The 54199-nt window shown below is 66.2% G+C and carries 59 protein-coding genes, 2 tRNA genes and 3 pseudogenes (2 of these 64 cut by a window edge); 34 read left to right on the forward strand and 30 right to left on the reverse strand.

What is annotated here, in order from left to right:
* From ACFY3D_RS14895 to ACFY3D_RS14915, 5 genes are all read right to left on the reverse strand, one after another.
* Positions 1-457 carry the beginning of a glutathione-independent formaldehyde dehydrogenase gene (locus tag ACFY3D_RS14895; protein WP_389979514.1) on the reverse strand. The gene continues 704 nt to the left of window position 1, outside the view, so 457 of the gene's 1161 nt are visible here — the first part of the coding sequence; its start codon is at positions 455-457; its stop codon lies beyond the left edge, outside the window.
* 205 nt (positions 458-662) lie between these two features.
* Positions 663-1112: a DUF1931 family protein gene (locus tag ACFY3D_RS14900; protein WP_389979517.1), complete on the reverse strand. Its 450-nt coding sequence runs from the start codon at positions 1110-1112 to the stop codon at positions 663-665.
* A 27-nt stretch (positions 1113-1139) separates the two neighbouring features.
* Positions 1140-2810 (reverse strand): FAD-dependent oxidoreductase, encoded by a 1671-nt coding sequence (locus tag ACFY3D_RS14905; protein WP_389979519.1) that lies wholly within the window; start codon positions 2808-2810, stop codon positions 1140-1142.
* Positions 2794-3237, reverse strand: coding sequence for a thioredoxin (gene trxA, locus ACFY3D_RS14910; protein ID WP_389979522.1), 444 nt, complete (start codon positions 3235-3237; stop codon positions 2794-2796). The genes ACFY3D_RS14905 and trxA overlap by 17 nt, the downstream gene beginning before the upstream one ends.
* Before the next feature lie 20 nt (positions 3238-3257).
* Entirely contained in the window at positions 3258-3401 is a 144-nt protein-coding gene (locus ACFY3D_RS14915; protein WP_389979524.1) for a hypothetical protein, read from the reverse strand.
* A gap of 474 nt (positions 3402-3875) precedes the next feature.
* On the opposite strand from ACFY3D_RS14915, the gene ACFY3D_RS14920 reads away from it, so the two are divergent.
* Positions 3876-4469: a hypothetical protein gene (locus ACFY3D_RS14920; RefSeq protein ID WP_389979527.1), complete on the forward strand. Its 594-nt coding sequence runs from the start codon at positions 3876-3878 to the stop codon at positions 4467-4469.
* A gap of 437 nt (positions 4470-4906) precedes the next feature.
* Here the strand turns inward: ACFY3D_RS14920 and ACFY3D_RS14925 are convergent, their stop codons facing one another.
* Both ACFY3D_RS14925 and ACFY3D_RS14930 read right to left on the reverse strand, forming a co-directional pair.
* Entirely contained in the window at positions 4907-5395 is a 489-nt protein-coding gene (locus ACFY3D_RS14925) for a UTRA domain-containing protein (RefSeq protein ID WP_389980040.1), read from the reverse strand.
* Positions 5396-5533: 138 nt separating this feature from the next.
* Positions 5534-5677: pseudogene (locus ACFY3D_RS14930) on the reverse strand (GntR family transcriptional regulator); the annotation flags it as partial.
* Between the two features lie 92 nt (positions 5678-5769).
* Here ACFY3D_RS14930 and ACFY3D_RS14935 point away from each other — a divergent pair.
* From ACFY3D_RS14935 to ACFY3D_RS14945, 3 genes are all read left to right on the forward strand, one after another.
* Positions 5770-6141: a hypothetical protein gene (locus tag ACFY3D_RS14935; RefSeq protein ID WP_350945506.1), complete on the forward strand. Its 372-nt coding sequence runs from the start codon at positions 5770-5772 to the stop codon at positions 6139-6141.
* Positions 6138-6392, forward strand: a complete 255-nt coding sequence (locus ACFY3D_RS14940) for a hypothetical protein (RefSeq protein ID WP_389979530.1) — start codon at positions 6138-6140, stop codon at positions 6390-6392. Before ACFY3D_RS14935 ends, ACFY3D_RS14940 begins: the two co-directional genes overlap by 4 nt.
* Positions 6393-7460: 1068 nt before the next feature.
* The gene (locus ACFY3D_RS14945; protein ID WP_389979533.1) at positions 7461-7736 is read left to right on the forward strand and encodes a GIY-YIG nuclease family protein; all 276 of its coding nucleotides are present in this window, start codon (positions 7461-7463) and stop codon (positions 7734-7736) included.
* A 111-nt stretch (positions 7737-7847) separates the two neighbouring features.
* On the opposite strand, the gene ACFY3D_RS14950 is transcribed toward ACFY3D_RS14945, so the two are convergent.
* The 3 genes from ACFY3D_RS14950 to ACFY3D_RS14960 form a co-directional block, all read right to left on the reverse strand.
* Positions 7848-8744, reverse strand: coding sequence for a hypothetical protein (locus tag ACFY3D_RS14950; RefSeq protein WP_389979536.1), 897 nt, complete (start codon positions 8742-8744; stop codon positions 7848-7850).
* Positions 8745-9727: 983 nt separating this feature from the next.
* Complete coding sequence (locus ACFY3D_RS14955) at positions 9728-10414, reverse strand: HAD family hydrolase (RefSeq protein ID WP_389979539.1); 687 nt, start codon at positions 10412-10414, stop codon at positions 9728-9730.
* Positions 10411-11253, reverse strand: a complete 843-nt coding sequence (locus tag ACFY3D_RS14960; RefSeq protein ID WP_350945797.1) for a GntR family transcriptional regulator — start codon at positions 11251-11253, stop codon at positions 10411-10413. The genes ACFY3D_RS14955 and ACFY3D_RS14960 overlap by 4 nt, the downstream gene beginning before the upstream one ends.
* Before the next feature lie 136 nt (positions 11254-11389).
* Between ACFY3D_RS14960 and ACFY3D_RS14965 the strand changes: the two genes are divergently transcribed.
* The 11 genes from ACFY3D_RS14965 to ACFY3D_RS15015 all read left to right on the forward strand — a co-directional run bounded on the left by ACFY3D_RS14965 (position 11390) and on the right by ACFY3D_RS15015 (position 17971).
* Complete coding sequence (locus tag ACFY3D_RS14965) at positions 11390-11719, forward strand: hypothetical protein (protein ID WP_389979542.1); 330 nt, start codon at positions 11390-11392, stop codon at positions 11717-11719.
* Positions 11720-11811: 92 nt separating this feature from the next.
* Complete coding sequence (locus ACFY3D_RS14970; RefSeq protein WP_389979545.1) at positions 11812-13149, forward strand: FtsK/SpoIIIE domain-containing protein; 1338 nt, start codon at positions 11812-11814, stop codon at positions 13147-13149.
* Between the two features lie 86 nt (positions 13150-13235).
* A complete protein-coding gene (locus ACFY3D_RS14975) occupies positions 13236-13904 on the forward strand; it encodes a DUF2637 domain-containing protein (protein WP_389979548.1) in 669 nt (222 codons plus the stop codon).
* 20 nt (positions 13905-13924) lie between these two features.
* The gene (locus ACFY3D_RS14980) at positions 13925-14338 is read left to right on the forward strand and encodes a hypothetical protein (RefSeq protein WP_389979551.1); all 414 of its coding nucleotides are present in this window, start codon (positions 13925-13927) and stop codon (positions 14336-14338) included.
* Entirely contained in the window at positions 14335-14493 is a 159-nt protein-coding gene (locus tag ACFY3D_RS14985; RefSeq protein ID WP_389979554.1) for a hypothetical protein, read from the forward strand. Before ACFY3D_RS14980 ends, ACFY3D_RS14985 begins: the two co-directional genes overlap by 4 nt.
* Entirely contained in the window at positions 14490-14615 is a 126-nt protein-coding gene (locus ACFY3D_RS14990) for a hypothetical protein (RefSeq protein WP_389979557.1), read from the forward strand. Before ACFY3D_RS14985 ends, ACFY3D_RS14990 begins: the two co-directional genes overlap by 4 nt.
* Before the next feature lie 89 nt (positions 14616-14704).
* On the forward strand, positions 14705-14836 hold the full coding sequence (locus ACFY3D_RS14995) for a hypothetical protein (protein ID WP_389979560.1): 132 nt from the start codon (positions 14705-14707) through the stop codon (positions 14834-14836).
* The gene (locus ACFY3D_RS15000) at positions 14833-16215 is read left to right on the forward strand and encodes a replication initiator (protein ID WP_389979563.1); all 1383 of its coding nucleotides are present in this window, start codon (positions 14833-14835) and stop codon (positions 16213-16215) included. Before ACFY3D_RS14995 ends, ACFY3D_RS15000 begins: the two co-directional genes overlap by 4 nt.
* On the forward strand, positions 16205-16408 hold the full coding sequence (locus tag ACFY3D_RS15005) for a helix-turn-helix domain-containing protein (RefSeq protein WP_389778955.1): 204 nt from the start codon (positions 16205-16207) through the stop codon (positions 16406-16408). Before ACFY3D_RS15000 ends, ACFY3D_RS15005 begins: the two co-directional genes overlap by 11 nt.
* Positions 16408-17538 (forward strand): tyrosine recombinase XerC, encoded by a 1131-nt coding sequence (xerC, locus tag ACFY3D_RS15010; protein WP_389979566.1) that lies wholly within the window; start codon positions 16408-16410, stop codon positions 17536-17538. The genes ACFY3D_RS15005 and xerC overlap by 1 nt, the downstream gene beginning before the upstream one ends.
* Positions 17539-17578: 40 nt before the next feature.
* Positions 17579-17971 carry a ribonuclease E inhibitor RraB gene (locus ACFY3D_RS15015; protein WP_389979569.1) on the forward strand — a complete coding sequence of 131 codons (393 nt, stop codon included), beginning with the start codon at positions 17579-17581 and terminating at the stop codon, positions 17969-17971.
* A 76-nt stretch (positions 17972-18047) separates the two neighbouring features.
* Here the strand turns inward: ACFY3D_RS15015 and ACFY3D_RS15020 are convergent.
* The 7 genes from ACFY3D_RS15020 to galU all read right to left on the reverse strand — a co-directional run bounded on the left by ACFY3D_RS15020 (position 18048) and on the right by galU (position 23178).
* Positions 18048-18121, reverse strand: a tRNA-Ala gene (locus ACFY3D_RS15020).
* A 57-nt stretch (positions 18122-18178) separates the two neighbouring features.
* Positions 18179-18970, reverse strand: coding sequence for a hypothetical protein (locus ACFY3D_RS15025; protein ID WP_389979572.1), 792 nt, complete (start codon positions 18968-18970; stop codon positions 18179-18181).
* Between the two features lie 124 nt (positions 18971-19094).
* A complete protein-coding gene (locus ACFY3D_RS15030) occupies positions 19095-19748 on the reverse strand; it encodes a GNAT family protein (RefSeq protein ID WP_350945798.1) in 654 nt (217 codons plus the stop codon).
* Positions 19749-19795: 47 nt separating this feature from the next.
* Positions 19796-20269 carry a MogA/MoaB family molybdenum cofactor biosynthesis protein gene (locus ACFY3D_RS15035; protein WP_350945523.1) on the reverse strand — a complete coding sequence of 158 codons (474 nt, stop codon included), beginning with the start codon at positions 20267-20269 and terminating at the stop codon, positions 19796-19798.
* A 245-nt stretch (positions 20270-20514) separates the two neighbouring features.
* Positions 20515-20985 (reverse strand): cyclic pyranopterin monophosphate synthase MoaC, encoded by a 471-nt coding sequence (gene moaC, locus ACFY3D_RS15040; protein ID WP_362903563.1) that lies wholly within the window; start codon positions 20983-20985, stop codon positions 20515-20517.
* Between the two features lie 100 nt (positions 20986-21085).
* The gene (glp, locus tag ACFY3D_RS15045) at positions 21086-22273 is read right to left on the reverse strand and encodes a gephyrin-like molybdotransferase Glp (protein ID WP_389979576.1); all 1188 of its coding nucleotides are present in this window, start codon (positions 22271-22273) and stop codon (positions 21086-21088) included.
* Positions 22274-22278: 5 nt separating this feature from the next.
* Positions 22279-23178: a UTP--glucose-1-phosphate uridylyltransferase GalU gene (gene galU, locus ACFY3D_RS15050; RefSeq protein WP_389979579.1), complete on the reverse strand. Its 900-nt coding sequence runs from the start codon at positions 23176-23178 to the stop codon at positions 22279-22281.
* 25 nt (positions 23179-23203) lie between these two features.
* Between galU and ACFY3D_RS15055 the strand changes: the two genes are divergently transcribed.
* The 3 genes and pseudogenes from ACFY3D_RS15055 to ACFY3D_RS15065 all read left to right on the forward strand — a co-directional run.
* Entirely contained in the window at positions 23204-23845 is a 642-nt protein-coding gene (locus tag ACFY3D_RS15055; RefSeq protein ID WP_389979582.1) for a 5-formyltetrahydrofolate cyclo-ligase, read from the forward strand.
* 186 nt (positions 23846-24031) lie between these two features.
* Complete coding sequence (locus tag ACFY3D_RS15060; protein ID WP_389979585.1) at positions 24032-25537, forward strand: potassium/proton antiporter; 1506 nt, start codon at positions 24032-24034, stop codon at positions 25535-25537.
* Between the two features lie 172 nt (positions 25538-25709).
* Positions 25710-25850 (forward strand): annotated as a pseudogene (locus ACFY3D_RS15065) (FmdB family zinc ribbon protein); the annotation flags it as partial.
* A 14-nt stretch (positions 25851-25864) separates the two neighbouring features.
* Here ACFY3D_RS15065 and ACFY3D_RS15070 read toward each other — a convergent pair.
* A complete protein-coding gene (locus ACFY3D_RS15070) occupies positions 25865-26137 on the reverse strand; it encodes a hypothetical protein (RefSeq protein WP_389980054.1) in 273 nt (90 codons plus the stop codon).
* 123 nt (positions 26138-26260) lie between these two features.
* Between ACFY3D_RS15070 and ACFY3D_RS15075 the strand changes: the two genes are divergently transcribed.
* Positions 26261-27073 carry an S-methyl-5'-thioadenosine phosphorylase gene (locus tag ACFY3D_RS15075; RefSeq protein ID WP_389979588.1) on the forward strand — a complete coding sequence of 271 codons (813 nt, stop codon included), beginning with the start codon at positions 26261-26263 and terminating at the stop codon, positions 27071-27073.
* A gap of 160 nt (positions 27074-27233) precedes the next feature.
* Positions 27234-27839, forward strand: a complete 606-nt coding sequence (locus ACFY3D_RS15080; RefSeq protein ID WP_389979591.1) for an RcpC/CpaB family pilus assembly protein — start codon at positions 27234-27236, stop codon at positions 27837-27839.
* Between the two features lie 198 nt (positions 27840-28037).
* On the opposite strand, the gene ACFY3D_RS15085 is transcribed toward ACFY3D_RS15080, so the two are convergent.
* Both ACFY3D_RS15085 and ACFY3D_RS15090 read right to left on the reverse strand, forming a co-directional pair.
* Entirely contained in the window at positions 28038-28358 is a 321-nt protein-coding gene (locus ACFY3D_RS15085) for a hypothetical protein (protein WP_389979594.1), read from the reverse strand.
* The gene (locus ACFY3D_RS15090; protein ID WP_389979598.1) at positions 28355-28594 is read right to left on the reverse strand and encodes a hypothetical protein; all 240 of its coding nucleotides are present in this window, start codon (positions 28592-28594) and stop codon (positions 28355-28357) included. The genes ACFY3D_RS15085 and ACFY3D_RS15090 overlap by 4 nt, the downstream gene beginning before the upstream one ends.
* A 918-nt stretch (positions 28595-29512) precedes the next feature.
* On the opposite strand from ACFY3D_RS15090, the gene ACFY3D_RS15095 reads away from it, so the two are divergent.
* The 4 genes from ACFY3D_RS15095 (at position 29513) to ACFY3D_RS15110 (ending at position 31207) form a co-directional block, all read left to right on the forward strand.
* Positions 29513-29776, forward strand: coding sequence for a GntR family transcriptional regulator (locus ACFY3D_RS15095; RefSeq protein WP_389979601.1), 264 nt, complete (start codon positions 29513-29515; stop codon positions 29774-29776).
* 140 nt (positions 29777-29916) lie between these two features.
* Positions 29917-30765 (forward strand): helix-turn-helix domain-containing protein, encoded by an 849-nt coding sequence (locus ACFY3D_RS15100; RefSeq protein WP_389980045.1) that lies wholly within the window; start codon positions 29917-29919, stop codon positions 30763-30765.
* A gap of 19 nt (positions 30766-30784) precedes the next feature.
* Positions 30785-30982: a DUF397 domain-containing protein gene (locus tag ACFY3D_RS15105; protein WP_389979604.1), complete on the forward strand. Its 198-nt coding sequence runs from the start codon at positions 30785-30787 to the stop codon at positions 30980-30982.
* A gap of 24 nt (positions 30983-31006) precedes the next feature.
* Positions 31007-31207 (forward strand): DUF397 domain-containing protein, encoded by a 201-nt coding sequence (locus ACFY3D_RS15110; protein ID WP_389979606.1) that lies wholly within the window; start codon positions 31007-31009, stop codon positions 31205-31207.
* A gap of 37 nt (positions 31208-31244) precedes the next feature.
* Here ACFY3D_RS15110 and ACFY3D_RS15115 read toward each other — a convergent pair whose 3' ends face one another.
* Complete coding sequence (locus ACFY3D_RS15115; protein ID WP_389979609.1) at positions 31245-32324, reverse strand: D-alanyl-D-alanine carboxypeptidase family protein; 1080 nt, start codon at positions 32322-32324, stop codon at positions 31245-31247.
* Positions 32325-33614: 1290 nt separating this feature from the next.
* On the opposite strand from ACFY3D_RS15115, the gene ACFY3D_RS15120 reads away from it, so the two are divergent.
* The 3 genes from ACFY3D_RS15120 to ACFY3D_RS15130 all read left to right on the forward strand — a co-directional run bounded on the left by ACFY3D_RS15120 (position 33615) and on the right by ACFY3D_RS15130 (position 35140).
* Positions 33615-33690, forward strand: a tRNA-Arg gene (locus ACFY3D_RS15120).
* 354 nt (positions 33691-34044) lie between these two features.
* Complete coding sequence (locus ACFY3D_RS15125) at positions 34045-34659, forward strand: hypothetical protein (RefSeq protein WP_389979612.1); 615 nt, start codon at positions 34045-34047, stop codon at positions 34657-34659.
* A gap of 232 nt (positions 34660-34891) precedes the next feature.
* A complete protein-coding gene (locus tag ACFY3D_RS15130; RefSeq protein WP_389979615.1) occupies positions 34892-35140 on the forward strand; it encodes a hypothetical protein in 249 nt (82 codons plus the stop codon).
* Positions 35141-35287: 147 nt separating this feature from the next.
* Here ACFY3D_RS15130 and ACFY3D_RS15135 read toward each other — a convergent pair whose 3' ends face one another.
* The 3 genes from ACFY3D_RS15135 to ACFY3D_RS15145 are packed head-to-tail and all read right to left on the reverse strand — an operon-like array spanning position 35288 to position 41325.
* Complete coding sequence (locus tag ACFY3D_RS15135; RefSeq protein ID WP_389979618.1) at positions 35288-38725, reverse strand: DEAD/DEAH box helicase family protein; 3438 nt, start codon at positions 38723-38725, stop codon at positions 35288-35290.
* Between the two features lie 21 nt (positions 38726-38746).
* On the reverse strand, positions 38747-39811 hold the full coding sequence (locus tag ACFY3D_RS15140; protein WP_389979621.1) for a restriction endonuclease subunit S: 1065 nt from the start codon (positions 39809-39811) through the stop codon (positions 38747-38749).
* The gene (locus ACFY3D_RS15145) at positions 39808-41325 is read right to left on the reverse strand and encodes an N-6 DNA methylase (protein WP_389979624.1); all 1518 of its coding nucleotides are present in this window, start codon (positions 41323-41325) and stop codon (positions 39808-39810) included. The genes ACFY3D_RS15140 and ACFY3D_RS15145 overlap by 4 nt, the downstream gene beginning before the upstream one ends.
* A 141-nt stretch (positions 41326-41466) precedes the next feature.
* On the opposite strand from ACFY3D_RS15145, the gene ACFY3D_RS15150 reads away from it, so the two are divergent.
* From ACFY3D_RS15150 to ACFY3D_RS15160, 3 genes are all read left to right on the forward strand, one after another.
* A complete protein-coding gene (locus ACFY3D_RS15150; RefSeq protein ID WP_389979627.1) occupies positions 41467-41787 on the forward strand; it encodes a transposase in 321 nt (106 codons plus the stop codon).
* Positions 41784-42056: an IS3 family transposase gene (locus ACFY3D_RS15155; RefSeq protein WP_389979630.1), complete on the forward strand. Its 273-nt coding sequence runs from the start codon at positions 41784-41786 to the stop codon at positions 42054-42056. The genes ACFY3D_RS15150 and ACFY3D_RS15155 overlap by 4 nt, the downstream gene beginning before the upstream one ends.
* Positions 42057-42284: 228 nt before the next feature.
* On the forward strand, positions 42285-42698 hold the full coding sequence (locus tag ACFY3D_RS15160; protein WP_389979633.1) for an RNA-binding S4 domain-containing protein: 414 nt from the start codon (positions 42285-42287) through the stop codon (positions 42696-42698).
* Positions 42699-42927: 229 nt separating this feature from the next.
* Here the strand turns inward: ACFY3D_RS15160 and ACFY3D_RS15165 are convergent, their stop codons facing one another.
* The 6 genes and pseudogenes from ACFY3D_RS15165 to ACFY3D_RS15190 form a co-directional block, all read right to left on the reverse strand.
* Entirely contained in the window at positions 42928-44823 is a 1896-nt protein-coding gene (locus ACFY3D_RS15165) for a hypothetical protein (RefSeq protein WP_389979636.1), read from the reverse strand.
* A 65-nt stretch (positions 44824-44888) separates the two neighbouring features.
* Positions 44889-46007 carry a 5'-methylthioadenosine/S-adenosylhomocysteine nucleosidase gene (locus tag ACFY3D_RS15170; protein WP_389979639.1) on the reverse strand — a complete coding sequence of 373 codons (1119 nt, stop codon included), beginning with the start codon at positions 46005-46007 and terminating at the stop codon, positions 44889-44891.
* The gene (locus ACFY3D_RS15175; protein ID WP_389979642.1) at positions 46004-46738 is read right to left on the reverse strand and encodes an NUDIX domain-containing protein; all 735 of its coding nucleotides are present in this window, start codon (positions 46736-46738) and stop codon (positions 46004-46006) included. The genes ACFY3D_RS15170 and ACFY3D_RS15175 overlap by 4 nt, the downstream gene beginning before the upstream one ends.
* Before the next feature lie 321 nt (positions 46739-47059).
* Positions 47060-47293, reverse strand: a pseudogene (locus tag ACFY3D_RS15180) (restriction endonuclease); the annotation flags it as partial.
* 158 nt (positions 47294-47451) lie between these two features.
* Positions 47452-49758 (reverse strand): polysaccharide lyase 8 family protein, encoded by a 2307-nt coding sequence (locus ACFY3D_RS15185; protein WP_389979645.1) that lies wholly within the window; start codon positions 49756-49758, stop codon positions 47452-47454.
* 267 nt (positions 49759-50025) lie between these two features.
* Complete coding sequence (locus tag ACFY3D_RS15190; RefSeq protein ID WP_389979648.1) at positions 50026-50649, reverse strand: maleylpyruvate isomerase family mycothiol-dependent enzyme; 624 nt, start codon at positions 50647-50649, stop codon at positions 50026-50028.
* A 127-nt stretch (positions 50650-50776) separates the two neighbouring features.
* On the opposite strand from ACFY3D_RS15190, the gene ACFY3D_RS15195 reads away from it, so the two are divergent.
* The 4 genes from ACFY3D_RS15195 to ACFY3D_RS15210 all read left to right on the forward strand — a co-directional run.
* Positions 50777-51778, forward strand: a complete 1002-nt coding sequence (locus tag ACFY3D_RS15195) for a sigma-70 family RNA polymerase sigma factor (RefSeq protein WP_389979651.1) — start codon at positions 50777-50779, stop codon at positions 51776-51778.
* A 62-nt stretch (positions 51779-51840) separates the two neighbouring features.
* Positions 51841-52203, forward strand: coding sequence for a VOC family protein (locus ACFY3D_RS15200; protein ID WP_389979654.1), 363 nt, complete (start codon positions 51841-51843; stop codon positions 52201-52203).
* A 167-nt stretch (positions 52204-52370) separates the two neighbouring features.
* Positions 52371-53897, forward strand: a complete 1527-nt coding sequence (locus ACFY3D_RS15205; protein ID WP_389979657.1) for a serine hydrolase domain-containing protein — start codon at positions 52371-52373, stop codon at positions 53895-53897.
* A protein-coding gene (locus tag ACFY3D_RS15210; protein WP_389979660.1) for a response regulator crosses the window boundary here: on the forward strand, positions 53894-54199 show its 5' portion. 390 nt of this gene lie beyond the right edge of the window; 306 of the gene's 696 nt are visible here — the first part of the coding sequence; the start codon lies at positions 53894-53896; the stop codon falls past the right edge of the window. The genes ACFY3D_RS15205 and ACFY3D_RS15210 overlap by 4 nt, the downstream gene beginning before the upstream one ends.

The following is a 54199-nucleotide window of genomic DNA, read 5'->3' on the forward strand; positions in this document are numbered from 1 at the left end:
GGCGCTGCTCGGCGTCCTCGCCCAGCCGTAGGCAGTTGAAGTCACCCCAGGGCACGCGCAGCAGGTCGGCCTGTCCGCCGCCGTACGGGCCCATGTCGGCGAAGCCGTACGCGGCGCCGGCCATTTTCGGCTCAGGCTGGGCGGTCAGGCAGTAGTTTGTCAGCTGACGCTCGCAGTTCTTGCAATGCCCGCACGAGATGTTGAACGGCAGGACGACCCAGTCGCCCACCCGGACCTTGTCAACCCCGGCGCCGACCTCGATCACCTGCCCCAGGTTCTCGTGTCCGAACCAGCGGCCGGGCTCGAAGTCGGTCCGGCCCTCGTACATGTGCAGGTCCGACCCGCAGATATTCGCCGACGTGATCCGTACCAGGACGTCGGTCGGCCGCTCTATGCGCGCCTCCGGGACTTCCTCGACGTTGACCTGTCGAGGTCCCTTGTACACGACTGCTTTCATGTTTTCCTCGCATGCGGTTGATTGCGCAGGATCGCCTTGCCCGTCGACGACAGGGCGAGAGGTTCTACGCCATACAGCAGGTCAACGGTTCATTCCTCCTTTCCTGCTCGCCGCGACCGCACCCCTGGGCGGGTTCGGCGCTGAATTCACCGGGCGTTCGAGGCGGGCCCGTTCCGAGCTGATCGCCGAGGCCGTCCCGGCCGCCTCAGAGCAGCAGGTCGAAGACACGTGTCGTGCGCTCCCACTGCTCGGTCGCGGGGTTCTTCACCTCCGGATCCACGATTTTGAAAGCCTGAGCCAGTGCCACCGACAGGCCGCCGACGATCTCGGGCAGGCGGCCGACGGTCTCCTCGCCGATCGACAGGTCGAGCGGAGGCAGCGTGGCGAGCTGCTCCAGGATGGGTTTCAGCTCGATGTCCTCATCGAGGAGGCGGAACCGGTGGATGCTCTCCTGGAGGCCCTTGGTGACGGGTAAATCCCAGGGTTCGACGATGTCACGACGGTTCGCCTTGGCGTGGGCCTGGCCGATCACCAGAAGGTCGTGGAGCTTGTCGTTCACGAAGTCGCCGTAGCGCCGGAGGTCGTCCTTGTCGACATCGACACCTGCGGCGCCGCGGAAGAAACGTTCGAATCTCGACACCGCCATGACAGCCATGGAGGTCTCCTTCCTTCCGGCCCGGAGTCACTCTCCGGCCTGGAGATAGTCGTGGACCAGCCGTACGGCCATGGCGCCTTCACCGACCGCCGCGGCCACCCGCTTGACCGACCCGCTCCGCACGTCCCCGGCCGCGAACACGCCCGCTCTGCTCGTCTCCAGCGGAAACGGCCGGCCGGCGGAGTCGGGCGTGCCTTCCTTACCGGACCGGGTGGCGTCCGCGCCCGTCAGGATGTAGCCCCGCGGGTCGAGCGCGATCTCGTCGGTCAGCCAGGTGGTGTGCGGCTCCGCGCCGATGAAGATGAACATCGCGCGGGCCTCGATCGTGCAACGCTCGCCGGTGACGTTGTTCTCGGCGACGACCGCGGCGAGCCTCTCTTCCCCCATCAGCTCCCGGACCTCGGTGTTCAGCATGATCTGGATCTGGGGGTGCCGTTCGATCTCGACGGCCAGGTAGCGGGACATGTTCCTGGACAGCGCGTCCTCGCGCACGAGCAGCCGGACGCAGGCGGCGTGCCGGGCCAGGAACAGGGCGGCCTGGCCGGCCGAGTTGCCTCCGCCCACGACGACGATCGGATCCCGCTCGCACATCTGGGCTTCGAACATGGTCGCCGCGTAGTAGACACTCGTGGGCTCGAACCGTTCCAGGTTCCCGACATCGAGCCTCCGGTAGCGGACGCCGGTCGCGACGATCAGGGTGCGCGCGTGGATCGTGCCACCCTCCCCGACGGTGACGATGTGATCGCCCGCGTTCAGGCGCAGTCCGCAGGCTTGTACGGGGACGCGGAAACCCGCGCCGAACTTGCCGGCCTGGATCGCCGCCCGCTCCGCCAGTTCGCCGCCGGAGATCCCGGACGGGAAGCCGAGGTAGTTCTCGATCCGCGAGGAGGTACCCGCCTGGCCGCCCGTCGCGACATCGTCCAGAACCATCGTCGCGAGGCCCTCCGACGCCCCGTAGACCGCCGCCGCCAGCCCCGCCGGCCCGGCCCCGATGACGAGCAGGTCGCATCGGGTCTCCTGCACCCGTGGCGCGAGGAGCCCGACCGTCCGGGCCAGCTCCGCGTTGCTCGGGTTGCGAAGCACCCTCTCGCCACCCCAGATCACGACCGGGGTCTCCTGCGGGGTGACGCCCATGCTCCGCAGGAACCGCTCCGCCTCCTCGTCCTGCTCCAGGTCGATCCACCGGTGCGGCAGCCGGTTGCGTGCCGCGAACTCCCGCAGCCGCCGGGAGTCTGCCGAGAAGCGGGAGCCGATGATGCGGAAGCCCGCCCCCAGGCCGATGAGCATCGTGCGGCGGATGAGGTAGGCGCGCAGGATGAGGTCGCCGAGTGCCGGATCCCCGGCGACCAGGTGGCGGAGCGCGTCGGCCGGCACGGCGAGAACCTCGCCGTCCTCGGCCACCACACCGGTGACGAAGCCCACCTGGCCGGTGAGCACGTTGAGCTCTCCCAGGAACCGGCCTGTCCCGTGGACGCCGATCACCTGGTCGTCCGCTCCGAATCCCTCGACCGTCGCCACCTTGCCGGCCAGGATCGCGAAGAACTCGGTGCACGAAAGACCCTCCACGTACAGGACCTCGTCCCGGCGGACACGGCGCCGCTCGCCGTGCGGAGCCAGTGCCTGGAGTTGCGCGTCGCTCAGCCGCGGGTAGGCCCCCTGCGGGTCCGGCGTCTCGCAAAGCTCAGGCGGCCAGCGCATCGTCCACCCATTCGCGGAGGGCGGGAGCCGGCGCCGCCCCCGATCGCCGGCTGAGGACCCGGCCCTGATCGATCACGACAAGGGTCGGGACGGCCTGTACGGTGAAGCGCTCCGAGAGCCGGGGCGCTTCGTCCACGTTCACCTTCACCAGCTTCAGGCGACCGGCAAGATCGGCCGCGACCTGCTCCAGCGCCGGGCTGACCATGTGGCACGGACCGCACCAAGGTGCCCAGAAGTCGACGACCACCGGGACCTTGGCCGCCTCGACAACCTCGCTGAAGTCGTCGTCCCTGGCCTCGGTGACCCAGGGAAGCGGCTGGTGGCAGTCGCCGCACCGCGGGATTCCCGAGGCGACCCTGGGCAGCCGGTTCTTCCGCCCGCATTTCGAGCATCGGACGACGCTCGCGTCCTTGGTCTGTGACCGCATGGTCAGACCTCCGGATTCCCCTACGTCATCGAGAATGTGCCGCCGGTCAGTGCGACATGGATGACCGCTCCGTCGAGGGCGTCGTCGGCGACCGGTTCGCCGGTCTCGGCGGCCGCTCGGTGACTCGGTGTCCCGATGACGAGCCGCTGCTCAACCTCCCCCACATCCCCAAGCTATCCCCACCGCCAAAGACGCTTTGCAGCACCCCCAATGCTGACCAGCGGTTATCCCCGAGTGTGATCCCTCGAGATCACCGCAGGCCGGCACCACTCCGCCGGAAACGACCAACCCGAGTACGGCTACAGCGCCACCATCACCGTCGCCGCCCGCACCCGCTCGGTTCTCGAGTTAAGAGCCCAGACTCCACACCTGTTATCGACGAGCAGATCTCGACCACGCTCAACCGCTACACGCACGCCTCACGCGACCGCAACAACAGGGCTCGCACGGTATTCGCCGACTTCTCCCTGACCTCCTCCCAATGGTCCTCTCCATAGATCAACACCCGAACACGGTGAAGACCCGATTCCACGAGCTGGAGTCGGGTCTTTCGTTCTCTCGCCCCATAAAGGGCTATGACGGCGAGAAGAAGCACCACATGGGCGTGTTCCGTCTCTGGCTTCCCTCACAATGATCATGTGATCGACTACTACCGCGATTTCTTCGAGCGGCATCAGTGGCTGGAGGACGGACTCTCCTGGACCGTCGTGCAACCCCTCAACGAAGAGATCACTGTGGACGACCTCCTGCGACGACTGAACGGAGGCCTCGCCCCCGAGCAGCGCGTCATGGAGTATCCCCGAGAAGAGGCCGGGGAAGAGAACCGCCCCGTCCTCCTCGTCTCCAAGGGAGAGGGAACCTGGGGTTTCCTCGAACTCGCCTACGGCTTCGGCCTGTCCGACCGCGTCCTCACCGCACTCAGCGCGGAGTCACGCGTGTGGATGGTGACCTGGCACTTCAACGGGGGTTACACGATCCTCCACGCGGCCAGCGGCGAGATCAGAGCGCGGATGCGCAACTTCCTCTTCGCCCAGTACGCCGTTGAGGAAGGCGATCCAACTGTCCTGGCCGGCTTCCGTACCATGCTCGACGGCCTCGACCCGGAGGACTACTCCGGCAAGCGCAGTGCGGCGTTCGCCTTCATCGAGGCGGCCACCGGCCTGGGCTTCGAGAGCGACTGGCCGGATGTGGTGGACGTCCCCGTCGTCATCCTCGACAATCCTGGTGCCTGACCCAGTCATAGGCCGATTTCCTCGTCACGGTGGTGCGGCTCGCCCGCTCCGAGAACGTCCGCTGACTTTTCGCTGACTCCAGCCTCGGAGCCCTCAGCGGACACCGCACCGCGCGATCGCGGCCACCAACGACCTGCACATCACCTGAACAGCGAAAAGGCCCGACTCCACGAGCTGGAATCGGACCTTTCGATCTTGTGGAGATGAGGGGATTCGAACCCCTGACCCCTTCGATGCGAAGCCAAGTCATCCGGCCTGGGGCCTGGCCTTTGCGCTACTTAAGCTGCGGGGACAGTCCTTCGTCGTCCGTGATCGTCCAGCCTCGTCCGTCGTCGTTGTCACCCAGCTGGTCACTCAGTTCTTCGCGGGTCGACTCCCCCGGTGCGCCACGAAGCTCCCGCGCTGAAGCAGAGTGACGGCACGTCCCTCGTGACGGATCATCCGCTCGCGCGTTCGCCCACCGGACCGGAGTAACCGAGTTGCGAGGTCTCGGCCGGGACCACGATGTCGGCAACCTCGACCGGCCGTCCATCGGCGAGATAGGTCCGCTGGATCGTCAGCACGATGGACCCCGGCGAGATACCGAGTCGCTTGGCCTCTCCTGGAAGAGCGGCGCGTGCACTGACGTCCTCAACCCAGTCATCGACGATCACCCCGATCTCGGCCATCCGGTGCGTCACCCCGTGGCCGGCCAGCGGCCCGTCCTCCGGCATCGCCACGATCGTGCCTCTGGTCAACTGCAACGGCTCGTAGGAATCCGACAGCATCCAGACCTGATCACCGGCCCGGAAGACGTATCGGGTGTGCATGACGTCATCGCGGTCATCCTCGGGCTCGTCGAGAGCAAGCCGGGCACGCACTTCCGGCGACGCGCGCACCGTAGCGGACTCGTACTCCCAGCTTCCGGCCATCGCCTGCTCAAGCATGCTCGCGGCGAACGGTGAGCCGGCCTTCCGCTCTCGGTGCCAGGAGCGGGGAATCCTCCGGACCGGTGGCCGCTCCCTCACGAAGGTGCCCGCACCTGGGCGGGAGATGACATGCCCTTCCTGAGCGAGCTGGCGGATCGCCTCACGGATGACGCCCTCGGCTACACCGTGCTCGGCCGCCAGGTCTTGGCGCGCGGGCAGGCGGGTTCCGGCAGGTAGTTCGCCGGTGACAATTTGCCGCCGTATGAGCGCGACGAGCTGAAGGTACCTGGGCTGATCCACTCCACCAGGTTGACATCCGGATATCCGGCTTGCAAGCTGTACATCCGACTAGCGAGCCGGATAGCCGGATCGCTCTTCTCCTGGTGGTGATCATGTCGACCTACTCACAGGATTACGCGCCGTTGCCCGGCAGCGTCGACGCAGCCGTACAGCACGCTCGCACCATCGCCAAGCAGCACCAGCCTGACCGCATCGATGACGCCGAACAGGTGGTGCGCGCCATGGTCTCCGACTCCCTCACCCGAACCGAACAGGGCAGCGCCATCCGCCTCGTCACGACCATCGCCCCGAACTGCATCCGCTTCGAGGTTCGTGACCCGAATACGCCGAAGCCGGGTACTCCCAGACACTCGGACGTATGGCAGCTAGTGTCCGCGCTCGCTGACCGGTACGGATCTCGCAGCACCCGAGACGACCACATGTCGTGGGCCGAGCTGTACGTCCGACAGGTGGCACCCGTATGACCCTCGTGCTGCCTGACCCGAGTCTGCCGATCGACGACGCCGAGTGGCTGAAGATCCTCACCGAAGCCTTTCCCACCTGGAGCTTCTGGCACAGTCCCGCCGGCTACTGGAGAGGCACCCACCACCAAGAGCTGACGGAGGAGCAAGCCGCTCCAGAGTCCCCGTTCCGACGCACCGTGGAGGCCGAGACCGCGCGGGAGCTGGCAACCGAGCTCGCCAGGCAGGAGATCCTTCGGGGTGCGTCGGCATGAGCTCCGATTTCGGCACGCCTCACGCGGCTTGCGACCACTGCGGTTACGACCTTGAGCGGAAGTCCGTGCTGGACGGGATCGTCTATCTGAACTGGCGCCTGGATCCGAAGCTCGATCGAGTCGCCTGCACGGCCAGCCCAAGCAAGAGGCACGCACCCCGCCATAAGACGTCCATGAGCACTCGCCGAGGGGACAGCGAGCTTCCATGATCCCCCGGCTGCCGGTGCCTATTGAGGCGGCGGCGGTCGGGCCAGACCCCCGCGGGCGGGTGCGCGCAGGCGCTCACTCGCGGGGTCCGTGGTCCCGCTCCGACCTGGAGGGGAGAGCCGTCCCAAAGAGCGGGACGGCATGGGGCGGGACCACCCACCTCGTCCGGCAGGCAGCACCCCCCTCGCACTGCCGGACCCCGGGTCCTCGCCTTCCTTCCCCAGTCAGGCGAGGGCCCACCTGTACACCGACGGGCGCGTTACCCATCCCGCCCTCGCCATCTCTCTATGAGGCGAGGGCTTCTCTCGCTCACCGGAGACCAGATGCTTCCTCGTATATCCGTCTTGGACCGCCTCCGCTTGCGCCTCCGCCGAACGAAGATCCGCCTACGTCTCCGCAGAGCCAGGCGGGCCGATGCGGCCATCGAGGAGTTATTGCAGGAGATCGACCGAGATCCGGCGAAGGCCATGGAGGCATTACAGAAGCGCTTCCCGCACGCCGACGACACCTGACGTAGAAGAAGCCCCGACCCGGCGGGGAGTAGGGGTCCGCCCTATTTCGCTTTTGTACACGCAGTCTCCAGGCAGGCGGCCCGCCCCGTCATCCGATGGCAAGGGGACCCGTACCGCAGGGCCGCCAGGCCCGAGGAACGGAAGCCCCGCGGCAGCATGCCAACGTTGTCGCTCAGCAATCAGCCAGAACGCTGGATCATAAGAACAAACTCGCACTTGAACCTGCGACCCCTTGACCCCCAGGACGTTGGAGTAGACGTTTTCCCAGCTCAACGGCCTTCAGGTAGCCATGGACGGCGTTTAATGACGTGCCGACTGTTCGGCTGTATGCATGACGTGTGGTCCCCGCATGGTCCCCGCCTACGGCCGATACTTCAACCAATCACCCAATATCTGCCTCCCCGTAGGCCGCCTCCTCTACGCCGGGATCGCCCTAAACCGAATAGCGACGCGAGCGAGTAAGCATAACCTGTCCCCCCCAGTCCGCTACCACTTTCGCGGCAATACTGAAGGTTCTACCTTGCGTCTCACCCTAAGTTGCCTCCCTAGGCTCGAACTTCGCCATTTAGGCAGCAGGAAGCGTCTCACCTTCGGAAAAGACGACGAAAAGGAACTAACGACCTGAATGACTGGCAGCACCTAAGCGTGTTGGCTACTAAGCTCTGAATCGAGGCAAATCTCTTTGGCTGATTTCATCAACACGCTATTATCGGTTCACATTAATTTCGCTTTCGATTTATTGACTCTCTGTCTTTAAAGGAGAAAAAGTGTCGGAAATCATTAACTCTACGACTCTCTTCAAATCTTCGTTTTGTGAAGCATCAATCCATTGAACAGCATAAATAGTCGGATATCTAGAGTCACTTAGCTCGGATAAGACTCTTTGGGCCTCTCTGGTCATTTCGCGGTTAGTGACGAAGAGTATAGGCCTAACCCCGCGACCATACCGTCCGATAATTTCCCTTAGATGAGAAGTTGGAATCTTTCCCGTTGAACTATACTTAACAATAAGATTAGCAGAAAAGTCGCCGATGCGAATGGTTCCATCAACGCCAGTGCGGTCAATAGAATACTCGAAAGCATGTAGGCCGGGATAGGCTATCTGAATATTCGCCAAGAGTAGCCGGTAGTAATTTTCCATCTCACGAACGTTTCTGTACGCCTCATTCGAGACCGCGGAGCTCGGCAAAGCCAGAACGCGCGGATTTTCTTCATGATCCCAATGAATAATAATATTTGGAGGCTCTTTTTTCCCTGATTGCGCCCACTCCCAGCCCAATCGTGAACTCTCTGAAATTACTCGCTCCATCGCTTGGCGACGCACCCGCTCAGCAGCAAGCCTGCTCTCTAAACCAGCTACACCACCTTCATGCCCCCCATCACTATCGCTACCGAGAGACTCAATTTCAGGAACTATTTCTTCTGAAGCCTGAACGGCTTCGCCTAGTGCCTCCTCCAGATTTTCTTCAGCACTCCCTACTTTTATACGAGCCCCTGCCGCTTCGAGCTCCACATCCCTTTTGAGAAGCAACTCATTAATCGGCTTCCTCAGAATAAGCACAAGCGCCACCATTACTATGGGCCAGGAGAAAATTACTTTGGCGTACTCCAAACCCAGTTTCCACCACTCCATCAAGCTATAATGTCCTTGCGTTGAGCTTCTTGTCTACAAATTCGCGACATCTCGTTGCAGCAGTCATCAACGCTAAGCTCGACCGCATCGAAGCTTAAAGTGGGGCGGTGTGGTCATCTCCTTGCCGGGCAGGCGTAGCCATACCAGACCGGACGCGCCAGGTCAGGCCGTCATTCGCGTGTACCTGTTCCCGGTGACCTTCCTCGTTCGCTGGTTGTCCTGCTCGCACAATGACGGCTTGACCTGGTAGGGCTGGTCTGGTGTCCCTTGTGGTGACCGGTAAGGAGATGACCGCGGCGCCCCTCCCGGACCCGCACATCTTTCCCCCTCCATCTCCGCAGCCGGGGCCGGGGTCTGGGGCGGAGCCCCATCGCTCTTCTCTCCTCCCACCCCCCTTCCCCATCTCTCACCTCTTCGCTTGCGTCGCCTGCCGTGCTCTCCAGGCTCATAGTTCGGCTCGTCGCCGTCTGCGTGGTCATGTGCCTCCCCTTCACCTCTCGGAGAGATCCCATGAGCACCAAGCGAACTACAGCCGCCATCACTGCGCCGCGACGACTTGTCGGCGCGGACAGCGCGCCGCCGCCGGCGGACCGGCCGAAGAGCCGCAGCCGCCGGCGAGCGAGCGCGCGGATCCAGATGCAGCTTCATCTCATCGGGTAGGTCTCCAGAGGAAACATGCGGTCCGTGAATGGCTATCCGGGCTGCGCTGTGCCTCCCCTCCTCGACCCCGTGGTCTCTCGGGATCACCAACCGCCCCGCCCCGCCCTCGTCGTCTTCGCTGTCTCCTGCTTCCGCCTGGCGGGTGTTCCCTCTGCTGCGAACCCCGTCTTGCTTCGTCGTCAGCATCCGGCGTAGAGCCCTATCCCCTTCTCTCCCTCTCCGTCGCGCTGCTTCCCCGCTCTCCGGACCCGGCAGCATCTCCACCGCGTCAGCGGTGGCTTGATGACGTAGAGAAACTTTGAACCATGACTGCTCTGGCTCGACTACCGGCTTGCCCTAACTGCCTTAGCGAGTTCCCGCATGCTGCTGGTCACCGCATTTGCTCCGGCTTTGGCAAGGCTTGCTTCCTTTCCAGGCGCGTTCGCGTAAGCGATGCTCAGGGCTCCAGCGTTGGCCGCGGCCTGCATGTCGAAATCGGAGTCTCCGATCAAGACGGTCTCCCCCGGCGGCACATCCGCCATCTCACAGGCTCGAAGCAGCGATCGGGGATGTGGCTTCATCTCGGCCGGATTGCCGATCGGCCGGCCGACGACCCCGGCAACCTGCTCCTTCAGCTCAGCCAGACCAAGGAAGCTCTCAATCGCGGGCTCGGAGTTGTTGCTCACGATCACTACGGGCCGGTTTGCCTCGGCACAGGCATCAAGAAATTCCCGCACTCCCGGCGTGATCTCGGCGCAGCCTGCGGCCTCGACCTCGTAGCCGATGAACACGGTCTCCACCTTGTCGACCAGGCTCGGCGCGAAGAATGCTGTACGGCGCAACACCTTGAGCGGGTCGTCCAGCTCCGCGACATCCTGGGGAAGCTCTGCTCCCTCGTCCTGGAGCAACTGCTTGAGCCGGGCCGCGACCACAGGTGCCGGCAAACCGGCGAAGACGCTGCACACCGGGCCGTCGAAGTCGAGAAGAACGGCACGGGACTGTCGGAAGATCTCCGTCAGTGCCTCGGTCACAGCTCGACTTCCCGACTGATCGTGGTCCACATGCTTTCGAACCACATGCGAACCTGAGCGACGTACTGCGACTGCATCGACGAAGCGTCCTCGGTCACCTGGTAGTGGAACAGCACCGCGTCCTTGCCCATGACGTCATACAGCTCGTGTGGCTCGCCCTTGATCCGCACCGTGTGCTTGACGACCGGGTAGAAGCCGAAGAACACCTGTTCCCGGTTGATCACGTAGAACTTGAACGCCGGGGTCGTCTGGTGGACGCGTACTTCGACGGATGCGGACTTCACCAGTCCGAGGTCCGCCAGCTCGTGGACGGCATCCGCGATGGCCTGAGTGCTGCGCTGCTGGATGCGGTGGGCACGTGCCCGAATCACCGGGTCGTCGCCGAGGTCTTCGGCCCGGCACGGCAGGGACATCGGCTGGTCCATGTCCGGGACCAGGATGCGGATGGCGATGGAATCGGGTGTGAGTCGCCCAAGACGAATCTTGTCCAGCGGCTCCTGGAGCATGCCCTGAAGCGTCTCTCCGGAGAAGCCGGCGAAGTCGATGGCGACGTTGGCCGCCTCAAAGGCGTGCTCGATGTGCGGGCGAAGCTCTACCGGCCGCTCGGTGCGCTCCCGGACGAACACGCCGCTCCCCTGGCGCGACACGATCAAGCCTTCGTCCCGTAGTAGGCGGATGGCCTGCTGCACGGTCATGCGCGCTACGCCGTACTGCTTGGCGAGTTCGGCCCCTGAGGGCAGCTTCTCCCCCGGCTCGAACTTCTTCGTCAGAATCGCCGCGCGCAGGGCGCTTGCCACCTGCTGGTAAGGCGGGCGCGGGTTGTCAGGGTCGAGACTCATCACGCAAATCAGTCTAGTTCTCCTAGGTCGCCTAGGCCAATTCCCCTTGAAGGGTTGACATGGCTAGCCATGCTGGTCAACATTGATCCACAGCCAACCTGGCTAGGCAGGTTAGACAACTCAAGGAGTGATCCACATGCGCAACATCCCCGTCGACCTCTCGGCCCTGGCGTTCATTGTCGCGGGCGAGCCTGAGCCCAAGATCGTGGACCGCGCCACGGGCGAGGTCAAGAAGGATGCGGAGGGGCGGGAGCTCTACACCATCCCGCTCCTGCCCAAGCCGAACGACGACCGACGCAACCCGGTGATCGTGGTGACGTTCCCCAGCGAGACGTTCCCTCAGATCCCCGAGGGCGTGCAGGTCGTCCCGGTCGGCCTGGCCGCGTTCTTCTGGTCGATGAACGGCCGCTCCGGTCTCGGCTTCCGCGCCGAGACGATCCGACCGGCCGTCGTCCGAGCCGCCTGACCGGTCTGACGTGTGCCCCTGGAGCGGGCTCGCCTGGCAGCACCGCCCGCTCCGGGGCCTCCTCTCGCCTACACGAAAGGACGGCTCTCATTATGTTCGAACGTCTGCTCTGGCTGACCCTGGCTGCGGCCGTGGTCACCATCCTGCTCCTGTGCTGGCGCAGGTGGCATCGTCCCTCGTTCTGGTTCGCGGTCGGCTACCCGCTCGCCGCGATCTCCGTCCGCGTCACCTGGCGCAAGGTCGCCCTCGGCTGCGGGCTCACCAAGAAGCGGCAACGGTTCTGGTTCACCACCGTGCCCGGCCTGATCTCCTCGACCGGCACCGTACGGGTCAAGCGCAGGTTCCAACGGGTGACGGTGGACACCAAGCCGTGGATGTGGCTGCCGCTACCGACCCGGCACGGCTGGCGGGTCACCGTTCACACCCTAGAAGGACAGGTACCCGCCGACTACAGCGCGGCGGCGGAACGGTTGGCGCACTCATGGGGCGTTCACGCGGTTCGCGTCTCCTCACCTCGACCAGGGCGGGTGGTGCTCGCTGTGACCGTTCGCGATCCCCTGGTGCGCATCGACGACCTGCCGCCGTCACCCGACCTGCTCAAGGTCACGGTGGGACGGCTGGAGACCGGTCACCCCTGGGAGATCGATTTCCGCACCGTCCCGCACTGGCTGAACGCCGGGGCCACGCAGTCGGGCAAGTCCAACCTGGCCAACGCGCTGATCGTCGGACTGGCCTCGCAACCCGTCGCGCTGGTCGGCTTCGACCTCAAAGGCGGTGTGGAGTTCACCCCGTACTCGTCCCGGCTGTCGGCGCTGGCCACTTCGCGCACCGAATGCGTCGGCCTGCTCGACGACCTGGTGGCGCTGATGGCCGACCGGATGGAGACGTGCCGGGATGCCGGGGCGCGCAACCTCTGGCAACTGGACGACCACCACAGACCGGTACCCGTCGTGGTCCTGGTCGACGAGCTGGCCGAGCTGTACCTGATGGCCGACAAGAGCGAGAAAGACGAGATCGCCCGCACCTCCACAGCCCTACTGCGGATCGCCCAGCTCGGACGGGCCTTCGGCATCTACCTGTTCTGCTGCGGCCAACGCATCGGCTCCGACCTCGGTCCCGGCGTCACCGCTCTGCGCGCCCAGTGCTCCGGCCGTATCTGCCACCGCGTCAACGACCCTGAGACCGCGACCATGACACTCGGCGACCTCGACCCGGCCGCCCTGGTCTCCGCTCGCGCGATTCCCTCCGAGACACCCGGCGTCGCGATCGTGGCCAGTCAAGACGGCCAGTGGTACCGCGCCCGTTCCTTCTACGTCTCCGAGACCACTGCCGAGTACGCCGCTCAGCGGCATGCTCACCTGACCCCCTCGTGGGCCGAGGTCATGACCCCTCGCCTCGGCGACACCGTGCGGGACCTGCACGCAGCCTGACCTCATTCCCTGCGGCCCGATGTGAGCCCTGATCACGCCATGTCCTTACCCCTCCCATGCCCGAATCCGGAAAGAGGTGACTCGCGATGACCAGTCACAAGCCTGGTCGCGTCCGTTCCACGCTGCTGGATTCCGCACCGATCGTGGTCCTGGCCGTCATCGCGGCGGTAGGTTCCTTCACCCACATCTCCGAACTGGCGGCCGAACACGGCCAGCGCGGCTGGCAGTCCTGGGCGGTCGCGGTGTGCATCGACCTGATGTGCGTCATGGCCGCCCGCGAGCTTCAACGCGACAAGCGCACCAATCGCCCTCGACGGGGACCGATCTCCTGGCCCGCTCTCGTGCTGGCCGGCGGAATCGTGCTCACTCTGGCCGCCAACCTGGCCAGTGCCGAGACCTCGGTCTGGGGATGGATCTGCGCCGCGATGCCCGCGGTGGCCTTCCTGGTAGCGGTCTCCATGCTGGAACGCCGTGCCTCCCATCGGCCTTCGTCGCCAGCTGTCATCGACCCGGTCTCGGTTCCCGTCCCCGAGATCGACGCGACTCCCATCCCTGCTCCTGAAGCCGCCGAGAGTTCTTCAGGCAACCAACCAGGCTCATCCCCCGCACTGCTCACCTTCGCCCGGCGGCTGGCCGACGAGCACAGCGCCAAGCATGGCCGACCCGTCACGGCAGACCTGCTCCGAACCCGTATGGGCATCTCCAGCGATCTCGCCGCCGACCTGCTGCGGCAGATCGCCACCGATCCCGCCTGACAGAAAGGACTCGACCCGTCATGACCCTGCCCGACCTTCCACACCTGATGGAGGCGGCTCGCGCCTGGGCCCGCGGCTCCTACGCCATGGAGGCCGCCGTGGAGCTGCTGATCCACCACGGCGCCTGGCTGTACCGGAGCGACTTCCTCCGCATGGCGGTGGAGTACGCCCCGGCCGGCTACAGCCGGATCCCGCTCGCGGTCATCTCCTGGGACACCCTCTACGCGGCACTGTGCAACGGTCTGCTCCCCTGCTCCAACTCCGAGGCGGCTGTCCTGCGCATCGCGCTCAGCATCGCCGCGGGCCACCCGGTCGACCTCGGCCCGGCCATCACCCGCCTGGACACCATCAATCTCGCGTACGTCCTGGCCGCCGTACGGCATGCCGGTGGTGACCGGTCCGCCTGGGCCGTCGCCGAACGGGACGCGCCATGACCCGGCTGGTGTGCCCCTTCTGCCGATGCTGCGCCCGCTACGGCTGCGAGATCGACGGCGACTCGGTCGGCTGCGACCGCCTCGACACCACCGACGACGCGCCTTGCCCCTGCACCCGTACCGAGGAATCCGAAAAAGGAGAAGACCTGCCGTGATCCACGCCTACGCCTGCGGCACCTGCAACGGCACCGGCCTGGTCAACGACGACAGCGACACCAGCCCCTATCAGGTCGCGGTCATCTGCCTCGGCTGCGACGGCACCGGCATCGATACCTGAACGACAACGCCACCACGGGGCGGCTCAAGCCTGGCAGCCCGCCGCTCCGTGGGGCGTTCCCTCCGCTCACTTGCAAAGGAACCACCAGTATGCGCCACCAGCCTCGCGCGGATCGCGACTGCCGCGACTCCATCCGCGTCCGTTTCACCCATCGCCACAGCAACCGAACGACCACCGACGACGGCCCCGGTTTCGAGGACACCGGAAAGGAGGACGAGTGACCGAACAGCCCACCCACATCGGTGACCTCATCGGCCCGGTCATCCGGGACCTGGCTCAGCACTCCGGCCGGGATCTGACCCGCTGGCTTCACCAGGTCGAGCGGCTGCGCGGCTGCTCCGACCCGATCCGCCTGACCGGCGAGGTGTCCACGCTCGACTCGACCACCGGGGAGATCCTGCACAGTTATTCGACTCGGGGCGAGCCTCACGGGCAGTTGCTCGTTCGCTGCGGCAACCGGCGGGCTTCCCGCTGCCCGGCCTGCGCCGAGACCTACCGGGCCGACACCTTCCACCTGATCCGGGCGGGCCTGCTCGGCGGGGACAAGGGTGTACCGGCCACGGTGAGCACGCATCCGCGTGTTCTGGCCACCCTCACGGCCCCGAGCTTCGGCCCGGTCCACCGTGGTCCCGACAAGCATGGCCAGGCCGACATCTGCCACCCTCGCCGTAACGGCCCGGCCTGCTTCGGGCGGCATGTCTCCGGTGACCGGCGCATCGGCCAACCTCTCGACCCCGGCACCTACAAATACACCGGCCACGTCCTGTGGAACGCCCACGCGAGCGCGCTGTGGCATCGCTTCGGGATCTACCTCCGGCGACACCTGGGCATGGCGGCCGGACTGACCCGTGCCGAGTTCAGCCAACAGGTCCGACTGTCCTTCGCCAAGGTCGCCGAGTACCAGGCGCGCGGAATCGTCCACTTCCACGCCGTGGTCCGCCTTGACGGTCGCGCTTCAGAAGGCGAGATCGACGCACCACCGGCCTGGGCCACCGTCGAACTGCTCTCCGAGACCATCGAGTCCGCGGCGAAGGCCGTACGTCTCGACGGCCCCAGCCTGGACGGCGAAGACCCGCAAGAGCTGCGCTGGGGAACAGTCGACGTGCGGCGCATCGAGTCGACCGGCCCGGACGGGTCCACTCTCCCCGAGGCGGCGGTGGCCGGCTACGTCGCCAAGTACGCCACGAAGGCCGCCGAGACCTCCGGCACCCTCGACCGGCGGGTGAAACGGTCCGACCTCGCCCGACTCGAACACCAGGGCGTCACCGAGCACGCCGCCCGGCTGATCCGTACGGCATGGCTCCTCGGCGACACCGAGGCTTATCCCCACCTCGCGCCGCTCCGGCTCCGGCAGTGGGCGCACATGCTCGGCTTTCGCGGCCACTTCTCGACCAAGAGCCGGGCCTACTCCACCACCATGACCGCCCTGCGTCGCGTCCGCCTGGAGTACCGCCAAGCACGCGACCTTGAGCGGCTGCCGTACGACCCCGCCGCCACGCTCGTCCTCGCCAACTGGAGGTACGCCGGACAGGGCTACACGGCCGGGGAATCCGCTCTCGCCTCGTCGCTCTCACACCAGGGAGGAACCATTGGCCGCTGACCTGATCTCAACCACCGAGGCCCGGCTCTACCGGGTGTCCGACGCCATGCGACGGCTTGGGCTGAGCCGCAGTGTGCTCTACGAGCTGATGCGCTCGGGGCGACTGCGCTCGGTCAAGGAGGGCCGTACCCGGCTCATCCCAGCGTCCGCCATCCGCGAGTACATCGCGCTCCTGGAGCAGGAGGCCGTCTAATGACCGAACGACGTAGCCGCGGGGACGGCGGGCTGCACTGGGACGAGACACGGCAACGCTGGATCGCTTCGGTGACGGTCGGCTACACCCCGGCGGGCAAGCGGATCGTGAAGAAGGCCAGCGGCAGAACCAAGACCGCGGCCATGAAGAAGCTCAAGGAGATCATCCGCGACTATGAAGATGGACTCCTCGTTTCCTCGACCGGCTACACCGTGGCCGACGCCGTACGAAACTGGCTGGAGTTTGGGCTCAGCGGCCGAGGGGCCGCAACAGTGGACAAGTGCTCGATTCTCGCGAACAAGCACATCATCCCTGGCCTGGGCGCGCGGAAGCTCGTCGACCTCACGGCGGACGACGTTGACCGCTGGCTGGCCGACAAGGCGAAGGAGCTGAGCACGCGGACCCTCCGCGAACTGCGCTCGATCCTCGTCCGGGCCATCTCTCGCGCCCAGGCTCGGGACAAGGTGAAACGGAACGTCGCGCTGCTCTGCGAGATCCCCAGGGGAACGGAGGGACGTCCCTCCAAGTCGCTCACCCTCGACCAGGCGGAAGCCGTGCTCAAGGCGTCCGAGGGTACGGCGCTGCACGCCTACATCGTGCTCTCGCTGCTGCTCGGAGCTCGTACGGAAGAACTGCGGGCGCTCACCTGGTCACACGTCGACCTCGACGGCACCCCGCCCTCCATCATGGTCTGGCGGTCGGTGCGGGAGGGCGGCGACACCAAGACCCGCAAGTCCCGGCGAACACTGGCCATACCGAAGCGCTGCGCCGACGCGCTCAAGTTCCACCGTGAGCGTCAGGAGGTGGCCAAGCGGGCGGCCGGTGACGACTGGCAAGAGAACAACCTTGTGTTCGCGTCCAAGGTCGGCACGGAGCTCGACGCGCACAACGTCCGGCGCTCGTTCCGGGCGGTGCTCAAGAAGGCCGGTCTGAACGAGAAGGAGTGGACACCCCGGGAGATGCGGCACAGCTTCGTCTCGCTGCTGTCGGACTCCGGAGTACCGCTGGAGAACATCTCCCGCCTGGTCGGCCACCGCAACACCTCGGTGACAGAGACGGTCTACCGCAAGCAGCTCCGCCCGATGCTCCTGGAAGGAGCTGAGGCCATGGACCAGCTTTTCCCGGACTGACTATGATCGCCAATCCGAACAAGATTACGAAGGATGTCGCATGTGGCCGTTCCGGAGAAAGAAGCATGAGCAAGTTGATCTGGAAGAGCGGTCACCAGAGCTTGGGATCAAGTACAAGGACCTGATGGTGATGCATCAGCTCACCAAGGCAGGAGCTGATCTTGAGCAGCCTCGTCATGTGGACTTCTACTTGTACGCCCCGACCCTCGATGCCGCTCAGAGCATCGCCAAGGAGGCCAACGGCGCCGGCTACGGCTTGCGTCCCGAGATCGGGAAGCCCTCCCCGGAGCATCCGGACAGCTGGCCGGTGACCTGTGAGACGACCGCAGTGATCTCGCCTGACTTCGTGCGGGAGACGGGCAACCTGTTCGACGACCTTGCGGCTCGATATCACGCCGAGTACGACGGTTGGGGAGCCGCAGCCACCCCGTGAGGCGTAGTCACTCAGTTGGTCACTCAGCAACGCAGAAGGCCGCTCCCGATCTCTCGGAAGCGGCCTCTGACCTGGGTGGAGATGAGGGGATTCGAACCCCTGACCCCTTCGATGCGAACGAAGTGCGCTACCGGACTGCGCTACATCCCCAAGACGTGGACTAGATTAGCAAACTTCCAAGGGCACTCGCGCCATCCGGAGCGCGGGTCAGTCGCCGACCGCTCGGCGGGGTGTCTCCGCGTACTGGTCGAAGAGCTCGTCGCGGAGCGCGGCGAGGTCGATGATCTCGGCCACGGGGCGCTGGGCCTCCAGCAGGGCGGCGCGGCGGCGGGCGCGCTTGGCACGTTCCGCGTGGGCCTGAGCGATGGCTACGCGCCGCTCGGCGTCGATCTGGACCGTGACCCTGAGAATGGCCATGTAGATCCCCAGGAGCACCACTGAGGGCGCCACGCCCCACCAGGGGATGACCTGGACGGCGGCCGTCACCACGGAGGCGAGCAGGAGCAGCACGCACCAGAGCGTGAGGCGCCTGCGCTTGGCCACCTGCTTGCCTCTGCGGCGAAGCTCCGCACGGCGACGCTCGGAGAGAACGCCACCGGTGGCGGCCCTGCCGGTCGCGGGCTTACCTGCCGAGGATCCGGCGGGCGTCGCCGCACCCCCGGAGGCTGCGGAGGTCCCGGAGACCGCGGGCTCCGACGCCGCCTGGACCCCCGCAGGGGCTTCCTCGGCGCCACGCACCTCCTCGGCACCGGACGACGCGGCGTCATCCCCCTCCAAGGACGAAGGAGGCGGGGAGGACGGGTCGGCGGAGGGGACGGGCAGGGGCTCGGCGAGGGTCTCGGCGGAGTCCTCGTCGATCACCCGCTCGTCGTAGGCGTACGGCTCGGCGTCCTTGTGGGTCTCGGGGAGGGTGTTGCGGTCGCGGTGCAGCCACATGGGCACGAGCACGCACAGCCACATGACGACAATGGCCAGATAGAGGACGACACCGCTGCTCACGACCACCTCCGGGCAGCGTGAGGACAGGGGTGGTCTCCCGGCGTCCTCAATCTGCTCATGTCACGCACCGTAAGACCGCGTGTCACTATTTGACGAGCATTCGATGCGGTGTGTCGCGAGATCTTCAAACCTCTTCGTGGGGAGTGCCGCCGTGGGCGGCTGCCTCACGGTCCCGTCGCCACCGTACGAGCAGCCCTCTTGGCGCGTCTTCGACCGTGAGCGCGTAACAGATGTGGTCGCGCCAGGCGCCATCAATATGCAAGTGTCGACGTCTGACCCCTTCTTCCCTAAAACCTAGCTTTTCAACCACTCTGCGGCTTGCGTGATTTTCTGGGCGGATATTGGCCTCGACGCGGTGTAGCCCGGTGGTGAAGAAGCAGTGGTCGACGGCCAGCGCGACCGCGGTGGGGATGATCCCGCGACCGGCGAGCGCGCCGTCCACCCAGTAGCCGATCTGGGCCGATCTGGCCGAACCCCAGACGATGGCGCCCACCGTGAGCTGTCCGGCGAAGGCGCCCTCGTAGGTGACGACCCACGGCAGCGCGAGCCCTTGCCTGGCCTCCCTGCGCAGGGTTCCGGCCATGGAGACGTAAGGACCGAGACCGGTCTTGAAGAGGGGGGTTTCCGGGTTGCTCGGCTCCCAGGGGCGAAGCCAGTTCGCGTTGCGCAGCCGCGACTCCCGCCAGACGCGTACGTCCCGCAGTCGCAGCGGCCGAAGTCCTACCGGGCCTTCCGTCAGGGTCACCGGCCAGCCACGAAGTCGATCCACGCCCTCCATCATCCCCCCAAGAGTGCCCGTCGTGCCATGTGAGCCGGGCAGACGGGTCAGCGGGGGTGATCTCCGCCCCTGATCTGGTCCACGGCGTGCCTGAGCACGGGAGACAGCACCCCCATACCGTCGCGTACCCCTCCCGAGGAGCCCGGCAGATTGACGATCAACGTGCCGCCGGCCTGCCCGGCGAGTCCACGGGACAGGATCGAGGTGGGCACCTTGTCCCGGTTGACGTGGCGGATGGCCTCGGCGATGCCCGGGACCTCCCTCTCGATCACCCGCCGGGTCATCTCCGGGGTGAGGTCCGCGGGGGTCAGACCGGTGCCGCCGGTGGTGACGATCACGTCGTACCCCTCGGCGACCCCCGAGCGCAGCGCCGCCTCGACCGGATCGCCGTCGGGGACCACCCTCGGGCCGTCCACGTCGCATCCGGCCGCCGTGAGCAGTTCGGCGAGCAGCTTCCCCGAGGTGTCCTCGTACGTCCCCGCGGCGGCCCGGTTGGACGCGGTGATCACCAGAGCTCTCATGGGCTCATCCTTCCAGGACCGGTGAGACCCGGTCTTCTCGGAGGTCCGCTCTTGGGTGGAGACCCGTTGACGGACCCGGCCTCGCGGATCGGGGCTTCGTGGTTCGGCTGCGCGTCCTCGCGCCGCATTCGGAGTCCGGCCGCGCGTCCTCGCGCCGCGCACTCGGGGGCCGGCCGCGCGGCGCGGGGACGCGCACGCCGGGACGGGACGGCACCTCCCAGCCAGAACGCCAGGGCGTCGGCGCCTCAGGGGCGGGTCCAGATCCCCGTCTTGCCGCCGGTCTTCTCCTCGACGCGGACATCGGTGATCACGGCCGCCGGGTCGACCGCCTTCACCATGTCGATCAGGGCGAGCGCGGCGACGGAGACCGCGGTCAGCGCCTCCATCTCGACGCCGGTACGGTCGGCGGTCTTGACCCGCGCCATGATCTCCACGCCGTCGTCGGCCACGGTCAGCTCGACCTTCACCCCGTGCAGCGCGATGGGGTGGCAGAGCGGGATCAGGTCGGGGGTCCGCTTGGCGCCCATGATCCCGGCGATCCGCGCGGTGCCGAGCGCGTCGCCCTTGGGAACCTCGCCCGACCGCAGCAGCGCCACGGCCTCGGCGGAGAGCAACACCCTGCCGGTCGCGGTCGCCGTACGAACGGAGACGTCCTTGGCCGAGACGTCCACCATGCGCGCCGCGCCGGTCTCGTCGATGTGGGTGAATCCGGTCACTTCGCTCCGCTCCCCGCTCGTTCGTAGGCTCCGCTCCCGCTCGTTCGGGAAGAGGTGACCTCCACGGTCCTGCTCGTCCAAAGGCTCCGCTCCCGCTCGTTCACAGGGGGATGACCTCCACGTCCGCGCCCTCGGGGAGCTCGGTGACGTCCTCAGGCACCACGATCAGCGCGTTGGCCGAGGCGAGGGCGGCGAGCTGGTGGGAACCCTGCCCGCGCACCGGGCCGACCGTGCCGTCGCGGCCGAGCACGCCCCGCAGGTAGGAGCGCCTGCCGGCGGGTGAGCGGATCGGGCTCGTGGTGACCGCCCGTACGGTCGGCGTGGGCTCGTCGGGCAGGCCGTTCATCTTGCGCAGCGCGGGCCGGACGAACAACATGAACGACACGAACGACGAGACCGGGTTACCGGGCAGCGCGAAGATCGGTATTTGGTCCTCGCCGACCACGCCGAAGCCCTGGGGCATGCCCGGCTGCATCGCGACCCGTTCGAAACGGACCGTGCCGAGCGGGCCGAGCGCCTCCTTGACGGGCTCGTACGCCCCCATCGAGACGCCGCCGCTGGTGATCACGAGGTCGGCCCGCAGGAGTTGCGCGTCGAGCTGGTCGAGGAAGCCGGCGGCGTCGTCGCCGACGATCCCCGCCCGGTAGCCCTCGCCGCCCGCCTCGCGGACGGCGGCGACGAGGGTGAAGCTGTTGGACTCCCAGATCTGGCCGTCTCCCAGCGGCAGTCCGGGCTCGACCAGCTCGGCCCCCGTGGAGATCACGACCACCCTCGGGCGTGGTCGTACGAGAACCCTGCGGCGGCCGACACCGGCGAGCACCCCGAGCTGGGCGGGCCCGATCGGAGTGCCCTCGGGCAGGACGACGTCGCCCGCCCGCACGTCCTCCCCGGACCTGCGGACGGCGTTGCCCTTCTCGGCGGGGCGGCTGATCGTGACCTGCGCGGTGCCGCCGTCGGTCCACTCGACCGGGATCACCGCGTCGGCCCCGGCGGGCATCGGGGCCCCGGTCATGATCCGCATGACCATGCCGGGGCCGATGGCCTGCACTCGGCCGTCTCCGGCCGCGATGTCGTCGATCACCGGGAGCGTCACCGGGGCGTCCGCGACGTCCTCGGCCCGCACGGCGTAGCCGTCCATCGCGGAGTTGTCGAAGGGGGGCAACGGGATCGGGGCCGTGACCTCTTCGGCCAGCGTGGTGCCCTGTGCCCGTTCCAGCTCCAACTCCAGCGGGGCGAGCACCCGCACGGTGCCCAGGATGTCGGAAAGGTGGTCGTCGACTGATTTCATGGAGCTCATCGCGAGGCCAGGAACTCCTTGAGCCAGGGCATGAACTCCGGCGCCAGGTCCGGGCGTTCGGCGGCGAACTGCACCACCGTACGCAGGTAGTCGATCTTGTTACCGGTGTCGTAGCGGCGGCCCCTGAACAGCACGCCGTGCACCGGGCCGCCCTGGTCGTTGCCGCGCCCGGCGAGAGTCCGCAGGGCGTCGGTGAGCTGGATCTCGTTGCCGCGTCCCGGCGGGGTGTTCTCCAGGACCTCGAAGACGGCCGGGTCGATCACGTACCGGCCGATGATGGCCCAGTTGGACGGCGCCTCGTCCGCCGGGGGCTTCTCCACCAGGTCGGTCACCCTGACCACGTCGTCCTCGCCGGTGGGTTCGATGGCCGCGCAGCCGTACAGGGAGGCCTGCTCCTGGGGGACCTCCATGAGTGCGATCACGCTGCCGCCGTACGTGCCGCGCACCTCGATCATGCGCTTGAGGAGTTCGTCTCGGGGGTCGATGAGGTCGTCGCCGAGCAGGCAGGCGAAGGGGTGGTCGCCCACGTGCTGCTTGGCGCACAGGACCGCGTGGCCGAGGCCGCGTGGCTTGCCCTGCCGTACGTAGTGGAGGATGGCCAGGTCGGCGGGCTCTCTCACCTGGGAGAGTCGCTCGTCGTCTCCCTTGGCCTCCAGGATCTCCTCGAGCTCGTGGGCCCGGTCGAAGTGATCCTCGATGGAACGCTTGTTCTTCCCGGTGACCATGAGGACGTCGAGCAGTCCGGCGGAGACGGCCTCCTCGACGACATACTGGATCGCGGGCTTGTCGACGATGGGCAACATCTCCTTGGGCGTCGCCTTGGTCGCCGGGAGAAAACGGGTGCCCATACCCGCTGCGGGAACGACGGCTTTCGTCACAGCTTCGAAGTCGGCCATAACCAAAACCATAGTGGAGGGACCTGTGGACAAGCAGACGCTGCGTACCACAATCGAGGGGGCACGCGCCTCGATGTCCGACGAGCAGCGGCATGCGGCCTCCGTCCAGATCAGGGAGTCCCTGCTGGACCGTCCCTGGGTCCAGATGGCCGGGCTGGTCGCGTGCTACTGGTCGATCGGGACAGAGCCCGCGACGCACGGGCTCGTCTTCGCCCTGTGGAAACACGGCGCGACCGTGATCCTGCCCGTGCTCCGCGACGACGACGATCTCGACTGGGCGGTGTACGACGGCCCGGACACCCTCGCCCCCGGCCGTTTCGGGATCATGGAACCGGTCGACACCAGGCGCGGGGTCGATGCCGTCAGGACCGCGGCCCTGGTGATCGTGCCCGCGCTCGCGGTGGACGTCTCCACCGGCGTACGGCTGGGCAGGGGCGGAGGCTCCTACGACCGCGCACTGGCCAGGGTCGGCCCGAACGTGCCGACGGTGGCGCTGCTCCACGAGGGCGAGTTGCTCGGCGGTGCTCGCGACAGCGGTTTCGACGACGCTCTCGACAGCGCTTTCGACGGCGCTTTCAAGGGGGTGCCCGCCGAGCCCCACGACGTCCCGGTCCGCTACGCCGTGACCCCCTCGGGGATCTTCAGGACCGCCGCCGCCGGAGTGTGACCTATCACTCAGCCGCCCGGACTCCGTCAGAAGCCCGGGCGAGGTGCCCCGATGGGATCGACCTGCGAAACCCCCGCCGGGTACGGGGTCGAAGGCCCCGGAACGCGCCGGGAGGCGTCCGTCACCTGGTCGTGACGGCCTTTGCGAATGCGACACAATGGTCCCCGGAGTGAGAGAGGGGGCCAGATGGGACTGGACGTCTGGCTGCTTCTCGGCGCCGGGATCGTCATCGCGGCCATCGTCGCGGTGCGCGTCGCCCATCGCAGCGGACTGCCCAGCCTCCTCATCTTCCTCGGCTTCGGGCTGATCGTCGGCGAGGTCGGGTTCGGGCTGCAGCTCGAGAACCCGCAACTCGCGCAGGAGATAGGCCTGATCGCGCTCGCGATCATCCTGGCCGAAGGCGGTCTCACCACCACCTGGAGCCACGTCAAGAACGCCATCCCCACCTCCCTGGTGCTCGCCACCGTCGGCGTGGGGGTGAGCATCGTGGCCGTCGCGGTCCCGGTGCATCTCATCCTCGACATGGACTGGCGGAGCGCGTTCCTGCTCGGCGCGATCCTCGCCTCCACCGACGCCGCCGCCGTCTTCTCCGTACTGCGCCGCCTGCCCCTGCCGCCGCGCCTCGCGGGCATCCTGGAGGCCGAGTCCGGCTTCAACGACGCCCCCACGGTGATCGCCGTCATGCTGCTGAGCACCGCCGCCTCTCCCAGCCTGGGAGTGGCGCTGTTCGACGTGCTCTTCGAGCTGGCGGTGGGCGCCGCCGTCGGCCTCGCGGTCGCCCCGCTCGGCGCGTACGCGCTGCGCCGCATCGCGCTGCCCATCTCCGGCCTGTACCCCATCGCGGTGCTCGCGCTCGCGTTCGTCGCCTACGCGGGAGCCGTGCTGCTCCACGGCAGCGGCTTCCTCGCGATCTACCTCGCGACGCTGGTCATGGGCAACTCGCAGATGCCGCACCGCGCGGCCTCGCGGGGCTTCGCCGAGGGCGTGGCCTGGCTCGCGCAGATCGGCCTGTTCGTGATGCTCGGGATGCTGGCCAGCCCTTCCGAGATGCCGTCCTCGCTCGTACCCGGCCTGGTGGCGGGGCTGATCCTGGTCGCGGTGGCCCGCCCCGCGTCGATCATCGTCTCCTCGCTGCTGACCCGGCTGCTCCGCATCGACCGGCTCGGCTGGCGGGAGCAGGCGTTCCTGTCATGGGCCGGGTTGCGCGGCGCGGTGCCCATCGTGCTCGCGACCATCCCGTGGGCGTCCGACTCCGTTCCCGAGGGCACCGCCAAGTTCATGTTCAACGAGGTCTTCGTGATCGTCATCGTCTACACCCTGCTGCAGGGGCCGACGCTGCCGTTCGTGGCGAAACTCCTCAAGCTGACCAGGCCGGAGGAGGCCCGTGACCTGGAGATCGAGTCGGCGCCGCTGGAGGAGCTCAACGCCGACCTGCTCCAGGTCAAGGTGCCGCCGACGTCCAAGCTGCACGGCGTGGAGATCTTCGAGTTGCGGCTGCCCAGGGACGCCCAGGTGACGTTGATCGTACGGGAAGGCCGTTCGTTCGTCCCCGCCGACTCCACGAGGATCAGGGTCGACGATCAGCTCCTCGTCGTGGCCACGGCCGCCTGCCGTGACGTGGTCGAGCGCCGGATGCGCGCGATCAGCCGCAGGGGCAAGCTCGCCGGATGGTACGGCGAGAAGGGGACGTGACGCCCTCGCTGGCCCTCTGAGCAGGGGATTCACCCTCGCCACGGCCTCATCCGATCGGAATCCGGCTACGGAATGCGAGGACTCCGACTCGCGTTTAAGCTTGTCAGCTGCATACCATTAGCAGTCGCGCCACTAGAGTGCCAATCGGCGCGGATCACACGAGGAGGAGAGCGTGCCCACCTACCAGTACGCCTGCACCGCTTGTAACGACCAGTTCGAAATCGTCCAGAGGTTCTCCGACGATGCTCTCACCGAGTGCCCGAGCTGCGCGGGCGACCTGCGCAAGGTGTTCTCCGCGGTCGGCATCGTCTTCAAGGGCTCGGGCTTCTACCGGACCGACAGCCGATCGTCGTCGTCGAGCACCGTGACCTCCGCGAACGGCTCGTCGAGCGCCTCGGGCTCCTCGGACTCCGGCGCCTCGAAGTCCTCCGACTCGTCGAGCTCGTCCTCGTCTTCTTCGTCGTCCTCGTCGTCGAGCTCCTCGACCTCGTCGGACTCCAAGCCCGCGAAGGCCGCGAGCAGCACGGCCGCCGCGGCCTCCTGAGCCGCGCGCCCGGAGCCGTTTCCCAGCCCTCTTGCCCCCGTCCCCAGCTCCTTCACCCCCTCCCCGCCCCCAACCCCCTCAGCCTCTTCAACCCCCGATGATTACCCGGCGAACTCGGTTATCCACAGGCCGTCATCGGGGGTCCTCAGTGGTCGGTTCGTGGCGCTAGCCTCAGCTTCATGGTCACTCGCGCGGACATCGGGGTCATCGGCGGCTCTGGTTTCTACTCCCTGCTCGACGACGCCACAGAAGTCGAGATCACCACGCCGTACGGCCCGCCCAGCGACGTCGTCACCGTCGGCCGCATCGGAGGGCGTTCGGTCGCCTTCGTGCCCCGCCACGGTCGCGACCACCGCTTCCCACCCCACCGCATCCCCTACCGGGCGAATCTGTGGGCGCTGCGTTCCCTCGGCGTCCGCCAGGTCCTCGCCCCCAGCGCGGTCGGCTCGCTGCGCGCCGAGATCGGTCCCGGCGCCCTGGTCGTTCCCGACCAGCTCGTCGACCGCACCATCGGCCGCCCGCAGACCTACTACGACGCGGGCGGCGTCGTCCACGTCTCCTTCGCCGACCCCTACTGCCCTCTGGGCCGTGCGGCGGCCATCTCCACCGCGCGTTCCACCGAGGGCTGGGAGACCGTCGACGGCGGCACCCTCGTCGTCATCGAGGGCCCGCGCTTCTCGACCCGCGCCGAGTCCCGCTGGTTCAGCGGCAACGGCTGGTCGATCGTCGGCATGACCGGCTTCCCCGAGGCGATCCTCGCCCGTGAGCTCGCCCTCTGCTACACTACGCTCTCCCTCGTCACCGACCACGACGCCGGGGTCGAGGCGGGCGAAGGAGTCACCCACGAGGAGGTCCTCTCCTTCTTCGCCACCAACGTCGGCCGCATGCGCTCCCTCATCGGCGACGTCGTGGCCGCACTCCCGGAAAAACGCACCTGCCCGTGTCCCAACGTCCTGGACGGCCTCAAGCTCCCCTTCGAGCTCCCCGGCTGACCATGCCGTGGCGGCCGTGCTGTGCCGTGGCGGCCGGGCCGTAGTCGCGCCGGGCCGCGGGGGCCTGGCCTTGGTCCACCGCCACTCCGTCACTTGGCGGAGTGATCCCACCACCCATCGCGGGCACCGCGCCGCCCGACTCCCCACCCTGGAGTCAGCCATGCGCGCTCTGCGCCGCTTCCTCGGCCGTCGTCACCGTCTCATCGCGACCGTCGTCGCCGCTTCGGCGATGGGCTGCGCCATCCTCGCGCTGCGCCAGGACACCGCCTCGGTGACCGTCCTGGTCGCCGCGAGGGATCTGTCCGGAGGCGTGCTGGGGACGGCCGACCTGATACCGGCTCCGCTGAGACCCGGTACGGTCCCCGACGGCGCCCTGAGGCCCGGCACGCCGTTCGCGGGAAAGGTCCTGACGGGTCCCGCGAGGCGAGGGGAGCCGCTGACCGACGTCCGCCTGCTCGGCCCCGGCCTGCTCGCCGCCCACGGCCGGGGAACGGTCGCCACTCCCGTACGGGTCGCCGACCCCGAGACCGCGCGCCTGCTCTCGCCGGGTGACACGGTGGACGTGCTCGCCGCGACCTCGGCGTGGGAGGGCACCGCCCCGGCGACCGTCGTGGCCGAGGACGTCACGGTCCTCGCCACCCCGGCCGGGGAGTCGGAGCGGGGCGCGCTCGTCGTGCTGGCCACCACGCCGGCCCAGGCCACCGAACTCGCCTCCGCCCAGGCCGGCGGGCGAATCTCCATCACGATCGGCCCCCGCACGGGATGAGGTCTCCCTACGGGACTTCACCATGGCCGCCTACCGCGCGGGGGAGGCTTCCCGACGGCCCTCCATCACGACCGCCTCCCGCACGGGACGAACTCTCCCGACGACGCCGCTCCGGCGCGATCGGCTGGGGTGGACCGTACCGCGAGCGACGAGGGTACGGCGGCCGGGGCCTATCCCGGCCACGGCCGCCGTACCCGCTCAGGGACGGTCGGTCGTCTCGGTGATCGTCCAACGCTGGACGATCGCGGTCATCTCGGCCTCGCGCATCTGGGACTTCAGGCCCTCGACGGTCCGGTCGCAGAGCAGCAGCGGTTCCGGGGTGGGCCAGGTGGCGATGGCGTGGAAGAGGCGGCTGCCGGTGCCGTACAGCACGGCCCAGCCCGGCCAGGTGACCTGCAGCAGTGCCGCCTCCGCGCGCGCCTGGTGGTCCCAGGTGTAGTGGGGGACGGCGACGGCGACCACGCCGTCACGGTGACGCCCGCGAGCGGAGGCCCGCCTGCTCGGAAGGCGGCGGATCACGAGATCCCCCATCCTTCGGCCTGCTTCTGGGCCTTCCTCGCGATGTTCTCCTGCCGTTCGGTCTCGGCCTGGAGAGCGTCGAGGGTGTCGGCGTCGACGGTCCTTTCGGCTCCGGCGTGGAACGCGATCGACGAGAAGGGCTCCTCGCGACTGGCCCACAGCCGCCCGGCGTCGCTGAGGATCAGCCGCCAGCCGGGGATGGCCGGTTCGGGGGCGCTGGACCTACCATCGTTCATTGATTGGACCTCCATCCGATCAAGGGCCCGTCCGGACGTTGGTAGCGGTGGACGGGCCCGCTTTGTGGAACGGGCGAGAACACGGAGGGGTGAACCGTACGGGCCGGGCGGCCGGTACGGAGACGGGGTGAGCGCCGCGCGGCACGGGGTGCGGGCGGTCGTTCGCCCGAGGTGGCGCTCAGGGGTGAGGGGCCGGGGTGTCCGGGTTGGGCGGGTCGCGTTCGGGTGTGGTGCGTTCGAGCAGAACGCGTTCCGGTGAGGCACGTTCGCGTGAGGCGCGTCCGAGTGAGACACGTTCAGGTGGGGCACGCGAGGCCGCCTGGCGCCTGGCCGGAGTCGGCCGGTTGGACAGGACTCGTGAAGTCGGGAAAGACGCTGAACGGTCACCGGGGCGATGTCCTCCGCAGCCCGGACCTCGGCTTGAACCTCGGCCTGGACCTGATCCTGCTCTGCGGGCCGCTGGGCGGGCACCGAGAGAATCACCTCGACAGGGGATGCGGGTGCGAGCGGCTCGAAGCAGGGCATGGAGCGGTTCCCCGTACGACGGGCCTCCAGGCGAATGTCCATCAAGGCGCCCGAGGGCTGCGCGTACTCGTGATCGGCGGGCCGGCCGGGGCAACTGTGCGCGTAGGGAGCGTGCCCGCAGGCGGCACACCCCATCGGCAACGGCGGCGCATCGGCGAAACAGCCGCAGCCGCTCACCACACTCCGGTCGAGCACCGGAGCACTAGGGTTGTTCACGGGTCAGGACTCACTTCCTGATCAAGGACCCGTCCGGTCGTTGCAGCGCCGGACGGGTTCGTTTTACCGGGCACGAGTTGGATGTGCACCAGGCTGTACCCTGGTGCACCACAGTTGAGCAGGGTAGAGCCTGAGCGGGTTAAGTAGGGCAAAGTGCAGCCCTCTACGGTACGGATCATGGAGTGGGACGAAGATCGCACAATCTGGGAGCAGCTCTACAGCACCCTTCGGACGCGCATAGAAAATGGTGAATATCGGGAAAGATCCGTCATTCCTAGCCTTACTCAGCTGGAGCAGGAGTTCGGTGTCGCCAGGACAACGATCCAGAAGGTCCTGCGCATTATGAAAGATGAATCCCTGATTCGCACCATTCCGGGCAAAGGAACGTACGTACGCCCTCAGAGTGAATGGCGACATAACGCACATAGCCCGGAAGAGTGACGATACGGGGAGCATCAACAACCCTCCAGCCATCGCGCGATTACCATGTCGCAGGCATCATCTCCCCGGACGACAACGAGACGCTAGGATTTCCGAAAGAATTTTAGAAACTTCTATTTTTCGCGGAAGACTGGATCATGATGGCTGGCTCGGGTCCGACGGTACGGCAACGCCGACTGGCGACAGAGTTACGCAGACTTCGTGAACTCCAAGGACTTACCGGGGAACAGGCGGCGCGACGAGTCGGGTGGCAGCCATCCAAGATCAGCCGTATCGAACACTGCACATCCCGCGTGAAGGCCGCCGACCTGATCGCTCTCCTGGACGCCTACGAGGTGTCAGGGAAGGTACGCCAAGGCTTGATCACTCTGCAGGCATCAGCCCGTGATCAGGGGTGGTGGGACGTCTACGGCGACCTACCGTCCGACTACGCGGGCTACATCGGCCTGGAGTCCGACGCCGCCGCGATCAGGTGTTACAGCATGCAGCTCGTACACGGGCTACTCCAGACCGAGGATTACGCACGAGCCGTCATTACGGCGACGATGATGTCTGAGGAACCGGCCGAGGAGATCGATCGGCGCGTCGAAGTCCGGATGACCCGCCAAGCCGCCCTGGGCAAGCCCGATCCCTTGCGCATCCATTCGATCATCGACGAGGCCGCGCTCCGCCGCGTAATGGGCGACCCCAAAGTGATGAGTGAGCAATGCGCCCACCTAATTACCCAGGCTCAGCAACCGCATTTGACAATTCAGGTCCTACCGTACGATGCCGGGGCACATCCCGCCGTTGTCGGCCCCTTCGCGATCCTTAACTTCCCCCACCCTCATCCAGACGTTGTTTACATCGAGGCACTGGCGAGTAGCATCTACATCGAAGCAGATACCGAGGTGCACCAGTACCACCAGGTTTTTAACCATCTATCCGCGATGGCGCTTAACCCCGATGATTCCCACACTTTTCTCCATATCATCGCGACCGCACCCTGAACGTACGGAGGATGCTGATATGCCGGACCTGGCAGCTACCCTCGCGTGGCGCAAATCCACTCTCAGCGACGGCGGTAACGGCTGCGTCGAGGTAGCCACCAACCTGCCGGGCCTCGTCGCCGTCCGCGACAGCAAAGACCCCTCCGGCCCGACGCTCACCTTCTCCCCTACAGCCTGGAACGACTTCTTGGCCGGCATCCGCAACGGAACGCTCTGACCTGCCCCGCGACGAGGAGCAACCATGACTTCCCTTGATCTGTCCGGCGCTGAGTTCCGCACCTCCAGCCTCAGTGGAGCCAACAACAACTGTGTCGAGGTGGCCACCAACCTGCCGGGCCTCGTCGCCGTCCGCGACAGCAAAGACCCCTCCGGCCCGGCGCTCACCTTCTCTCCCGCAGCCTGGGACGACTTCTTGAGCAGCATCTGCACCGGAAAGATCTGACCTGATCAGGGACAGTGTCCGCGAAACCGTGAGGCCCTTACAGCAGGGAACCGATTTCGGGGTCGTACTCCCAGTGCCAAGGCTCGAAGGGGCTGACGTAGGCCCACTTGGGGTGGATCCAGCCGTACTTCTTGCCGTTCGCCTCCAGCCAGTTGAACTCGGCTGAGCGGAAGCGTTCGACGCCCCCGCAGAGGTCGACGGCGAGTCCCAGGCCGTGGTTGCTGCGGCCGGGGACCGCTGCCAGGCCAGGGCGGCGGTAGTAGACCGACTGCTGCTCGGCCAGACTCCGGTAGCTGTCGGTCACGCACATCGGCTTGCCGAACTGCCGCTTGTACGCCTCGTTAAGGCTGATGAACGCGAGTGCGGCGTCCCCTCGCAGCTGGTTGCCGCTCTGTTGGAGCGGGCAGAGGTACGCCTGCGGAATCAGCCCGTTGGGAAACTCGCTCATCGAGGTCGCCCTGGTCGGGTCGCACCCGGCAGCCGGACGCCCCTTCTTGTCGATCTTGACGCCCAGTTTCACCAGGGCCTTGGTGAGGGACTGCACGATCTTCTGCGAGCGCGCCCTGAGCGTTCCGATCTCGGCGCCCATCTGGGCCTCCGCGAGGAGGTTGCCCGCCCTGAGTTCTTGCGCCTCACCCGCCAGGCGCTCCCGTTCCAACTGCAGACGGCTGCTGTCCTCAAGGATGCGGTCGCGCTCGGCGACGATCTGGGTGAGGCCGGCCATCGCGCGCAGGGTGTCGGCGTTGGACTCGCCGGATAAGAAGCCGGCCAGGTCCCCACCGGAGGGCTGCTGATAGAGGATCCCGACGAGGTCCGACAGCGGCTGCCGTACCTGGGCGAAGGCCCGCTCGGCCACCTGCAGCTCCCGCAGCTTGGCGGAGAGCTCCTTCTCCGAGTTGCGGATCTGGGTCCGCCGCTGCTCCAGGGCCTTGGTCGCGGCCTCCAGATCCTTCGCGGCCTTCTCCGCCTCACGACGCAGCTCTGTGAGGTTCACCGGATCCGCGGCGACGACGGTCTGAACCTCCGCAGGCGCTCGCTGCGCGACAGCGGATCCCGGCAGGAGGGACGTCAGCGTCGCGACGACGGCGATCAGACCCGCTGATCGACGAGGTGGCACGTTCGACCCCTCCGTTTGCGAACTCGTGACCTGGGTCAGGCACGCACGCTACTACAGCTGACCAAGTGAACGGGCCAGCTCTCCACAGCCGTTATGCGCCGAACACCCCTTTTTGGGACCGGACAAGTCAGGCTTCTTGCCGCGCGTGCTTCTTACAGACCCCCCAGAGCCACGTCCCCTTCCACTCCGCCGAACACTCGTCGCGGGGCTCAGGCCGCGCGAGTGGCGACGTACGACGCACCCGAGACTCAGGTGCCGCAGGGGGTGGAGATGCCAGCTTCCGTGGGCCTCTGGAGGCTTGCGGGCGAGGTGTGATGGGAACGACCACCTCCGCCTCGCTCGCACCATCGGTCCCGCTCGGGTTATTTTGCCAACCGGCCTCGTCCGAATCCGTGTCGCGCACCCTTGATTTCGCCGCGACGGGCATCCATCCCCCGTACACCCGCTCCGGCCGCAACGGCGGAGGCATCAGCCTCGGCCCGAACACCCGACTCCGTACGGACCCGACCACGACCGGCACCACGGCCACCACTTCTTCCGGTGCTCGCGCCTCTCGCGGCCTCTCCGCTTCCCGGAGCGTCCCTGCTTCTCGCGGTGTCTCCACTTCTGTCGGCGTTCCCGCCCCCGCCGGTGTTTCCGCTTCTGCCGGTGTCCCCGCGGTTCCTTGCGGCTCATCCTGTGGCTCGTCGTCCGGCGATTCCACAGGCTCTCCGGCCCTCAGCCGAGACGCCGTGCCTCTCCAGGCTCCCCCGCCTTCTCGGAACCCCCGGCGCCCCCCGTCCCCCACCCAAAGGGCCTCGCCGTCGTCAAGCCTCTCGGTTTCCTCGCCCTCTTCAGCCTCCTCGGCTCTCCGGCCCTCCCCGGCTCCCGTCGTCTCTCCGAACCGCTCGGCTTCTCTCACCCGTTCGGCCTCCCGGACTCCGCCGCCCCTCCCGCTCTCGTCGGCCTCCCCAGGCCCTTCAGACCCCTCAGGCTCCGCACCGGCGTCAGCCCTCTGGACAGCGGCCTCGTACCCGGTGAGCTCGGCCACCAGCAACCCCCCGGCCAGAAGCGCGGGCGCCAGCATCGCACCGCACAGCACCACCGGTCGCAGGGCTCGATGCCCGCGAATGCGCTTCCGTCGCCTGTCGATCACAGACCGTGACGCTAACCTCACCCAACGCCGCACACCCGCCCACTTGCCCCCCTTATTACTCCAGGCCAGCGAACCGATAACCCGGCGTCCGCCCCTAACTCCCCCTTCGGGCGCGCAACCACTCGCTACTTTCGCTACTCTTACTAGGAGCCCCTGCCTCCGTAGCTCAGGGGATAGAGCACCGCTCTCCTAAAGCGGGTGTCGCATGTTCGAATCATGCCGGGGGCACCATCTTGACTAGCCGTTAGCCCTTTGACCAGGGTTTAGCGTGTTCCCCTCTTATTGATCACGTGCGGCCGGATGCCACTGTAGGCAGCCGTGAACCAATGATCGCAGGACATGCGGGGGACGATCTTGAAGATATTTCCCCAGGTCGAGCATCAGAGATCTGCCGATTGGCACGAGGCCGCTGGCCCTCGATGCACTTGGCATAGCCCCTTAAGAACACGTCGACGCTGTGCCCGACCCGCTCAGCCACTTCGGGTTGCCCGAACCTTGGCATTCAGCTACAGGGACAGGCGGCGTGCCGCAGGTCGAACGGCCGGGCAGCGAGCGTTAGCAGGGGTAATCGTCACCAACGGGACGGTGGACAACCAGCTCGGAAAGATCCAGCCGATGGGCCTCGCCCAGGCTGTCGACGCCAATGCACTCTCGGGCTTCGATACGGTGACAATCGTGAGCTCGTACCTGCTGATTCTCGGTGAACGTGAGGCCGTGGCGTGGGTGCTGCGCGAGTCGCGGATGGCTTTCCCTCCGACGAGTCGGCGCGAAGTAGCTAAGCTCAAGGTAGGGGACAATCTGTTCATCGTCACCACCCGAGGCTGCTGGCACAACCCGACGCGGGACCGCACGCGTATTGTCGGCCTTGCGAAGGTCACCACGAGCGTCGTCGCCTACGACGAGCCTGTCACGATCGCAGGCCGTGACTTCACACGGGGCTGCGAGCTCAGCATCGAGACGCTCGCGCCGTACCTTACGGGCGTCGAGCTGGTGCCACTCGTTCCACATCTCGACGCCTTCCCCGACAAGCGAAGTGGCAGATGGTCCAACCGACTTCGCCGCCCTCTCCTGGAGATCTCCGATGACGACGCGCAGTTCCTCGGACAGAAGCTGGGCAACGTCTGCGGGGATGCCGCGACCATGATCCCCAAATACCTTGCCGTCATCCGACCTGTGCAGTCCGTTTCCCGAAGGAAGTAGCTGCGAGCACGGCTCCTGCAACCACCTTAAAATTCCACTTACAGAGTGGACAACACTCTTCCGCTAATGAGGATCCCCGTCAGACAAGGCGGAGGCGTTCTCGGTTGGTGAGATGGTTGCGACCCTGTACCCGGACTGGTGGTCGAGGGCACCCCGATGCGTAGATGACAAACGCGACCCCTGATGATCGTCGGTGTCTAGCCAGTCGATCAAGAACAGGGGCCGCGTTCGCGTGCCATCATCCCCGATCGGCGTGCTCGCTCGCCACTCCGAGCACGCCGCAACATCCCACCCATGGACCGATCTGCCCGCACTGGCCGAGGTCCTGGACACCCTGCCCGACCCGCGCAACCGCCGCTACCGGCTCGGCCCGCTCCTGGCCCTGACCCTACTCGCCGTACTCGGCGGAGTCACCTCCATAGCGGCGATCACCCGATCCATCAGCGGATACGACCCAGCGTCCTGTCCCGCGCCGGGCTGACCGGCACCGTCCGTCTGGCTACCAGCACCTCAGCTTGTGACGTGCGGCGCTTAATCGAGTCTCCCTGTCCTGTCAGCTGATCCATTTCACGGTCTTGTCGTTTCCTAGATTATTAAGCAAGAGCATGACCAGTTAGGATCACCAGCGTCACGCGGCATGTTCTTCCGGTATGGCTGTCGCACGTACGCCTTGCAATACCGAGACGATGGCGTCGACACTGGCTTCGGGAAACAGGTCCTCGGGGCCGCGAGGAGCGAGGGCAGTAAATGGCGATTCGTAAAGGGCTTCGACCTCCATGATGCCGTTCTTGGCCAGGTAGTCGATCAGGAGGCGGAGGAAGTGGAGTTGGTTGGCGGTGAGGTTCTGGCCGGCCTGGAACTGGTCGAACGCCCTGGATACGGCTTCGCGGTCCAGGCCTGTGAGTGAGCGGAGGAACACGCCTAGGCCGTCGTACTCAATCTTGGCCTGCTCGATATCGGCCTCGGTGCCGAAGCCGTTCACGATGAAGATCTGCTCCAGCTCTTCAAGGTCGACGGTAGTGATCTGCTGGTTGCGGCGGAGCTTCTGCACTGCCAGCTCGTTCTCGTGGCTGCGCAGGTAGGTGCGCACCTTGGACTCGAACCGTGACTTGTCCGTGCCCAGCACGACACCCTTGATCTCGGTCATACCCAGTTCACCGAGTTCGTCCTGAAAGTCGGTGTACACGATGCCGCGTTTCACCTTGGGGATGAGCTTGGCCAGCCCACGCAGACGTCGCCGCATCGACTCCAGCATGGGCAGCGTCACGTCCTCCCACCACGAGTCGATGGTGAGGTCCTCAAGGAGTTCCTGCTGCTGCCGGACTGCGGGGATGGTCAGTGTGGTGGGATCGAGCAGCGCCGAGGCGATCTCCTGAACCTGGATGCGGAGCCGCAGATAGCTCGCATCGGCCTCCACCTGGGCCAGCTGGAGCCGCAGCGCTAGGAGGTCGAAGCGCTTGGCCTCTTGGCTGTTCTCGTCCTCACGGAACTCCGTGGGAAGGGACGCGAGCGCTTGGGTGATCTCCGTATGCTTCTCCGAGGTGATCTTCTGCCAGTTGGCCGGCTCTCTATAGGTCTCGACCTCGCGCAGGTGACGGCGGACCTCGACGTTGGCCGGGTTCATGCTCGCTACCTCGATCTGCAGCCGCTCGGCCAGACTCCAGCGCAGATCTGCCACGGTCTTCGTCTCGGCGGGCATCTTCTCAGCCGGGGGTGTCAAGTCTAGGTTCTGCTGGTCCAGGTTGAGCAGCAGGTCCATACGATGCTTGAACAGCCGTTCGCTGAGAGAGGGTTGAAGCCTTCCCTCGGCGGGAGCAAGGTCCTGGTTGAAGAACTCGAAGTTCTGGCATAGGTCGAAGACGAGGAAGCCACTCTTATCCTGGTTCGGACCGAACAAGTCGGGGCAAAGGCGGGTGCCGCGCCCGATCATCTGCCAGAACTTCGTCTTGGACCGCACCATCTTGGCGAAGACCAGGTTGACAACCTCGGGAATGTCGATGCCGGTGTCGAGCATGTCTACTGAGATCGCGATGTGCGGGGCCTTGCTCTTGTCGGAGAACTTGTCGATGAGGTCCTGGGCGAGGACCTTCTTGTGCGTGATGACTTGCGCGAACTCGCCGCGATATTCGGGGAACAGCGTGTCGAAACGCTGGACGATGAACTCGGCGTGGTTGTTGTTCCGGGCAAAAATAATCGTCTTGCCGAGCCGGTCCCCACCTTCGACCTTGGCCCCGTAAGTCATCAGCGTCTCAAGGGTCTTGTCGATGGTGTCCTTGTTGAACAGGAACTTGTTTAACTCGTCGGCGCTGATCTCGCTGGGGACGTCGTCGTTCTCATCCCAGTCTGCCGCGTCCCACGCTTCCTTCTCCTCTTCCGACAGGTCGTCGTACTTGATGCCCTTGCGCAGGAACTTCAGCGGCACGTCCACCCCACGCGGAGCAACGAGATACCCCTCGGTCACAGCCTCATCCAGGCCGTAAACATCGGTGGGCACCCCATCTTCCAGGTTGAACAACCGGTAGGTGTTGCGGTCGATCTCCTCTCTCGGGGTAGCAGTGAGCCCAACCAGCAGCGAGTCAAAGTAGTCAAAGATCATGCCGTACTTCTGGTACACCGACCTGTGCGCCTCGTCGATGACGACGAGATCAAAGTAGCCGGGTCCGAATCTGCGCAGGCCGTTACTGGTCTCGTTGATGAGCCCCATCATGGTCGGGTATGTCGAGACATAGACCCGGCCCTCAGTGTTCTTCTCGTTCAGCAGATTCACCGTCGGCACCCCGGGCAGGTGCTGCTTGAACGCGTTGGTGGCCTGGGTGACCAGCGCCTGCCGGTCGGCCAGGAATAGCACCCGCTTCACCCAGTTGGCTCGGATCAGCTGGTCGACGAGCGCGATCACCGTCCGAGTCTTGCCCGAGCCAGTTGCCATCACCAACAGTGCCTGCCGCAGATAATCCTTCTCGAAGGAATCGTCAATGCGGCGGATCGCCCGGCTCTGGTAGTGACGGCCAGCGATTTCCTCGTTGACCGCCTCAGTAGCCAGCGGGCGACGGCTGTTCCGGCGATGGATCAGGGTGCGGAGCTCGTCTTTGGTATAGAAGCCCAGAATCTTGCGTGGCGGATACTTCAGGTCGTCCCAGATGTGGGTCTCGTAGCCGTTGGTGTAGAAGATCACTGGCCGCTGGCCGTACTTATCCTCTAAGCAGCCGGCGTAAGCCTTGGCCTGGTGCTGGCCCGCCGTGGCGTCGCTGGTGGTGCGCTTGGCCTCAACCAGTCCCAGCGGCTTGCCGTTGTCGTCCCACAGGACGTAGTCAACTTTGCCCTTCCCGCTAGGGTTGGGCATTCCAGTCACCGGGAACTCTCGATCTTCCGGCTTGTCAAGCGGCCAACCCGCCTCCTTCAGCAGCAGGTCGATGAGCAGTTCCCGGGTGTCGGCCTCGTTGTAGTCATGGGTGTCTGGCACTGCGGTGTTGGCGGCCTTGGCCTTCTTGATCTCGGCCTGAAGCTGGGCCACCTCGGCGTCCAGATCCTGGTTCTTTCGACGCTCCTTGGCCAGTTCGGCCTGCTGCCTGGCGAACTCCTCCGCCATGGCCTCGATCTCGGCCTGCTTCTTCTGGCGGACCTCGGTGGGGAGCGGCTTGGGAATCAGCGTCTGGTCGAAGGTCGAACCGGTTGCGGGCGGCACGCCCTGGTTCTGGGTATACCGGCGGGCGATCCAGTACATGACATGGAACAACTCGCTCACGATGCGGATTGCATCCGAGGCGGGAACCGGACCGTGCCGATGCACGGCCGTATTGCCCTGACGTCGGATGAGGTCCATTTTCATGCGGATCGCCGGGCCAACGAGATTCACCATGGTCGGCTCGGCGATCAACGCTGAAAGGTCATCGCGGTAGGGCAGGTTCAGCGTGGCGTCGGCCCTATAAAGCCAGTTGACCGCCAGTTCCAGCGTTCGCCTAGCGTAGAAGCACGAGACACGGGGATCTGCTACTGCAAGCCGCTCCGCACGACTCGCTTCTTCGTGCAGATTAGGCCATTCAGACTGAAGGAACGCGAAGTTGCCCACCGGGACACCTCCTAAAGAGAATCAGATGTCCCGATCTTGCCACAAATCTCCGCGAAACGCGCGCTGCTGCAGGGATGCCGACAAGGCATCAAGCCCGGTCAGAGCTCTCTCGTGAACCGACTTCAATGCGCGAATGGCGCCAATCCTTTCATCTAACTTATACTGCAGACTAAGAGGGGGAATAATTATCGGAATTGACTTGATTCGAGCACCGGAAATCAACGGCTGGGCCGACTTGCTTGCATACTGGTTCAGATTCGCTTCAACTAGCGCCCGTGCAAGATATTCATTGGTTACTTCTACATATTTCTCACTCACATAGAGCGCATTGTCTGTTATCCATGATTTAGGCGGGGCGATATGGATACAACCACAATAGACTCCGACCCGACCAATGACGATCTTCTCCTCCTCGAAGAGGTACTTGTCGTGCTTGCCGTTGACACCGTTGCCGCCAAAAACCGGATAATTACCATCCTGTTGCATGGCACTTGCAGGAAGGAAGGATCCACTTCGAACTTTGATCATCTTCCCTAAAGGAATTACCTGCATTCCGTGCACATTTGACGTGGGAGTGCCGAACATGTCAAGAAAGATGGACCGAATGATGTCGTCGAGGAGGGCAATCGCCTTCCGGCGCTTCGTGCACAACACATCTACGTGATCCAACACCTCCGCAATCCGCCGCTGCATCCCTATCGACGGGCGGATGATTTGGGTATCTTTGAGGAATTTATAATGTCTAGAATATCCCGCGCTAGGGATATCGAGTGATGAAAGGAAGTGATATAGAAACTTCGAGTCAAATTCGGGACCGGGCTGCAGAACCTTCACTCCATCGGCCCCAACACAGAACGGAAAGTCGACATATTTGAATCGTCGCGTATGGTCGCCAAAGACGATGACAGGGAGCTCACCTCGATATGCAAGCTCCAGATCATCAGTGAAGCCTGCGATAAGCTCTTTTCCTTGATCGACAATTGCGAGGCGTCCGCTGCTGGCATAGTCAGAAGCTTGAACTTTGCGACTTCCAGACGAACAGTCGGTTACTGCAGCACCGAACGGAACAGATTCCCACGCGTTCATCCAAGCATGCCTTTCAGCTCGGACATTCCCTGCTGAATCTCAGCCTCGATGCGCTCAAGTTCCTCAAGAACTTCGGCGGGAGGGCGGTGTTCGACCTCTTCGTGCAGGATCTGCTTATAGCGGTTCAGGCTCAGGTCATAGCCTTGAACAGCGATGTCGGACTTGGGAATGCAGAAGCTTTGTTCGGTCCGGGCTCGCTGTTGCTCGCTGCCATTGCGTCGCGCCCAGCGTGCGAGGACGTCCGGGAGGTTGTTCTTGACGTGATCAGCCGCGTCGAGTTGAACGGCCGGCGCCGGCCCGAGCTTGTCCTCGCTCAGCAGTGGCGTGCGCTTGTCGTCGAGGCTAAAGCCATCGGCGGTGACTTCGTAGAACCAGACGTTGTTGGTACCGCCGCTGTTGGTCTTAGTGAAGAACAGGATTGCTGTAGAGACTCCGGCATACGGCTTGAAGGCCCCGCTTGGGAGCTTGACCACCGCGTCGAGCTTGTGATCCTCGATCAGCATGCGCCGGAGCTCCTTGTGTGCTCCGGTGGACCCGAAGAGCACGCCGTCCGGAACGATAACGGCCGCGCGGCCACCGGGCTTGAGCAGTCGAAGGAAGAGCGCCAAGAAGAGCAACTCGGTCTTCTTGGTTTTGACGATCTGCTGCAGGTCCTTCGCGGTGGTCTCGTAGTCGAGGCTTCCTGCGAAGGGCGGGTTGGCGAGGATCATTGAGTATCGCTCGGCTTCGCCAGCGGCGCTCTGGGCCAGGGAGTCCCGGTAGCGGATATCAGGCTGCTCGACCTCGTGGAGCAGCATATTCATACTGGCGATCCGAAGCATGGTGCTGTCGAAGTCGAAGCCGTGGAACATGCTCTCGTTGTAGTGGCGCCGCTGGGTCACATCGAGGAGTGCGTCCTTGTGCGTGCGCTCGACGTATTCGGCGGCCGCGACGAGGAAGCCCGCGGTGCCGCAAGCGGGGTCGCAGATCTCGTCCCGGGGGCCGGGGGCCATCATTTCGACGATGAGCTGGATGATGTGTCGAGGGGTGCGGAACTGGCCATTCTGCCCAGCAGTGGCGATCTTACTGAGCATGTACTCGTAGAGGTCACCCTTAGTGTCCCGCTCGCCCATCGGGATGTCGCCGAGCATATCGACGACCTTGGTGAGGAGATTCGCCGTGGGGATGGTGAACCGGGCATCCTTCATGTGGTGCGAGTAGGTGGAGTCATCTCCGCCGAGGATCCGCAGCCATGGGAAGACCGCGTCGCGGACCGTCTGAAACATGGTCTCTGGGTGCGACTCGGTGAACTCCGACCACCGCAGGCTGTTCGTCTCCGAGGTGTAGATCGGGTTCTCGATCGGCTTGTCTGTCCGGGCTGCCTTGCGCTCTTTCGAGGTCTGGATGTCCTCTAGTCGCCTGATGAACATGAGATATGTGATCTGCTCGATCACCTCTAGTGGGTTGGAGATCCCGCCTGACCAGAAGGCGTTCCAGACCTGGTCGATCTTGTTCTTCAGCTCACCCGTAATCACGATCGCAGCCTAGTAGAGAAGCACGACAAGATTTCCCTTCTCGGCAAGATGGCCGAGCGGGCTAGCTTGGGCTTCCCCTCGTAACGTAGGGACATTGGCCCTCCCTTCGTACCGTGGAGGTCTGACCTAAGGGGTTGGGTCATGGGAGAGACCAGACGGAGTTTCGATCCGGAGTTTCGGGCGGGTGCGATACGCATCGTGCGCGAGACCGGGAAGTCGATCGCCTCGGTCGCCAAGGATCTGGGGATCAACGCGGGCACGCTGGCCAACTGGATGCAGATGGACCGGCTGGCTCGCGAGCGGAACGCGACCGGGGATCTGAGCGAGTCCGAGCGGGAAGAGCTGGCTCGGCTGCGCAGGCAGCGAGCCGAGTGGGCCAAGGAACGCGCCGAGCTGGAGATGGAGCGTGATGTGCTCAAACGATCGATGGCCCTCTGGGTCAAGGACGCGATGGGCCAATGAGTCTGGCCGCTTTCATCGCCACTCAGAGGGCCGAGCACGGTGTTTCGCACGCGACCGCGTGCCGGGCGCTGGAGGTGTCGCAGGCATGGTTCTACAAGTGGCGCGCTCGGGGGCTGTCGGCGCGTGCGGGGCGCCGGCAGCGATTGGACGCCGCGGTCGCGGCGATCTTCCGCCAGAGGGACGGCCGGGACGGCTCCCCCCGCATCACCGTGCGGCTGCGCCGGGCCGGATGGCGGGTGAGTGAGAACACCGTGGCCGCCTCGATGTGACGGCAGGCCTTGGCGGCCCGCCCGAAGCGGCGGCGCAAGATCACCACATCGGAAGTCTCTACGGTTTGAGGGGATTGCCATGGCGGCAAGGTCGTTCAGGTTCAGGTTCAGGTTCAGGTTCACGTTGACGTCAACCCGTCAGCGCCGTGGGCGTTGTCGGCCCGCTGCTGGCCCTTGGCTAGGAGGCCGTGGATGCTGGCGGCGCAATGGCCTCAGTACAGTGTCGGAGTGGCAGGTGAGCAAGTAAGCGCTCGGGTGGACGCCTGGATCTGGTCGGTGCGGCTGACCAAGACTCGCTCGATCGCGTCCGATGCCTGCCGAGGCGGTCACGTCCGGGTCAACGGGGTGCGGGTCAAACCCGCGCACGTCCTCCGGGTCGGTGACGAGGTCCGGCTGCGGCACGAGGGCCGAGAACGCATTGTGGTCGTCTCCCGAATCATCACCAAGCGCGTTGGCGCCGCCGTGGCTGCCGAGTGCTACGTCGACAAGAGCCCTCCACCCCCTCCCCCTGAAGAGGTCGTGACAGTGGCCATCCGTACTCGTGGCGCGGGCCGTCCCACCAAGCGCGAGCGCCGCAGCATCGACAAGCTGCTCGGGCGCCCGCCGACGGAGGAGCGAGGCCGCCGGGCTCGCCCCGAGTGAGCGGCATGCCGCATTGGACTGGATGCGCGAGCTCTCCGCACCCACCCCACCCGTGCCGTTCTCCGCCGATCTTCCGCCGTCAGGAACAGCTCCGCCGAGTTGGTGCTGACAGTGTCGCCGGAGCCCTCTAGACCCCGGTTGGCCGAGTTTCGATGCTGGAGGAGTAACAGGGCCAGCTTCAGCGCGCCGGGCACACGCCGGACGCATCCGCTCGAAGTGCTTGAGCACCCTATTCGTGGTCGTGCAATGCAGCGGAGAGGTTTCCGGTGCGTAGCTCTTGCTGTTCAACCCATCCCTTTCCCTCCGCGGCGATTCCTTCCAGGACGTGGAGAGTGTGGGGAAGTCCTGCGGCGTCCAGTGACACCTCGGACACCTCGCCCGGGTTCTCACCCTGCTGTAGCTCCTCCATCCCTGAGCTCACCTCGACGCGGATCTCATCGCCGTTGACGAGGGTGAGCTGGAAGGTCCGCTCGTTGTTGTCCGCCTGGCTGACCCGTACGGAGGCGACCGCTTCGAAGCGGTAGTTGAGGCGCTGCCGGTCGTGGAACGTGCCGTTCAAGAAGTCGAGCATGACGGTGAGCTGGCGCACCCCGTCCTGAGTGACGAGGAAGACCAGGAGCTGATACTTCTTGTAGCGCCACGGCCCCCCACGCAGTCGTGCGCGTTCGCTCGACCGAGCGGGAGCCTCGATAAAGGCGTGGGCGATGACACCACTCATGGTCAGCCGGTAATGCCGCAGCGCCTCCTCAAGAAGCACTTTCCTGTCGCAGTCCAGCCAGGTGGCCATTTCCTCATCCCGAGGCTTGTCCGCCAGTCTCTCCCGCCACCGGGCATGGGCATGCAGGTCGGTCTCCCAGGTCCGGATGCTTTCAGCCTCCTCTGCGGCGTATCGGCGACGCTCCAGAACGATGTGAACCCACGCGCGGGTGCCGATCCAGCCGAAGATCAGCAGGAGGAGAATCGCGCCAATCCCGCGCAGAGGCTCGACAAGCACGGCACCGCTCATCGCCCAGCCGCCTCCACTTGCGAGGGTTAGGAGGCCGAGTATCGCCAGAGCCTTCGTGCGCCCGGGGGTTGCGAGTCCCTTGCGATAGCTCCACAGCGTGCCTTTCCTGCGGCGGGCACTGGCGTCGCTTGCGCGATGCCGAATGAGCCAGGCGATCTTCTCGACTCCTCCTGGTGTACCTCCGTAGACCGCAGTGATCTCGTCACGCAGGCTCTGGCGGATGCCTGCGGTTTCGGCCCGCCACTTGTCACGGTCCACACCAGGCGGAAGGTATTTGGCGAAATAGAAATCGATCCGGTGCTCAGCCTTTTTCGCGAAGCTGCCGCTCTCGGCCTTCGTCTTCGGCCCCAGGTACTCCCAGTCTTTGGCGCGGCGGCGTACGACGCGAAAGCGCCAGTCCACGGCGTTCCGTACGCCGACGTAACCGCCGGCGATGCTCAGCACGGAGGCGAGCATAAGGAGGATGCGGCCGCTCTGTAGGATCAGGTAGCCGAGGTGGGCCGTCGCCGTGACCAGCACAGCGGTCGCCGTCACAGCTCGTGCCCAGGTCCCCACAGGGGTATCGGGTGGATGCGGGGCTCGGGGCAAGGGCTTCGCCGGCGCCGGATGGAAGAACTTCCAGATCCGGTCTTGTCGTTCGCCGGCCATCTGCTCCGTCTTCGCCTTCTTCAGCGCGCGGTGCCACAGGTGATCCTCGATCGGACCGTCGAGGTACAGCTCTAAGTGCTCCAGGATCAGGCTGCGTTGCGGTTCGCGGAGCGCGTCGAGGTCTTTGATGACGACACGGATGTCCTCCTCGGTTTTACCTGCTGACTCCAGAAGACGGTCAATGATGCGTAGGCCGTCCCGCCAAGGATCCTCGCCCGAGAGCCGCATGATGGCGTACCGCTCTCGTAGCTGGATGGTCTCCTCCTTGGTCAGCTCGTGCCGCGTCCGGCCGCTCACCATGGCGAGCAACCAGTAGAAGTAGACCTCGTTGGTGGCGTAGTCGACCATGGCCTCGCGGATAAGTTGCCGGGCAGGTCCCGGCATGCGGCCTTTCAGGAAGGAGACACCAGCCCGGAACTTGATCTCGGGTGGATCCTGCGGTGTCGTCACGTAGATCGCGTCGACGTGCACTGTCCCTGCCTGAACTCCTACGTAGGAGTCTGTGGCCACGTTCTCGGTGCGGTGCCCTGAATCCGTCATGACAGAGATTGGGCCAAGGCGATGATGACGGTAAGCTCCGCCGCCAGTGCGGCCACGTCGCCTACCAGCCCGCGAAGCTTCTTCAGTGCCAGCATCAGCGTGTTCTTGCGATCCGGCGTCTTCGTCTCCAGCGCCTGGTCGACCGTGACGAGCTCTGCCTCGGCCGCCTTGTACGTCCACTCGTCCAGATGTCCATCAGCCCATGCCTGCGAGAGCCGCGTGCGGAAATCGGCCAGCGCCTCGGGCAGGTTCGTCGGCCGAGACGTCTCAGGGGTAATCCAAACCCCGCCGTGCACGGTGCCCGCCTGTACTCCCACGCGGGCGTTCCCCGTAGCGATGTTCCTGGTGGTCTCGGGCATGGTGGTGCTCCTTGTCGTGGATTCTTCGGTGGACAACTCCTCGGCCAGAGCCGCGGCAAAAGTGGCTGCGTTGGCGACAGCTCGCTGCTGCCACTGTTCGCGGTCTGTGGCTTCTTTGGTGCCGTCGGCTCGGTCGCTGATTCCCCGGATGACGACGACAGGCAGCGCCCTGTTCAGGTGGCCGGCCTGGGCCACGCCGGCGCCTTCCATCTCGATCGCTCGTGCGTCGTTGAAGTGATCGTCGATCCAGTGGGCATGCGTGGAACGCCGGGAGTTCAGAACCACCTCCCCTGCGGCGATTGGCCCGAAGTGCACGTTCGGGCGAGGGTCGAGATCCCTAGCCCAGTAACCGGTGCGGTGCAAGTGCTGGGCAATCTGGTCGGCGGCGTGCGAGGTTTCCCAGACACGGGGACGGCTCTTGCTTCCGTCGTCTTGGTCGGTGCCGCCGTGGAAGGCGTAGATGTGCGTGGCCACCACGACATCTCCGAGGGCGATGTGTGCCTGCAACGCCCCGGCGACGCCCACAAAGAGGAGAGCCGCCGGTCGGAACTCAGCGATGGCGCGTTCGGCTAGCACCGCAGCGGAGAGGTTGCCCTTGCCCACGTGTGCCAGGACTACCTGGCATCGCCCGGTTGGCAACCGGCCCACCTCGAAGCGGGTGCCTTGGGGATGCCGGTGCGGGCGCAGGTCGAACAGTTTCTCGCGGACCGCCTGGTATTCCACGTCCAGGGCTGTGAGGATCACGACTGGGCTCACTGCACCGGCTCCTTTCCGTTCGGGGAGTCGACGGGACGGATCATTGGGGGGTAGAGGACCTCTCGAGGGCCGGCTCTGAACAGCCGTGCCGGTCGCCCGGTCGCAGCCTTGCGCGCTGAACCGGCCGGGAGGATGAATCCATCGGTTTTCTTGATCTTGCGGTAGAAGTTCCGCGGGTCGAGCGGCATGCCCCACACCGCCTCGTACACGTCTTGAAGCTCGGTGATCGTGAACGTCGGCCCGCAGAAGGCCGTTGCGAGCGCTGAGTGCTCAAGCTTTGCTCGGGCGCGCTCGATGCCGTCCGCGACGATGCGGCGGTGATCGAAGGCGAGCCGCACATCGCCGGAGAGCACCCGCTCGGTGGAATGCCAGCCGGCGTCGGCGGCGTCCGTGCCAGCGGTCGGCTCGGGCAGCCTTGGGGCGATGGCCAGGAAGGCGACGCTCACCACGCGGCCGCGGGGGTCACGGTCAGGGTCGTCGTAGACGCCTAGCTGCTCCAGCCGAAGTGTCTTGACATCCAGGTCGGCCTCCTCCGCCAGCTCCCGATGAGCCGCGGCTACGAGGCCTTCTTGCGAGTGCTGCAGAAAGCCACCTGGTAGCGCGTGGGCGCCCTTGTACGGCTCGATGCCGCGCTCGACGAGCAGCACATGCAGCCGCGAATCACGCAAGGTGAGGATCACCAGGTCGACGGCGAGCAATATGGCGGGCGGCTCCCATTGGTCGTCGCTCATGGCCAGACTCTATGTTTTTGTCAAACTGACAAAAAGTAGCGCCGTGGTTAGCTTTAGCCATCCACCGGTGATGCGTGGCTGTTGCACTCTTGCGACTGTGGACCGTGCTGGTCACCCGGGACAGACATACGGAAGCGCCTGCTTCATCCCGCGTGCTGCGCTCCGTGTGTTGGTCATGCTGTCACGGTAGGCCGCCCCTCCGATATTTCAGTGTCAGCCGTGCTGGTGTTCCAGCCGGTAGGTCCTGGGAGTAGGCGAGTGCCCCTGCATCGAGTCGCCGACGTACGTAACTGCGGCTTTCGGACCGAACAGCCGAGAGCCTCAGCCGCAGGCGGGCGTGCGGAAGACCTGGCGGCGGTGCCGGCCAATGTGTTCCGCTTCGACAGGGTCCATGCCGGGCTGGGGATTTCGGGCGGGCTGCCCTGCCAGGGAAAGCACCATGTCGAGGGAAGACTGCGAGTGGCCGACGAATCTGGCCGAGACAGCAATGGTGTGCTCCGCGGTCAACCCAAGAACGCCCTTGTCGAACAGTTTGTGGTGGATCGCGCATAGGCACCATGAGGTGCCCAGCAAATTCCGAACACGATGCCCAGACAGGGTGCCGACCGCTCTAGAGGCAAGGGCCACAAGCTGGATCGAGGTGCTCTTTGTCGTGATTCCGTACGCGATCCGCTCATCGGTCTCGTCCCCCATCGACTCCGAGCACCACAAAGTCAGACCCTCACCTCCGCAGTGTGCGCATGCCCGCGACTCCCCCCCACCTCCACCCTGAGCGCCCCCCTGGCCTTCCGCACACTGCGATCGCTCTCCCTCACCGACTTCACCCGCCAAGGCAACGTCACCTTCACCTCGTCAACAGTCCGAGACGGATCGGCCACCGCGAGCCGTACCCGCTCTCCCGCCCGCCGGACCAACAACGCGCAAGGACCGTCCACGCTGAGCGGCCCGTCCTGGGTCTCGACGGTCCCCGCGCGCCAGAAGACGGCCGCGATCACCCCGTCGCGCGAGATGGCCTGCACCGCTCCAGAGTTCGCGAGGATCTCGACCCGCCCTACATACGCCTCCATCTGCGTGATGGAGGCGTCGGGCAGCACGGCGTAGGCGTAGCGCGCCTTGCGGGGGTTGATGCCGTGGTCGATGACGATCGTCGTGTAGTGCCTGGTGACGGGGGTGGTGTCGCCTCCGGTGGTGGCGCCCTTGTCGATGTCGCGCCAGCGGCCGGTGCGCTTCTTGCGGATCACCTTCACCTCGGCGCCGTCGAGGAGCGCGTAGCCGGCCACGCCGGGCAGGTGGATCCAGCCGTCGCCCCTGGTCAGCGACGGGTGCCGGTCGTGGGTATTGCGGTTTTCCACGATGGTCTCGATGCGGCGGTCGTCGGAGGCGGTGATGCCGGTGCCGAGGGCGATCACCGCGTCGTCGAGCATGAACCACGCCTTCTTGGCCCGTAGCGAGGAGCCGCCGGCGATCAGTTTCATGGCGGCCACGCCGTATTCGCCGTCGAGGGCCACGCCGCCCGCCCACGGGGTGGGGGGCAGGCGGCGGTGGTCGTGCGGGAGGTCGGCGCGCCTGCGGGTGTCGACCGTCGTTCCCGGCAGGCGGTACGGGTCGATCGTGGGCCACAGGTCGTCGTTCCAGTGGGTGAGGTCGCCGGTGTAGAGGTAGGTCATGCCGTCGCCGGTGTACCAGCCGTGCAGGTTCTCCCGGTTGATGGCCTCGGCGGCGCCGATGCGCTGCGAGCTCATCGAGATCGCGTACGCCCAGGTGGGGCGGCGGTGTACGACCCGGTCCATGTCGGCGAAGACGTACGTGCCCGTCGTGCGCTCACCGACCGGCACCGAGGGGTCGGTGAGCAGGGCCGTGGCCCTCGCGATGCTCGCCGGGGGTGCGTACGTGCCGTAGGGGATGGCCTGGTTGCGGGTGAGCCAGCCTTTGACGAGCGGTCGCCAGCGGCGGGCGTGGCGTTCGGGTGCCGTCTCCAGCAGGGTGAGGACGGCTTCGACGGCCTTGTGTCCCGAGTGGTGGTCGCGGTGGCCCTGTACCGAGATCTGCCGGCCACGTACGCAGTCCATCATCAGCCCGTCGAAGACGAACGGTACGAACGTGCGGTCCACCAGGTCGTAGATGTTGCCGATTCCGGTGATCTCCCACGGTGATCTGGAGAGCATGGCGATCAGCTTGGCCACGCTCTCCAGGTAGTCCACGCCGTAGCTGCCGGTGTAGGGGTACACGTCGTGCTGGATGAACGATCCGTCGCGGTAGAAGCCGTCGCCCGGGCCCCTGGTCGGCCGCAGCAGGTCGGAGACCGCCTTTCCTGCCCGCCTGACGAGGCGGGCGTCGTGGGTGAGCACTCCGCGCATCGCCACCGCCATCGCCTTGCCCGCGCGGTTGGCGCCGGTCTCGACGACGCCGGGGTGGCTGACGCGGCGTTCCGGGTCGGGGCACCAGCGGTGCAGGGGGCGTAGCCAGCGATCGAGGCGACCTGCGGGCAGGCCGTCGTACAGCAGTGCGCAGGTGTCGGTGAGCGAGCGGGGGACGCCGATCTCCCACCAGTACCAGTTGCTGCCGCGCCGGTCGAGCCCTTCGTGGTACGCGTGCTCGTACAGGAAGTCCAGTGCTTGGACGGCGGTCCGGGCGACCTGGCCGTCGTGGTGCATCGCGGTGCCGGGTGTGGCCCAGGCGAGCGCCAGGGTGCGCATGCGGTTGTAGGAGCGGTTGAAATTGCCGGTCCGGGGGTCCGAGAGCGGCAGGTCGGGCCACAGGCTGGGGCGACCGGGGGCGGGGTTCAGCTTGCGCAGTACCGCGTTGGCCGAGCCTTCGAGTGCTCGCGCCCGGTCGGTATAGGTCGTGTCGGTATGAGCGGAGTTGTCCGCTCCACCGGCCATCAGGTTCACCCACCGCTTGCGCGCGTCGTCGAACGCGGCGGTGCCGGTCGCCGCCTCGGCCGGTCTGTCCCACAGGGCGAGACCGGCCACTGTCGCGGCGCCGAGCAGGGCGGACCGTCGACTGAGGGGGTGGGTCATGGCGGCTCTTCCGGCAATGGTGCAAATATCAGACGAAAAGATCATAAGTCGACATGTGGGTGGATCATTCGGCTCCTCTGACGGTGAGCGGCGGTGAGCGGGCGTACGGACGTCGTCGGGAACGCGCGCTACCCGGCTCGGGCGGTGACATGCCGGACCGTTCGGCCGGCGGCGTCCCACCCGCTGGAGTATCCCAAGCCGCCGGCCTACCCGCCGCCCCCAAGAGCAGGTCGAGCGTCCCCCGGTCGCCGTCACCGGTTTCGGGAACTACCGGGAGAACCGCGTCGCGACCTCACCCGTGAGCCGGCCCGGCGGCAGACGTCGCCCGCAGAGAACGAGCAGCAGGTCCTGGGCCGGTCCCCGGAGCGGTGTTCCCGTCCCGTGGCTCCAGTCGAGGTCGGTCGCCCGCAGCGCGACCCCCGCGAGGTCGGTTCCGAAGAACGCGATGTTCTTCGGACGCATCCCGGCCAGCACCATGGCCACCCGATCGGGGGGAACCAGGCGGTCGAATCCCAGACCCACCGTGATGTCGAGCCCGTGGATGACTTCGTGCGCGAGCGCCCCGTGGACGCCTCCGCCGGGAGGTGTCCACGGATGTGCGACGTTGTCCCGCAGCGAGGCGAGCAGTCTCTCGGGCGGCAACCTGACGGCGTCGCGACGGGCGCACCGATCGGCCATGCGATTAAAGTCTCCGCGTGCCTTCGCCAGCTCCAGCAGGGTCCTGCCGAGTGAGGTACGGAAGGGCATCGTCGTGTGGGCGACGACCTCGCGGACCCTCCAGCCGTCACACAACGTGGGCGCATCCCACTGTTCGGGACGCAGGGCCGCGAGCAGGTCCGCCTGTTCGCGGCGTTCCGTCACCAGTGCGTCCCGAAGTCGATCTTCGGTCATCAAAGCCTCCTCGTGCTTGTTCGGCGCGTACGTTCACGGTGTGATCCCGGTATGGGTACGAACGCGGAGCCGGAAAGTCATCGGTCCCCCCGCGTGATGTGTCGGTGGCGGCGCATACGGTCGGGGAATGGCTGAAACGCTGACCGGTGAAGGCTCCCGGCTGGAGCCGTTCCGGGTCGAGCTGACCGGTTACTGCTACCGGATGCTCGGCTCCGGCTTCGAGGCCGAAGACGCGGTGCAGGAAACGCTGCTGCGTGCCTGGCGAGCGTTCGACCGCTACGACGAGCGACGGGCGTCGCTGCGTACCTGGCTCTACAGCATCGCCACCAACATCTGCCTCGACATGCTGCGCAGCACGCAACGCCGGGCCCTGGCCATGGATCTCAGCCGGGCCGCGGACGGCGGATCGAGCATCGGCGAGCCGGTGTCGGAGCGGGTCTGGGTCCAGCCGGTTCCGGACGCTCTCGTGCTGCCGATGGACGGTGATCCGGAAGAGCTGGCCGTGCGGCGGGAGGCGATCCGGCTGGCGTTCGTCGCCGCGTTGCAGCACCTGCCGCCCCGGCAGAGGGCGGTGCTGATCCTGCGTGACGTGTTGCGGTGGAAGAGCGGGGAGGTCGCGGACCTCCTGGAGACCACCGTCGCGTCGGTGACCAGCGCGCTACAACGGGCGAGGGCGACGCTCAAGACGGTCGACGCCATGCCCGGTGAGCCGTTCCGGTCGGCCGACCCGGGTCAGCGCGAGTTGCTCGCCCGCTATTGCAGCGCGTTCGAGCGTCACGACGTCACCGCGCTCGTCGCCCTGCTGCACGAGGACGCGACGATGTCGATGCCTCCCTTCGCCTGGTGGCTTCGCGGCCGCGACCTGATCGAGCAGGCGCTGCTGGACCCGAACGCGTCCTGCGCGGGCGCGCGTCTCGTCCCGGCCGCAGCGAACGGCTCGCCGGCGTTCTGGCAGACCAGACCCGGTCCCGACGGCGTTCACGTGCCCTTCGGGCTGGTTCTGCTGGACGTGTCCGAGGGGCTGATCAGCGGAATCACCACATATCTGGACACTGACCGGCTGATCCCGCTTTTCGGCGCTCTGGCGGTGTCTTTCCCGACACCGCGATCGTTCCCCGCGCACCGATGAGTTTCACGACGCCACGGCGTATCTCCGTGGACGGCTACTCACCACGAACCGAAGGAACGACCATGGCGACCGTCCAGCCCATCATCGTCACACCCGACCTGGATCGACTGCGAGCCTTCTACGAGCACCTGTTCGGGGCGACGGAGGTGAGCCGCTTCCCCGACGAGGGACCCGCGTTCTTCGTGAGCCTGAAGCTGGGCGACTCTGAGCTCGGGCTGGTCAGCGAGGCCGCGGTCGACCTGTCCGCCCCGCAGCGGATCCTGCTGAGTGTGCAGGTCGACGACGTCGACGGCCTGCTGGGCCAGGTCGAGTCGGTCGGCGGACGGGTGCTCGGCCCGTCGAACGACATGCCGTGGGGAGAACGTGTGGCCCATGTCCACGACCCTGACGGAAACAAGGTCAACCTGACGCAGAGCCTCCGGTAGGACGCGGGACGACTCGGGCGGTGACGCGCCGCGGCGACACCGTCTCGATCGTCCCGTCCTGTTCATGACGAAAGTCAGGTGAGGTCCGGTCGATCGTGCGCTGTGTGGCCCTCGGCCCCGCTCCTAGCGTTCGTCCCATGTGGACGAAGACCTCGAAAAAGCCCTCGATGACGGTACGAACGGTCGCGGCGATCATCGGTGTGTCGCTCGCGATGGGGGCGATGACGGCGAGTGCCCTCGCGCAGGCGCCGCGGATCGACGGGCTGAGCGCGACCGCGATCGACCGTTACCTGCGCGACTACATCGAGCGGACCCGGCTGCCCGGCGCCCTGGTCGCGGTCACCAAGGACGATCGGATCGTGCACGTCGCGGGGTACGGTCACACGGCCGGCGGCGAGGCGATCACGAAGGACACGCCGATGCCGCTCGCCTCGGTCTCCAAGTCGTTCACGGCCCTGGCGGTGCTGCACCTCGTCGACGAGGGCAGGATCGGGCTGGACGACCCCGTACGGACGCATCTGCCCGAGTTCGCCATGGCCGATCCGCGCGCCGAGAGGATCACCGTGCGGGAGCTGCTCCAGCAGACCTCGGGGATGAGCGATCGGACCTTCCCCGAGCTGACGCTCCCCGCGCCGGACACCCTCGAAGACGCCGTCACGATGCTGCGGACCGCCTCGCTCGCCGCCGACCCGGGCACCAGGATGATCTATCACAACCCCAACTACTCTCTCGCGGCGCGGCTCGTCGAGGTGGTGGCCGGGGTGCCGTTCGGCGACTACCTGGCCGCCGTCGTCTTCGACCCACTCGGCATGACGTCCACCAGGACGGTGAACACCACCGCCGACCTCCCCGGCGCGGGCGAGGGGTACGTCCGCGCCTACGGCCAGGTCGTCAGGCGTTCCCATCCGAAGTGGTTCGTCAACGGCGGCTACGGCGTCGTCAGTACCGCCGACGACATGGCCAAGTGGCTGATCACGCAGAACGGCGGCGGCCAGGTCTTCCCCAGGGAGACTGTCAAGATCTCCCAGACCGCGTCCGGTGTGGGGGGGAGCGGCTACGGCATGGGATGGGACACCGGGAAGACGGCGGGGGGAGCGCCTCGGCTCCGGCACACCGGCTGGCTGCTCACCCACAACTCCGTGCAGACCCTCCTGCCCGCGAGCGGGTACGGCATCGCCGTCGTCACCAACACCGGGATGATCTCCGGTGACGACGCGGTCATCCTCACCGACGGCCTGGTCGACCTCATCGAGGGCCGCCCCGACGCGGGCGCCGTGCCCTTCAGCATGACCGCGGACCCCTGGCTGGGCGGCCTGGCACTGCTCAACCTCGGGCTCGGCTTCGTGGGGGTCTACCGCGCCCGCGCCTGGGCCCGCCGCCGTACGGGCCGTCCCGCCTGGCGTCTGGTCGTACGGCTGGTCCCCTACGCGCTGCCGGTCGCGCTCTTCGCCGGTCTCGCCGATCTGATCGGCTTCGTGATGAATCGGGTGGGCACGCTGGATCAGATCACCTACGTCTGGCTTGCACTGTACGTCTGGGCGGGCACCGGCGCGCTCGCCGCCGTCGCCGTCGTCTCCTCCCGTCTCGTCCACATCGTCCTCGTCCGCCGCGCGGGCGTCCCCGTCACTTCCCCTTCGGGTAGCGTGCCTGCGTGGCCTGGCGGTATACGGGATGACGAAGGCGGGGGCCGATGATCCGAGTGCTGCTGGCGGACGACGAGGCGATGATCCGGGCCGGCATCCGGGCGATCCTCACCACGGCCGACGACATCGAGGTCGTCGCCGAGGCGGCCGACGGGCACCAGGCCGTCGACCTCGCGCTGAGACACCGTCCGGACGTCTGCCTGCTCGACATCCGGATGCCTCGGCTCGACGGGCTCCAGGCCGCGGCCGAGTTGCGCCGGGTCCTTCCCGAGGTCGCCGTGGTGATGCTCACGACCTTCTCCGAGGACGAGTACATCGCGAGCGCGCTCGGCTCCGGCGCGGCCGGCTTCCTC

The sequence above is a fragment of the Streptosporangium sp. NPDC000509 genome (assembly GCF_042898365.1).
GTDB lineage: Bacteria > Actinomycetota > Actinomycetes > Streptosporangiales > Streptosporangiaceae > Streptosporangium.

What these genes read in the sequence shown, in the direction of transcription:
- ACFY3D_RS15075 (WP_389979588.1), top strand. Translation starts at nt 26,261, where the DNA reads ATGGTCACTCGCGCGGACATCGGGGTCATCGGCGGCTCTGGTTTCTAC.
- ACFY3D_RS14945 (WP_389979533.1), top strand. Translation starts at nt 7,461, where the DNA reads ATGGTCCCCGCCTACGGCCGATACTTCAACCAATCACCCAATATCTGC.
- ACFY3D_RS15060 (WP_389979585.1), top strand. Translation starts at nt 24,032, where the DNA reads ATGGGACTGGACGTCTGGCTGCTTCTCGGCGCCGGGATCGTCATCGCG.
- ACFY3D_RS15140 (WP_389979621.1), bottom strand. Translation starts at nt 39,811, where the DNA reads ATGAACGCGTGGGAATCTGTTCCGTTCGGTGCTGCAGTAACCGACTGT.
- ACFY3D_RS15080 (WP_389979591.1), top strand. Translation starts at nt 27,234, where the DNA reads ATGCGCGCTCTGCGCCGCTTCCTCGGCCGTCGTCACCGTCTCATCGCG.
- ACFY3D_RS14965 (WP_389979542.1), top strand. Translation starts at nt 11,390, where the DNA reads ATGCGCAACATCCCCGTCGACCTCTCGGCCCTGGCGTTCATTGTCGCG.
- ACFY3D_RS15100 (WP_389980045.1), top strand. Translation starts at nt 29,917, where the DNA reads ATGGCTGGCTCGGGTCCGACGGTACGGCAACGCCGACTGGCGACAGAG.
- ACFY3D_RS14985 (WP_389979554.1), top strand. Translation starts at nt 14,335, where the DNA reads ATGACCCGGCTGGTGTGCCCCTTCTGCCGATGCTGCGCCCGCTACGGC.
- ACFY3D_RS15035 (WP_350945523.1), bottom strand. Translation starts at nt 20,269, where the DNA reads ATGAGAGCTCTGGTGATCACCGCGTCCAACCGGGCCGCCGCGGGGACG.
- ACFY3D_RS15185 (WP_389979645.1), bottom strand. Translation starts at nt 49,758, where the DNA reads ATGACCCACCCCCTCAGTCGACGGTCCGCCCTGCTCGGCGCCGCGACA.
- ACFY3D_RS14970 (WP_389979545.1), top strand. Translation starts at nt 11,812, where the DNA reads ATGTTCGAACGTCTGCTCTGGCTGACCCTGGCTGCGGCCGTGGTCACC.
- ACFY3D_RS15175 (WP_389979642.1), bottom strand. Translation starts at nt 46,738, where the DNA reads ATGAGCGACGACCAATGGGAGCCGCCCGCCATATTGCTCGCCGTCGAC.
- ACFY3D_RS14905 (WP_389979519.1), bottom strand. Translation starts at nt 2,810, where the DNA reads ATGCGCTGGCCGCCTGAGCTTTGCGAGACGCCGGACCCGCAGGGGGCC.
- ACFY3D_RS15200 (WP_389979654.1), top strand. Translation starts at nt 51,841, where the DNA reads ATGGCGACCGTCCAGCCCATCATCGTCACACCCGACCTGGATCGACTG.
- ACFY3D_RS15205 (WP_389979657.1), top strand. Translation starts at nt 52,371, where the DNA reads ATGACGGTACGAACGGTCGCGGCGATCATCGGTGTGTCGCTCGCGATG.
- ACFY3D_RS14960 (WP_350945797.1), bottom strand. Translation starts at nt 11,253, where the DNA reads ATGAGTCTCGACCCTGACAACCCGCGCCCGCCTTACCAGCAGGTGGCA.
- ACFY3D_RS15015 (WP_389979569.1), top strand. Translation starts at nt 17,579, where the DNA reads ATGTGGCCGTTCCGGAGAAAGAAGCATGAGCAAGTTGATCTGGAAGAG.
- ACFY3D_RS14925 (WP_389980040.1), bottom strand. Translation starts at nt 5,395, where the DNA reads ATGCTTGAGCAGGCGATGGCCGGAAGCTGGGAGTACGAGTCCGCTACG.
- xerC (WP_389979566.1), top strand. Translation starts at nt 16,408, where the DNA reads ATGACCGAACGACGTAGCCGCGGGGACGGCGGGCTGCACTGGGACGAG.
- ACFY3D_RS14950 (WP_389979536.1), bottom strand. Translation starts at nt 8,744, where the DNA reads ATGGAGTGGTGGAAACTGGGTTTGGAGTACGCCAAAGTAATTTTCTCC.
- ACFY3D_RS15150 (WP_389979627.1), top strand. Translation starts at nt 41,467, where the DNA reads ATGGGAGAGACCAGACGGAGTTTCGATCCGGAGTTTCGGGCGGGTGCG.
- ACFY3D_RS14975 (WP_389979548.1), top strand. Translation starts at nt 13,236, where the DNA reads ATGACCAGTCACAAGCCTGGTCGCGTCCGTTCCACGCTGCTGGATTCC.
- ACFY3D_RS15095 (WP_389979601.1), top strand. Translation starts at nt 29,513, where the DNA reads ATGGAGTGGGACGAAGATCGCACAATCTGGGAGCAGCTCTACAGCACC.
- ACFY3D_RS14980 (WP_389979551.1), top strand. Translation starts at nt 13,925, where the DNA reads ATGACCCTGCCCGACCTTCCACACCTGATGGAGGCGGCTCGCGCCTGG.
- ACFY3D_RS15090 (WP_389979598.1), bottom strand. Translation starts at nt 28,594, where the DNA reads ATGAACGATGGTAGGTCCAGCGCCCCCGAACCGGCCATCCCCGGCTGG.
- ACFY3D_RS15110 (WP_389979606.1), top strand. Translation starts at nt 31,007, where the DNA reads ATGACTTCCCTTGATCTGTCCGGCGCTGAGTTCCGCACCTCCAGCCTC.
- ACFY3D_RS15155 (WP_389979630.1), top strand. Translation starts at nt 41,784, where the DNA reads ATGAGTCTGGCCGCTTTCATCGCCACTCAGAGGGCCGAGCACGGTGTT.
- ACFY3D_RS15030 (WP_350945798.1), bottom strand. Translation starts at nt 19,748, where the DNA reads ATGGAGGGCGTGGATCGACTTCGTGGCTGGCCGGTGACCCTGACGGAA.
- ACFY3D_RS15105 (WP_389979604.1), top strand. Translation starts at nt 30,785, where the DNA reads ATGCCGGACCTGGCAGCTACCCTCGCGTGGCGCAAATCCACTCTCAGC.
- glp (WP_389979576.1), bottom strand. Translation starts at nt 22,273, where the DNA reads ATGAAATCAGTCGACGACCACCTTTCCGACATCCTGGGCACCGTGCGG.
- ACFY3D_RS15195 (WP_389979651.1), top strand. Translation starts at nt 50,777, where the DNA reads ATGGCTGAAACGCTGACCGGTGAAGGCTCCCGGCTGGAGCCGTTCCGG.
- ACFY3D_RS14935 (WP_350945506.1), top strand. Translation starts at nt 5,770, where the DNA reads ATGTCGACCTACTCACAGGATTACGCGCCGTTGCCCGGCAGCGTCGAC.
- trxA (WP_389979522.1), bottom strand. Translation starts at nt 3,237, where the DNA reads ATGCGGTCACAGACCAAGGACGCGAGCGTCGTCCGATGCTCGAAATGC.
- ACFY3D_RS14995 (WP_389979560.1), top strand. Translation starts at nt 14,705, where the DNA reads ATGCGCCACCAGCCTCGCGCGGATCGCGACTGCCGCGACTCCATCCGC.
- ACFY3D_RS14900 (WP_389979517.1), bottom strand. Translation starts at nt 1,112, where the DNA reads ATGGCTGTCATGGCGGTGTCGAGATTCGAACGTTTCTTCCGCGGCGCC.
- ACFY3D_RS14940 (WP_389979530.1), top strand. Translation starts at nt 6,138, where the DNA reads ATGACCCTCGTGCTGCCTGACCCGAGTCTGCCGATCGACGACGCCGAG.
- galU (WP_389979579.1), bottom strand. Translation starts at nt 23,178, where the DNA reads ATGGCCGACTTCGAAGCTGTGACGAAAGCCGTCGTTCCCGCAGCGGGT.
- ACFY3D_RS15190 (WP_389979648.1), bottom strand. Translation starts at nt 50,649, where the DNA reads ATGACCGAAGATCGACTTCGGGACGCACTGGTGACGGAACGCCGCGAA.